At 35.5% G+C, this 57,671-nt stretch carries 50 protein-coding genes, 1 pseudogene and 2 riboswitches (1 of these 53 running past the window's edge); of the genes and pseudogenes, 41 read left to right on the top strand and 10 right to left on the bottom strand.

Features of this window, described 5'->3' with window-relative positions; all coding sequences use genetic code 11:
* The 4 genes from hydA to CHB72_RS18285 all read right to left on the bottom strand — a co-directional run.
* Positions 1 to 546 carry the beginning of a dihydropyrimidinase gene (gene hydA / locus CHB72_RS18300; RefSeq protein ID WP_089284326.1) on the bottom strand. It extends 825 nt beyond the left edge of the window, so 546 of the gene's 1,371 nt are visible here — the first part of the coding sequence; it begins with the start codon at positions 544 to 546; its stop codon lies beyond the left edge, outside the window.
* Between the two features lie 143 nt (positions 547 to 689).
* Positions 690 to 2,204: an NCS1 family nucleobase:cation symporter-1 gene (locus CHB72_RS18295; protein ID WP_089284325.1), complete on the bottom strand. Its 1,515-nt coding sequence runs from the start codon at positions 2,202 to 2,204 to the stop codon at positions 690 to 692.
* A 549-nt stretch (positions 2,205 to 2,753) separates the two neighbouring features.
* Complete coding sequence (locus CHB72_RS18290) at positions 2,754 to 4,100, bottom strand: aminotransferase class III-fold pyridoxal phosphate-dependent enzyme (protein ID WP_089284324.1); 1,347 nt, start codon at positions 4,098 to 4,100, stop codon at positions 2,754 to 2,756.
* Between the two features lie 52 nt (positions 4,101 to 4,152).
* Positions 4,153 to 5,550 carry an aldehyde dehydrogenase family protein gene (locus CHB72_RS18285; RefSeq protein WP_089284323.1) on the bottom strand — a complete coding sequence of 466 codons (1,398 nt, stop codon included), beginning with the start codon at positions 5,548 to 5,550 and terminating at the stop codon, positions 4,153 to 4,155.
* A gap of 1,035 nt (positions 5,551 to 6,585) precedes the next feature.
* Between CHB72_RS18285 and CHB72_RS27460 the strand changes: the two genes are divergently transcribed.
* The 7 genes from CHB72_RS27460 to groL all read left to right on the top strand — a co-directional run bounded on the left by CHB72_RS27460 (position 6,586) and on the right by groL (position 13,760).
* Positions 6,586 to 6,693, top strand: coding sequence for a CoA transferase (locus CHB72_RS27460; protein ID WP_242975186.1), 108 nt, complete (start codon positions 6,586 to 6,588; stop codon positions 6,691 to 6,693).
* Positions 6,694 to 6,723: 30 nt separating this feature from the next.
* Positions 6,724 to 8,244, top strand: coding sequence for a methyl-accepting chemotaxis protein (locus CHB72_RS18280; RefSeq protein ID WP_089284322.1), 1,521 nt, complete (start codon positions 6,724 to 6,726; stop codon positions 8,242 to 8,244).
* A 330-nt stretch (positions 8,245 to 8,574) separates the two neighbouring features.
* A complete protein-coding gene (locus CHB72_RS18275; protein WP_089284321.1) occupies positions 8,575 to 9,867 on the top strand; it encodes a PepSY domain-containing protein in 1,293 nt (430 codons plus the stop codon).
* A 39-nt stretch (positions 9,868 to 9,906) separates the two neighbouring features.
* Entirely contained in the window at positions 9,907 to 10,791 is an 885-nt protein-coding gene (locus CHB72_RS18270) for a DNA-3-methyladenine glycosylase family protein (protein ID WP_089284320.1), read from the top strand.
* A 23-nt stretch (positions 10,792 to 10,814) separates the two neighbouring features.
* Positions 10,815 to 11,531, top strand: coding sequence for a DUF554 domain-containing protein (locus CHB72_RS18265; protein WP_089284319.1), 717 nt, complete (start codon positions 10,815 to 10,817; stop codon positions 11,529 to 11,531).
* A gap of 256 nt (positions 11,532 to 11,787) precedes the next feature.
* Positions 11,788 to 12,072, top strand: coding sequence for a co-chaperone GroES (groES, locus tag CHB72_RS18260; protein WP_089284318.1), 285 nt, complete (start codon positions 11,788 to 11,790; stop codon positions 12,070 to 12,072).
* 59 nt (positions 12,073 to 12,131) lie between these two features.
* Positions 12,132 to 13,760 (top strand): chaperonin GroEL, encoded by a 1,629-nt coding sequence (gene groL, locus CHB72_RS18255; protein ID WP_089284317.1) that lies wholly within the window; start codon positions 12,132 to 12,134, stop codon positions 13,758 to 13,760.
* A gap of 102 nt (positions 13,761 to 13,862) precedes the next feature.
* Here the strand turns inward: groL and CHB72_RS18250 are convergent, their stop codons facing one another.
* The gene (locus CHB72_RS18250) at positions 13,863 to 14,105 is read right to left on the bottom strand and encodes a tyrosine-type recombinase/integrase (protein ID WP_089284316.1); all 243 of its coding nucleotides are present in this window, start codon (positions 14,103 to 14,105) and stop codon (positions 13,863 to 13,865) included.
* Positions 14,106 to 14,574: 469 nt separating this feature from the next.
* Between CHB72_RS18250 and CHB72_RS18245 the strand changes: the two genes are divergently transcribed.
* The 10 genes from CHB72_RS18245 to CHB72_RS18200 all read left to right on the top strand — a co-directional run bounded on the left by CHB72_RS18245 (position 14,575) and on the right by CHB72_RS18200 (position 24,643).
* Positions 14,575 to 15,066 (top strand): rhodanese-like domain-containing protein, encoded by a 492-nt coding sequence (locus CHB72_RS18245; protein ID WP_089284315.1) that lies wholly within the window; start codon positions 14,575 to 14,577, stop codon positions 15,064 to 15,066.
* Between the two features lie 468 nt (positions 15,067 to 15,534).
* Positions 15,535 to 16,749 (top strand): (Fe-S)-binding protein, encoded by a 1,215-nt coding sequence (locus tag CHB72_RS18240; RefSeq protein ID WP_089284314.1) that lies wholly within the window; start codon positions 15,535 to 15,537, stop codon positions 16,747 to 16,749.
* 84 nt (positions 16,750 to 16,833) lie between these two features.
* Positions 16,834 to 17,625, top strand: a complete 792-nt coding sequence (locus CHB72_RS18235; protein ID WP_089284313.1) for a TVP38/TMEM64 family protein — start codon at positions 16,834 to 16,836, stop codon at positions 17,623 to 17,625.
* Positions 17,626 to 17,677: 52 nt separating this feature from the next.
* Positions 17,678 to 18,271: a CDP-alcohol phosphatidyltransferase family protein gene (locus CHB72_RS18230; RefSeq protein WP_089284312.1), complete on the top strand. Its 594-nt coding sequence runs from the start codon at positions 17,678 to 17,680 to the stop codon at positions 18,269 to 18,271.
* Between the two features lie 96 nt (positions 18,272 to 18,367).
* Entirely contained in the window at positions 18,368 to 19,621 is a 1,254-nt protein-coding gene (locus CHB72_RS18225; protein ID WP_089284311.1) for an ABC transporter substrate-binding protein, read from the top strand.
* A 13-nt stretch (positions 19,622 to 19,634) separates the two neighbouring features.
* Complete coding sequence (locus CHB72_RS18220) at positions 19,635 to 20,498, top strand: ABC transporter permease (RefSeq protein WP_089284310.1); 864 nt, start codon at positions 19,635 to 19,637, stop codon at positions 20,496 to 20,498.
* Positions 20,499 to 20,505: 7 nt separating this feature from the next.
* Positions 20,506 to 21,315 carry an ABC transporter permease gene (locus CHB72_RS18215; protein WP_089284309.1) on the top strand — a complete coding sequence of 270 codons (810 nt, stop codon included), beginning with the start codon at positions 20,506 to 20,508 and terminating at the stop codon, positions 21,313 to 21,315.
* Between the two features lie 34 nt (positions 21,316 to 21,349).
* Positions 21,350 to 22,375: an ABC transporter ATP-binding protein gene (locus CHB72_RS18210; protein ID WP_089284308.1), complete on the top strand. Its 1,026-nt coding sequence runs from the start codon at positions 21,350 to 21,352 to the stop codon at positions 22,373 to 22,375.
* A 245-nt stretch (positions 22,376 to 22,620) separates the two neighbouring features.
* A complete protein-coding gene (locus CHB72_RS18205; RefSeq protein ID WP_089284307.1) occupies positions 22,621 to 23,982 on the top strand; it encodes a sulfurtransferase in 1,362 nt (453 codons plus the stop codon).
* A gap of 205 nt (positions 23,983 to 24,187) precedes the next feature.
* A complete protein-coding gene (locus CHB72_RS18200) occupies positions 24,188 to 24,643 on the top strand; it encodes a hypothetical protein (protein WP_089284306.1) in 456 nt (151 codons plus the stop codon).
* A 795-nt stretch (positions 24,644 to 25,438) separates the two neighbouring features.
* Here the strand turns inward: CHB72_RS18200 and CHB72_RS18195 are convergent.
* Both CHB72_RS18195 and CHB72_RS18190 read right to left on the bottom strand, forming a co-directional pair.
* Positions 25,439 to 25,723, bottom strand: a complete 285-nt coding sequence (locus CHB72_RS18195; RefSeq protein ID WP_089284305.1) for a spore coat protein — start codon at positions 25,721 to 25,723, stop codon at positions 25,439 to 25,441.
* 34 nt (positions 25,724 to 25,757) lie between these two features.
* Complete coding sequence (locus tag CHB72_RS18190; protein WP_089284304.1) at positions 25,758 to 25,979, bottom strand: hypothetical protein; 222 nt, start codon at positions 25,977 to 25,979, stop codon at positions 25,758 to 25,760.
* Positions 25,980 to 26,222: 243 nt separating this feature from the next.
* On the opposite strand from CHB72_RS18190, the gene CHB72_RS18185 reads away from it, so the two are divergent.
* The 19 genes from CHB72_RS18185 (at position 26,223) to CHB72_RS18095 (ending at position 49,309) form a co-directional block, all read left to right on the top strand.
* Positions 26,223 to 27,320, top strand: a complete 1,098-nt coding sequence (locus tag CHB72_RS18185; protein WP_089284303.1) for an aldo/keto reductase — start codon at positions 26,223 to 26,225, stop codon at positions 27,318 to 27,320.
* 92 nt (positions 27,321 to 27,412) lie between these two features.
* A complete protein-coding gene (locus CHB72_RS18180) occupies positions 27,413 to 27,811 on the top strand; it encodes a thioesterase family protein (RefSeq protein WP_242975185.1) in 399 nt (132 codons plus the stop codon).
* An 87-nt stretch (positions 27,812 to 27,898) separates the two neighbouring features.
* A riboswitch (purine riboswitch) is annotated at positions 27,899 to 28,001 on the top strand.
* Positions 28,002 to 28,271: 270 nt separating this feature from the next.
* Positions 28,272 to 29,729 (top strand): IMP dehydrogenase, encoded by a 1,458-nt coding sequence (gene guaB / locus CHB72_RS18175; protein ID WP_089284301.1) that lies wholly within the window; start codon positions 28,272 to 28,274, stop codon positions 29,727 to 29,729.
* Between the two features lie 19 nt (positions 29,730 to 29,748).
* Positions 29,749 to 31,281, top strand: a complete 1,533-nt coding sequence (guaA, locus tag CHB72_RS18170) for a glutamine-hydrolyzing GMP synthase (protein ID WP_089284300.1) — start codon at positions 29,749 to 29,751, stop codon at positions 31,279 to 31,281.
* Between the two features lie 329 nt (positions 31,282 to 31,610).
* A riboswitch (purine riboswitch) is annotated at positions 31,611 to 31,712 on the top strand.
* A 310-nt stretch (positions 31,713 to 32,022) separates the two neighbouring features.
* A complete protein-coding gene (locus CHB72_RS18165) occupies positions 32,023 to 33,369 on the top strand; it encodes an NCS2 family permease (RefSeq protein WP_089284299.1) in 1,347 nt (448 codons plus the stop codon).
* Positions 33,370 to 33,438: 69 nt separating this feature from the next.
* Positions 33,439 to 34,590, top strand: coding sequence for a 5-(carboxyamino)imidazole ribonucleotide synthase (locus tag CHB72_RS18160; RefSeq protein ID WP_242975184.1), 1,152 nt, complete (start codon positions 33,439 to 33,441; stop codon positions 34,588 to 34,590).
* Positions 34,591 to 34,619: 29 nt separating this feature from the next.
* Positions 34,620 to 35,135 carry a 5-(carboxyamino)imidazole ribonucleotide mutase gene (purE, locus tag CHB72_RS18155; RefSeq protein ID WP_089284298.1) on the top strand — a complete coding sequence of 172 codons (516 nt, stop codon included), beginning with the start codon at positions 34,620 to 34,622 and terminating at the stop codon, positions 35,133 to 35,135.
* Between the two features lie 50 nt (positions 35,136 to 35,185).
* On the top strand, positions 35,186 to 35,899 hold the full coding sequence (gene purC / locus CHB72_RS18150; RefSeq protein WP_089284297.1) for a phosphoribosylaminoimidazolesuccinocarboxamide synthase: 714 nt from the start codon (positions 35,186 to 35,188) through the stop codon (positions 35,897 to 35,899).
* Positions 35,900 to 35,919: 20 nt separating this feature from the next.
* Complete coding sequence (purS, locus tag CHB72_RS18145; RefSeq protein WP_089284296.1) at positions 35,920 to 36,162, top strand: phosphoribosylformylglycinamidine synthase subunit PurS; 243 nt, start codon at positions 35,920 to 35,922, stop codon at positions 36,160 to 36,162.
* 108 nt (positions 36,163 to 36,270) lie between these two features.
* Entirely contained in the window at positions 36,271 to 36,954 is a 684-nt protein-coding gene (gene purQ / locus CHB72_RS18140) for a phosphoribosylformylglycinamidine synthase subunit PurQ (protein ID WP_089284295.1), read from the top strand.
* Complete coding sequence (gene purL / locus CHB72_RS18135; RefSeq protein ID WP_089284294.1) at positions 36,944 to 39,145, top strand: phosphoribosylformylglycinamidine synthase subunit PurL; 2,202 nt, start codon at positions 36,944 to 36,946, stop codon at positions 39,143 to 39,145. Before purQ ends, purL begins: the two co-directional genes overlap by 11 nt.
* Positions 39,130 to 40,557, top strand: coding sequence for an amidophosphoribosyltransferase (gene purF, locus CHB72_RS18130; RefSeq protein ID WP_089284293.1), 1,428 nt, complete (start codon positions 39,130 to 39,132; stop codon positions 40,555 to 40,557). The genes purL and purF overlap by 16 nt, the downstream gene beginning before the upstream one ends.
* Before the next feature lie 11 nt (positions 40,558 to 40,568).
* Positions 40,569 to 41,597, top strand: a complete 1,029-nt coding sequence (gene purM / locus CHB72_RS18125) for a phosphoribosylformylglycinamidine cyclo-ligase (RefSeq protein WP_089284341.1) — start codon at positions 40,569 to 40,571, stop codon at positions 41,595 to 41,597.
* On the top strand, positions 41,585 to 42,214 hold the full coding sequence (gene purN / locus CHB72_RS18120; RefSeq protein ID WP_176431460.1) for a phosphoribosylglycinamide formyltransferase: 630 nt from the start codon (positions 41,585 to 41,587) through the stop codon (positions 42,212 to 42,214). Before purM ends, purN begins: the two co-directional genes overlap by 13 nt.
* 114 nt (positions 42,215 to 42,328) lie before the next feature.
* Entirely contained in the window at positions 42,329 to 43,858 is a 1,530-nt protein-coding gene (purH, locus tag CHB72_RS18115; protein WP_089284291.1) for a bifunctional phosphoribosylaminoimidazolecarboxamide formyltransferase/IMP cyclohydrolase, read from the top strand.
* Between the two features lie 82 nt (positions 43,859 to 43,940).
* On the top strand, positions 43,941 to 45,194 hold the full coding sequence (purD, locus tag CHB72_RS18110) for a phosphoribosylamine--glycine ligase (protein WP_089284290.1): 1,254 nt from the start codon (positions 43,941 to 43,943) through the stop codon (positions 45,192 to 45,194).
* A gap of 638 nt (positions 45,195 to 45,832) precedes the next feature.
* Complete coding sequence (locus CHB72_RS18105) at positions 45,833 to 46,834, top strand: hypothetical protein (RefSeq protein ID WP_089284289.1); 1,002 nt, start codon at positions 45,833 to 45,835, stop codon at positions 46,832 to 46,834.
* Between the two features lie 468 nt (positions 46,835 to 47,302).
* The gene (locus CHB72_RS18100; protein ID WP_089284288.1) at positions 47,303 to 48,022 is read left to right on the top strand and encodes a LytR/AlgR family response regulator transcription factor; all 720 of its coding nucleotides are present in this window, start codon (positions 47,303 to 47,305) and stop codon (positions 48,020 to 48,022) included.
* Between the two features lie 24 nt (positions 48,023 to 48,046).
* The gene (locus tag CHB72_RS18095; protein WP_089284287.1) at positions 48,047 to 49,309 is read left to right on the top strand and encodes a sensor histidine kinase; all 1,263 of its coding nucleotides are present in this window, start codon (positions 48,047 to 48,049) and stop codon (positions 49,307 to 49,309) included.
* On the opposite strand, the gene CHB72_RS18090 is transcribed toward CHB72_RS18095, so the two are convergent.
* Both CHB72_RS18090 and CHB72_RS28125 read right to left on the bottom strand, forming a co-directional pair.
* The gene (locus CHB72_RS18090; RefSeq protein ID WP_089284286.1) at positions 49,301 to 49,441 is read right to left on the bottom strand and encodes an AgrD family cyclic lactone autoinducer peptide; all 141 of its coding nucleotides are present in this window, start codon (positions 49,439 to 49,441) and stop codon (positions 49,301 to 49,303) included. The two genes, CHB72_RS18095 and CHB72_RS18090, sit on opposite strands and share 9 nt — an antisense overlap.
* Positions 49,428 to 50,006 carry an accessory gene regulator ArgB-like protein gene (locus tag CHB72_RS28125; protein ID WP_089284285.1) on the bottom strand — a complete coding sequence of 193 codons (579 nt, stop codon included), beginning with the start codon at positions 50,004 to 50,006 and terminating at the stop codon, positions 49,428 to 49,430. The genes CHB72_RS18090 and CHB72_RS28125 overlap by 14 nt, the downstream gene beginning before the upstream one ends.
* Before the next feature lie 956 nt (positions 50,007 to 50,962).
* On the opposite strand from CHB72_RS28125, the gene CHB72_RS18080 reads away from it, so the two are divergent.
* The 4 genes from CHB72_RS18080 to CHB72_RS18065 all read left to right on the top strand — a co-directional run bounded on the left by CHB72_RS18080 (position 50,963) and on the right by CHB72_RS18065 (position 55,475).
* A complete protein-coding gene (locus CHB72_RS18080) occupies positions 50,963 to 52,414 on the top strand; it encodes a CARDB domain-containing protein (protein ID WP_089284284.1) in 1,452 nt (483 codons plus the stop codon).
* Between the two features lie 31 nt (positions 52,415 to 52,445).
* Positions 52,446 to 53,108: a hypothetical protein gene (locus CHB72_RS18075; protein ID WP_089284283.1), complete on the top strand. Its 663-nt coding sequence runs from the start codon at positions 52,446 to 52,448 to the stop codon at positions 53,106 to 53,108.
* Positions 53,109 to 53,207: 99 nt separating this feature from the next.
* Positions 53,208 to 54,032 (top strand): REP-associated tyrosine transposase, encoded by an 825-nt coding sequence (locus tag CHB72_RS18070; protein ID WP_089284282.1) that lies wholly within the window; start codon positions 53,208 to 53,210, stop codon positions 54,030 to 54,032.
* 564 nt (positions 54,033 to 54,596) lie between these two features.
* Entirely contained in the window at positions 54,597 to 55,475 is an 879-nt protein-coding gene (locus CHB72_RS18065) for a leucine-rich repeat domain-containing protein (protein ID WP_089284281.1), read from the top strand.
* A gap of 350 nt (positions 55,476 to 55,825) precedes the next feature.
* On the opposite strand, the pseudogene CHB72_RS27455 reads toward CHB72_RS18065, so the two are convergent.
* Positions 55,826 to 56,537: pseudogene (locus CHB72_RS27455) on the bottom strand (transposase).
* Between the two features lie 563 nt (positions 56,538 to 57,100).
* Here CHB72_RS27455 and CHB72_RS18055 point away from each other — a divergent pair.
* Positions 57,101 to 57,586, top strand: coding sequence for a LytR/AlgR family response regulator transcription factor (locus CHB72_RS18055; protein ID WP_089284279.1), 486 nt, complete (start codon positions 57,101 to 57,103; stop codon positions 57,584 to 57,586).
* The last annotated feature ends 85 nt before the right edge of the window (positions 57,587 to 57,671 follow it).

Raw genomic sequence — 57,671 nt, 5'->3', positions numbered from 1 at the left:
AGATACTAAAGCACCAATGTCTCTAGCTCTTTCTAAGGCTGCTGCCAGTACGCCGTCATCCACCATAAGGCCTTCTTTTTTATAAACCATAAATACCTTAAAGCTAGGTACGCCGTATTCAACAGATTTTTCTAACTCCTCTAGCACTTCAGGTCTTAAATCAGTAATAGCAGTATGGAAAGCATAGTCTACACATGCTTGTGGGTCGCAAATATCTTTTCTACTTTCTACAGACTCAATAAGCCCTTTACCTTTACCTTGAATAACAAAATCAAAAACAGTGGTTACTCCACCACAGGCAGCCGCTCTTGTTCCAGCTTCGTAGCTATCGGCGGATGTTGTACCACCAAAGGGCATTTGAAGGTGAGTATGGGCGTCTAGAGCACCTGGTAGCACATATTTTCCAGTGGCATCCACTACTTCTACACCTACTGGAGCTTCTAAGCTTGCGCCAATCATATGAATCTTTCCGTCTTTTACAGCAATGTCTGCCTTGTAAGTATCAGTAGCAGTAATAATTGTTCCATTTTTAATGATTAAATCCATATTATTTGACCCCCTTATATATTTGTATATATTGTTTTACCCATGAAGGATAGGATTGCCGAGATTAATTATCACTATTTGGGTAAAAAAGAGATCGGATTTGCTACCGATCTCTTTTTAGTTTTAATGACATATCCACAATATTATTTCACGGTTACTTTTTCGTTCATTGCTTTTTCTTCCTCTGGTGTAATAAGAGAAGAAGTTTCGTTTTTCATAAGCATTGGATAAACCACCATAGCAACTATGAATCCAATAACCCAGCCATTGTCAGAAAAGAAGCTGAGAGATGGGACTACTTTACCAAGAACTGGGAAGATGCCTGCTATGATCCAAGTATAGATGGCTTTTTTATTGATACCATTTTCATACCAATAACGGCTTTGTTCTCCCTTGAAGAGATCGTCCAAGTCAAGGGTTTTCTTGCGATAAATATAGTAATCGGCAACATACATACCAGCCAAGGGGCCTAAGAAAAGTCCGTAGGTTCCTAGCCAGTCGAAAAGATAAGCACCAGCTGTTTCCATAAGTTTCCAAGGCATCATTAAGACACCAGCAACACCTGTTACGATGGCTCCCATTCCATAAGTAATTTTTTGAGGATTTAGGTTGGAGATACCATTAGCAGGTGCAACAACGTTAGCTGCAATATTAGTAGTTAATGTTGCAACGGCAATACCTAAAGCGCCTAATAAACCAGCAATTGGGCTTCCGATATTAGCAACCACTGCAACTGGATCCCATAAAAATTCTCCATAAACGATGCTGGTAGCACCTGTTACGAAAACTCCTACGAAGGCAAAGGCTGCCATCGTTGTAGGTAGTCCTAATAATTGGCCCATAAACTGATCTTTTTGAGTTTTAGCATAACGGCTAAAGTCAGGAATGTTTAAAGCTAAGGTTGACCAAAAAGCAATGTTGGCTGTTAAACCAGGAAGGAATATTTTCCAAAAACCACCAGGTGCATAGGTTGCAGGTAAGTTAAGGATGTCACCAATACCTTTACCCATAGAACCAACTGCTGTTACGGCCCATATCATAAGACTTAAGGAAAGTATGCCTAGGATTGGAGCACCCCAAGCCTCCATGAACTTAATAGCTTCCGCACCTTTATAGGCAATCCATACATTTAATGCCCAGAATGCAAAGAAAGATACCCAGATTCCAGCACTCCAAGCACCCCAAGCAGGACTAACGATAGAAAGTACGGCGTTGATGGCCCCTCCACCAATCCAGGTTTGAATACCAAACCAACCAGCAGCCACAATAGCACGGGCGATAGAAGCAATATGCGCTCCCTTAATACCAAAGGATAAACGGGCAAATACTGGATATGGGATACCGTATTTTGTACCAGCATGAGAGTTCAACTGCATAGGAATCAGTACGATTAGGTTACCAATTGCGATGTTTAAAATAGCTTGCCACCAGGAAAGACCTGCAGCCATAAGCCCAGAGGCCATCATGTAGGTAGGAATACATACAGACATACCAACCCATAGTGCAGCTATATGATAAGTTCCCCAGGTTCTTTCATCCAATTTTGTTGGAGCTAAATCATCGTTGTAATAAGCATTATTTTTTAAATTATTCCGTGCACCGTCAGTTAATTCAAAAAGACCATTGACTTCTCTTTGTGTTTTAATACTACCTCCCATTAAATGAACACCTCCGTTTTAATAATTAAGAAAAAATAGATATGATACCAAGCGCCTTACGGGTCATACAGATATATTTATGAATTTTCACCCCCTAAGTGGAAAACTATGTTAAAAAAACTACAAGAAAATAAAACATAGACTTCTTTTAAAATTTAATTTTTAGATGTCAATGCTTAAAAATGCAAGTTTCGTGCCAAATGTTACATTTTCTGAATACTCTGGTATTATTAAGGTAGGGAGGATTTAATTATTGCAGAAAGACAAATAGATACAGAATTGCATCATTTAAACTTATTATAAATATTGGTAATATTCAGAAAAAAGCTTAAATAACAACAAAGAAATACATTTTCATGCATTTGCTCGAGATACAAAAACGCATCAAAAAAATACAAGCATCGATTTGAAATGTTGTAAAATACAGAAAATTTAAACTATAAAGATAACGTTTGCCTGATACAAAAATGTATCAAGCAATTTATCTTGAAATTTACTTTAAGAACTTCTGCAGCGTTATTCAACAACCTGCAGAAGTTCTTGTGGTTACTATGCACTAATCATATTGTCAACATAATCTAGAACCTTATCCATAACATCCATAGCTTCTCTTAGCTCTTCCTGGTTTATGGTTAGTGGAGGAGCAATGATTAAAATGTTATCATGGTTATAGGTTGAGAATCCTTCAGTTGCAAGCATGCCAAGAATTCTTTTCATAATTTTTTCGGGATCGTTGCCATAAGGAACGAGAGGCTCTTTAGTAGTCTTATCCTTAACTAGTTCTATACCGGTGAAAAGACCAATATATCTTACATCTCCTACACATTTATGTTTAGCCTTTAGGTTTTCGAGGATTTCCCCTAAAATAGCACCCATTTTTTTAGAGTTTTCCATAAGGTTTTCTTCTTTGTAAATATCGATGGTTGCAATGGCAGCTGCACAACCTATTGGATGACCGCTGTAGGTTAATCCGCACCATAGAGTGTTTTCATCGAAGAAGTTAGCAATTTTTTTGCTCACAATAACACCGCCCAATGGAATATAACCACAGGTTGAGCCCTTAGCGAAGGTAATTAAGTCGGGTTGAACATCCCAGTTATTAACTGCAAACCATTGGCCAGTTCTTCCCCAGCCAGCCATAACCTCATCACAAACCATAATGATATTGAATTCATCACAGATTTCTCTAATTCCCTTTAAATAACCGTCTGGAGGAATGATGATACCGTTGCTTCCTGTAACTGTCTCAAGGAAGATAGCAGCAACCTTATCAGCGCCTTCGAAAATGATTTGCTCTCTTAATTGTGCTAAGTAATATTTTGTAGCCTCCTTTTCATCCTTGAAAGGTATTGGCGCACGATAAAGGTAAGGATCAAAGAATTTTATAAACCCAGGAATACTAGGTTCACTAGGAAATCTACGTTTTTCTCCTGTAAGATTTGCAGCACCATAGCTAGCACCATGATAAGAACGATATCTGGAGAATATTTTGTATTTTCCAGTATACATCTTTGCTATCTTGATAGCATTTTCATTTGCTTCAGCTCCAGCGTTGGTAAAGAAAACCTTACCCATATTAGCAGGTGCAACTTCTATAATTTTTCTAGCAGCTTCTGATTTAACATCAAAGGCATAGCCAGGGCCCATAAAAGCCATTTTCTCAGCCTGTTCTTTGATAGCATCGATTACTTTCCTATGGCCATGACCAATATTCATATTTACCAGCTGGGAAGACATATCAAAATATCTCTTTCCATCTGCATCCCAAAAATAGATTCCCTCTGCCTTTGTAATAACCTTAGGATCTAGGCTTCCTTGGGGACTCCAAGAGTGCAGGTTATAGGCTAAAGAATCCTTTTTTATTTTTGTTCCGTAATCCATGATAGACTCTGTCATTTATATTCCCCCTTAAACATTGGATTTAAAATTATAGGGAAGATTATTCCCTTTAATCATTCATAATTTCCCCAAATAACTCTTCATCTGTAGGAACAACAGGATCGAAAGGTCTAGATACCCATGTTGTATTAATTAGATGTTTCCATGTAATGTTCTCTGAAGCGATATTGCCACCCCATGATCCACATCCAAGGGTTGTGGTAAATGGCATACCATTGAACCAGTTTCCTGTATTGGCAGGGGCTTGACCTTGACGGATGTTCATACGGCTTACTTTTGTTTTTAAAGCCAATTCCATAATATGATCTTCGTTAAAGGAATGAATACCGCAAGAGTGCCCTGTGCCTTGATAACTAGTAATTTCATTTACTTTATTTACAGCTTCGGAGAACTGATTAAATTTATATAAGGCTATTACTACAGAAAGCTTTTCTCCAGAGAAGGGGTAATTTGTACCTATGCCAGTTTCCTCCACCATGATAAAACTTGTTCCCTCTGGTAATTTAAGTCCTGCTACTGCTGCGATAGTTTGAGCTGATTGTGCAATAATCTTTGGATTTAAATGTCCATCTACCCACATAGCATTTTGGAGTTTTTCTTTTTCTTCTGCAGAAACTAAATAACCACCTTCAGCCTGAAGGGCTTCAACGAATTCACTGTAGATGTGTTCTTGGATAATTAAGGAGTTTTCTGCTGAACAGCTGGTGGCGAAATCGAAGGTTTTGCTCACTCTTATCTTCATAGCAGCATCCTTAATATCTGCTGTTTCATCTACTACAATTACTGCATTACCTGCACCTACACCATAAGCTGGTGTTCCGGAGGAATAGGCAGTTTTTACCAAGGCTGCTCCTCCAGTGGCTAGTACTAGGTCGCATTGTTTCATTAATTCGTTACTGATCTCCATTGTCGGTTCTTCAATGGCAATGACTAAATCTTCTGGTGCGCCATATTTTTTCAGGGTTTCTCTTATGATGTTAGTAATAAAGGTATTTGTTTTCTTCGTTCTTGGGTGTGGAGACATGATGATGGCGTTTCTACCCTTTAATGCATGAGCCGTTTTTACTGTAGGTGTAGCTTCGGGATTGGTACAAGGAATAAGGGCACCGATGACGCCTACTGGTTTTGCAATTTTCATGATTTGCTTTACTTCATCTACTTCAATAACATCAACAGACTTTTTGCCGATCATATCACGTACTGCACCTTTAGCCTTTGCCATTAGCTTGTTATACTTTCCGTCGAAGTTACCCATTCCTGATTCTTCTACTGCAAGCTTGGATATTTCTTGGGCTGGGCCATCCTTTACGATATTCCATACAACGGCAGCTACAAGTCTATCAACTTCCTCTTGTGTGTAATTTTCTATTGCTTCTTGTGATTTCTTTGCTCTTGCCACCAGTTCTGCTACATACTCCGCAGCATTTAAAGTTGCGACTGTACTCATTTATGATGCCTCCTTTTATTAATATTTAATAAAATATAGTAGTTGATTTAGCTATAGATAACTGATTTTAAACTTTAATTGCACTCTGTGAAAGTGACTGACAGCAAATCAAAGATTTGTGTCATCTACTTTTGATATACACGGTCTACGGTTTCGCCCAAAACCATGGGCTGCAAATGTAGCCCTTAGTATATCAAAATTTCACCTTGTATAAGCGACTGACATGAAATCATAGATTTCAGTCATCTGCTTAAGTTCTGTAGTTGGGTATCTATATATTAGGAACTACAAAATGTTATTGCAATTTTCATGCCAGATATGAGATTATAGTGAAGAGGGAGTTTGCAACATTTAAATCACGAAATTTTTTTAAAAATTAGATTATTGATACAAATTTGCATCGAAATATAATTAGTTGCTTTAGAAAGCTATATTAAAAGGGATAATGTAAGAAGTGAGAAAAAATAGGAGTGATACAGAAATGTATCTTGATGATTCACATATGATTTCAATTTAAAAAAAATAGAAATAGGTTGCATCCTGAAAACGGATAAATTATAATTTATTATAAAAAAGTCTTTGCATTAGAAAATTTAAAGGAAGACTTTTTTGAAACACATAACAAAAATTATGAAGTTATCCACTATTTTAAAATGTTCATAATTTTCTATGTGTTATAAGAAAACAGGAAATTATTTACTTTTACAATGACTAGAAGAACTGGAAATTTTTACGGCTTTTAATAGAATGAATGTTCTAAATATTAAAAATAGAACATCGTTAAAAAACATACAATTTATCCTTCGGTGTATTGCTAAGACTCCCGCTTCTTCTAGATAAACAAACTAAGCGACTAACACAAAATCAAAGATTTTGGTTATCTGCTTATAGATAAACAAACTAAGCGACCAACACGAAAGTTAAAAACAAACTTTCGGTTGTCTACTTATGAATTAAGTCTCATTTTATTCCGAATAATATATTATAGGCATATCTATTATACTCTATTTTTAATACCCAGGAGGGAGAGAAACGATGGACCAAGCTCTAGAAGAAATTAAAATTTTAGATTTAAGTAGAGTATTGGCAGGACCTTATGCACAATGCTTTAGCAACAGGGTGTTTTTGATGGATATTACTTAAGATAAAAAGCCTAGGGGGGGATGGTGCAAAATGAATGAAGCAATAGCAACAAACGCCATGTTTTTTGTAGGAGGATTTACTATTTGCTATCTATTTTTTGTGATGAAAAGTAGAAGAACTATGGAAAAGGTTAATAGGGTATTGCAAGAGTATGGTAAAGGCAACGTATTATTTGAAGGCGACATTGATAATGAGGGCATTGCCAAATCTCTTTCTGGCTTAAGTAAAATGTTAAAAAGCTGGATGTATGAATTGATGCGATCTTCCACTACGATTTCTACATTAACAAAAGAAGTAAATAAAGATGCTCAAGCTTCTATGGAGGAAATAAATGGTTTGGCACAAAAAATGAATGACTTCACAAAAGATACTTATCATGTGAACAATGAGATTTTGGAAGCAGCTTCTATCTCGGAGGAACTTACTAGCAGTATTACAGAGATAGCTAGCACGGGAAAAACAGCAGATGAGAATACAGCTACAGCTAAAAGAACAGTGGCAAACAGCGCTGAGGCCATCGAAGAGGCTATAGGAGTAATAGAGAAAATTAGTAATAAGCTGGAAGGGTCTGCAGGTGAACTCAAAAAGTTGGATGAAATGATGGCACAGATTGAAGAAATGGTAGATAAAATTAATAAGATTGCAGAACAAATCAATCTGTTAGCTTTAAATGCCGCAATAGAAGCTGCTAGAGCTGGTGAGTCAGGCAGAGGTTTTACGGTGGTAGCGGAAGAAGTAAGGAAACTGGCAGATGAGAGTTCAAAAGCATCAGGAGATATTACACAAGTTATCCAAGGTATCACTAGACAAATGAAAAATACTTACGGAATTATCCACTCCAGTATGGAAGAAGGCAAAGAAGGACAAAGGATTGCAGTGGAAGCAAAGGAAGGATTAAGTAAAATTACAGACTCGATTGACGATGTTCTGGGGGCAATACAAAATATTACTCAGAATATTATGCAGGGAGCAGAAGCCACAGAACAAATGGCAAAAAATATTGAAGAGGTCGCAACTTTTTCCCAAGAGACCATGTCCACTGTTGATGAAATTAGTGGGATGATCCACCATCAAAAAGAATTTGTTGCTAAGAGTACAAGCTCTATCGGAAATTTAGCAACTATAAGTAACGACATGGAAAAATTTGCAGATAGCTTTGATGGAATATTAGGACGGTGTTTGTTAACGGTTAGCGAAAGCTTAGCACGGGAAGTCGAGAGAAATGGAGTAACTGATAATAAATTAAAAGAATACGCCACTGCTACTGGAATCAGCGATATTTACATAACCGATGATGACGGGGTAATTATTTATACTACTGATGAAGCTACAATAGGCTTTCGATTTCCAGAGGATGAAGACAATCAGGCCTTTGAATTCAGAAAAATACTAAAGGATTCTTCGGTAAAGGTTATTCAAAAAATGCAGAAACGATCTGTAGATGACAAGTACTATAAATTTGCCGGGGTAGCTCGGAGGGATCAAAAAGGAATTATTCAGGCATCTTTAGCTTTAGAGGATATACCTAAATTCAGTATAAAAATACAATAGTAAATGCACAAAATACAGTTTTATAAAGATACCAGTCTTCAGCAGGTCTTTCCATTGTAAGGAAAGACCTGCTGTAATTTAAAGATTTTATCCTTCAGTGTATTGCCAAGCCCCCCCCGTTTTTTCTATAAGTAGATGAACATAAGTGAAAGTAAGAGATCAAGCATTACATGAAATAACTTGGGCTACAATTAGGAGAGAGTAAAAGCTCTCTCTGAATTAAGTCGCATTCTATAGTCATTCAATGGGAAAAAGAATTTTCTAATATTCAATTCCTCATGTTTATGATATGATATATAGAAGAAAACAAGCTAGGAGGTAGTACCTGTCATGAAGAAATATACAAAAACCATTCTAGTAGTATTGTTAATGATTAGTATAGGGTTTAATTTGATTAATTATAAAAGCTTATTAGAATCTCAAGAAAAAATTGAAAGAGTAAATAATATTATTGCATCCAACGTTGAAAGTAACATACGTCAAAGCATTATGTATAGTCAGGAATTAATAGACACAAGTTCACCTGAATCCCTTCATAACCTGGAGAGATCAATTGGAAACTTAACCTTAGCCTTCAATCATTGGGTAGACTTAAACCAATCTACTAGAAATCCAAATGAAAGGATGCAAAGGGCTTTGTCGAGTGTTGAAATGATGAGAAATACGATTGGACATCATTTGGTGAATCAATATAAAACCAATAGTAACCAACTAATGGTATATGACATAGAAATGCTGGAGAATGTAAATCAGCAATTAAAGAGATTATTGTTGATATATCATAATATTGAAGATAGGCTTTTAGAATTGAAAAATCCTGTAACCAGTGATGGTGGACTGGGGCAAATTGCCACCAGCATTGAAGAGAGTAGTAGGCTTTACAGACATAGTAAGCTACCAAACAAACACCCAGAGTACATTGAATACAGTGAAGCAGAAGCATCTGCATATGAAAAATTTTCTTTCCTAAAGGATTTCAATATAAAAGAAGAAAAGCAGCAAGTAGTTATAAAAGATGGTGTACATTATTATGAGTTTAATTTCTTTGACGATCAAGAGGAAGCCTATACTGTATGGATGGATGCTACCGACGGCAAAGTAAAGAACTACGAATTTAAAAGAAATAGTACTAATGGTAAGAGTATATCGCAGAGTGATGCCATTGTTATTGCTAGAGATTTTGTTCAAAGGTTTTATAGCGGCAACATGGAGGAAGAAATGTTTTATATAGAGCAAACGGAACAATCGGGACCTATCTACTCCGTTAGATTTACGCCGATAATTGAGGATGTCAAAATTGTAAGTGATGCCCATATTGTCAATGTAGAAACTTCTTCAGGAGAAATTTTGAAGTATACCAACGATTTTACAAATACAGAATTATTGAAACAGGAGAGTAACATTACTATAGAAGAAGGTATAGAAAGACATAAAGAAGAGTATGGGAATATGGATTATAATGGGTTGGCCATAGTCAGATCCTTTTATACCCGGTATCAGCCGAAACTAACCTATAGCTTTAGAACAGTACAAAATCAACAACAGACTATGGTATTTATTGATGTAGATACAGGTATGCCGGTTTATCAGTTATATTATGTATATCATCCTATTTTCAATTAAACCACAGACATATTGAAGTGAAGTGTAAAGGAGAAAATAATGTATTTAGATGTTGACTATAAAGATAATAAAGTGATGATAAAAGATATTAAGAATTTTGAACCCCAACATATTTTTGAATGTGGGCAATGCTTCCGCTGGGACAAGGAGGAGGATGGAAGTTTTACTGGAATAGCGTACAATAAAGTGGTAAATGTGAAAAAGATAGGAGCCGATGTTGTTTTTAGAAACACAGCAAAAGAAGATTTTATCAATATATGGACAAAGTACTTTGATTTAGGAACAGATTATAGTCACATTAAAGATAGGATCAGTCAAAATGATAAAGTGATGCAGCAGGCAGTGGCATTTGGAAGAGGTATTCGCATCTTAAAGCAAGAACCATGGGAAACTTTAATATCCTTCATTATTTCCTCTAATAACAACATACCACGGATAAAACGTTCTATTGAGCTATTGGCGGAAGGGTATGGAGAATACTTGGGGGAATTTTACGGTAAAAAAAGATATGGGTTTCCATCTGCAGAGATTTTATCAAATTTATCTATAGAAGAATTAAAAGCCTGTAATACCGGCTACAGAGCCTCCTATATTAAGAATACAGCATCTATGGTTGTCGAAGCACCTACAGCACTAGAGGAGCTAAAGGGATTAGAGATAGAAGCCTGCCAACAAAAGCTTTTAGGTTACCAAGGGGTTGGTCCTAAAGTAGCCCATTGCATTTTGTTTTTTTGCATGGAAAAAATGGAGGCTTTTCCGGTAGATATCTGGGTGAAAAGAGTGATGGAGCATCTTTACTTTCATAAGGAAATACCACCAAAGGTAATACAACAATTTGCATCAGAAAAATTCGGGGAATATGCAGGTTTTGCACAGCAATATTTGTTTTATTATGCTAGAGAATCAGCAATTGGGAAAAAATAGAATAGCAACGGGGGAATAGGTTTATGTTGGGAACCATAGTAAATGCAGTAGCCATAGTTATTGGGGGAATGGTAGGATTGCTTTTAAGAAAAGGGATTCCTGATAACTATAAGGCAACTGTAATGCAGGGGTTAGGATTGAGTGTTTTAGTTATTGGATTAATGGGAGCCTTTAAAAATGAAAACATCTTATTATTAATATTTAGTATTGTTTTAGGTGGAATCATTGGAGAGAAATTAGAGATTTCCAATAAGTTAGATAATCTAGGAATATGGATAGAGAATAAAACGGGAAAAGGCGAAGGTTCGGTTGCAAAAGGGTTTGTAACTGCCAGTCTTATGTTCTGTGTGGGAGCGCTGGCTATTGTGGGCTCTCTGGAAAGCGGGTTAACGGGGAATCATGAAACCCTATATGCAAAATCTTTATTAGACGGAATTGCTTCTGTGATATTTGCCTCTACATTAGGAATTGGTGTAATTTTCTCTGCAGCAGCAGTTTTTATTTATCAAGGGATCATTACCATAACAGCTGGGGCGGTGCGATATCTTTTAGTGGAGGAAGTAATAAGGGAAATGTCGGCTATAGGAGGCCTGTTGATTGTGGGTATATCCTTTAATATACTGGAGATAAAAAAAGTGCCTGTGGCGAATATGCTTCCGGCTGTATTTTTGCCAATCCTATATCAGTTGCTGGAGCCGCTGATTTTAAGTGCTACAACAATTATACAAAACATTTTTTAAAAAAAGCTATGTAGAAACTGCATAGCTTTTTTAAAATAATCTAATTTTAAGAAAAAAGATGAAATTCTTTAAAAGAGGAAGATAATTTGTAATAATAAGCAATAATTGGTTATAATAGCAAATAGTGAAGTTTGCCTACGAAAACTCTTTTATATAATATTATAAATGTGGTTAGCACTCTCTGACAGTGAGTGCTAACAAAATAATAGGCAATTAATTTAAAAAAATACAATAATATTGTTAAGGAGGTTAAATTATGAACATTAAACCATTAGGTGACAGAGTTGTTATTAAAAAGGTAGAAGCTGAAGAAACAACAAAAAGTGGTATCGTTTTACCAGGTAGCGCAAAAGAACAGCCACAAATGGCAGAGGTTGTTGCTGTAGGTCCTGGAGGTGTAGTGGATGGTAAGGAAATTACGATGGAAGTTAAGGTAGGGGATAGGGTGATTTTCTCTAAATACGCAGGAACAGAAGTGAAATTTGATGGTGTGGAATACACAATCTTAAGACAAAATGATATTTTAGCAGTTGTTGAATAAACAAAAGAAAAATACATATAAAAATCGATAAATTAGAATCATTTGAGGAGGGTATTGAAATGGCTAAAGAAATTAAATTTAGTGAAAATGCTAGACGTGCTTTAGAAGCAGGTGTAAATAAACTTGCCGATACAGTAAAGGTAACCCTAGGACCAAAGGGAAGAAATGTTGTAATTGATAAGAAGTTTGGTTCTCCATTAATTACAAATGATGGTGTTACTATTGCTAGAGAAATCGAGCTTGAAGATGCTTATGAGAATATGGGAGCTCAATTAGTAAAAGAAGTTGCAACAAAGACAAACGATGTTGCTGGAGATGGAACAACCACAGCTACATTGTTAGCTCAAGCTATTATTAGAGAAGGTATTAAAAACGTAGCTGCTGGAGCAAACCCAATGATTCTTAAAAAGGGTATTGAAAAGGCTGTAACTGTAGCTGTAGAAGAATTAAAAAATATTTCTATAACAGTAGAGAGCAAAGAAGCTATTGCACAGGTAGGTGCTATCTCAGCAAGTGATGAAGAAATCGGAAGATTGATTGCTGACGCTATGGAAAAAGTAGGTAAAGATGGTGTGATCACTGTTGAAGAATCTAAATCTATGGGAACAACTTTAGATGTAGTAGAGGGTATGCAATTTGATAGAGGCTATCTATCTCCTTACATGGTTACGGATACAGAGAAAATGGAAGCTGTATATAATGATGCCTATGTTTTGATTACTGACAAGAAAATCGCTAACATCCAAGAAATTTTACCTGTACTAGAACAAATCGTACAACAGGGAAGAAAATTAGTTATTATTGCTGAAGACGTTGAAGGTGAAGCTTTAGCCACACTAGTTGTAAATAAATTAAGAGGAACCTTCGAATGTGTAGCTGTAAAAGCTCCTGGTTTTGGAGATAGAAGAAAAGCTATGTTAGAAGACATTGCAATTCTAACTGGTGGAACTGTTATTTCAGAAGAGCTAGGTTATGAATTAAAAACGGCTACATTAGATATGTTAGGAACAGCAAGAACTGTTAAAGTAGACAAAGAAAACACTACGATTGTAGAAGGTAACGGAGATCAAAAAGCAATCAAGGATAGAATTCATCAAATCAAGGTACAAATAGAAGAAACAACCTCTGATTTTGATAGAGAAAAGCTACAAGAAAGATTAGCAAAATTATCTGGTGGAGTAGCTGTAATTCAAGTAGGTGCTGCTACTGAAACAGAACTAAAGGAAAGAAAGCTAAGAATTGAAGATGCTTTAAATGCTACTAGAGCTGCTGTAGAAGAAGGCATTGTTTCTGGTGGTGGTACAGCGTTAGTAAATGTTATTTCAGCTGTAGAAGCTCTATTAGATACAGTTGATGGAGATGAAAAAACAGGTATTCAAATTATTAGAAGAGCTCTAGAAGAGCCTGTTAGACAAATTGCTGAAAACGCTGGGCTTGAAGGCTCTGTTATTGTAGAAAAAGTAATGAATGCTGATAAAGGCGTAGGATTTGATGCATTAAATGAAAAATATGTAAACATGATTGAAATTGGTATTGTAGATCCAACTAAAGTAACAAGATCTGCATTACAAAACGCTGCATCTATTTCTGCTATGTTATTAACCACAGAAGCTGCTGTGGTAGATATTAAGGAAGATGAGCCAGTAATGCCAGGTGGTGGCATGGGCGGCGGAATGCCAATGATGTAATCCCAACTAAATATAATATGAGATAGATACTGGGTTTGAAAGGTGTTTTACACCTCGATAATCCACTCTGTCCACTCTGTGTCCAATCTAAGGTAGAATCCACTATTTTAGATTGGACACTTTATTTTTTTGTAGGTACTTTTCAAATTCAGAAACTGCAATCTTTTGGAATTCTGTTGTAATGTGAGAGTAGGTATCTAGGGTGATAGAAACAGAGGAGTGGCCTAGTCTTTCTTGCACTACTTTAGGATTAACCCCTGCTTCAAGTAGCATTGTGGCATGTGTATGTCTAAGTATATGAAAATTGAATTCAATTTCTAAATCTCTTTTTATTATTTTACTCATGCTAAAAATCCAGATAAGAGAGGTGCATACCACAATGATACATCATTATGACTCATCTAAAAAGACTAAAAATGCTTTACTACACTCTTTGAAAACATGAAAAATTGATCAACTGCTTAGAAAAGCTGGGATTTGCAAAACTTAAGGGTTACAATAGCTAACAAAACCAAAGCGTGTCAAAGTATTGGTTTTAGACGACACAATTATTGAAAGAGAACGCAGTAAGAAAGCTTTTAGCCAAAAGGAGCCCATCTAACATTTTAGGATCTATTATTGTTACAACAAAAAACAGTTTGCCAGTCAAGCCAGCTATATCAAGGCTTTGTTTGTTGATTTAAGGTGGAAAAATTGAGTTATTAAAAATTCCAATATGATGAATAAAATATATAGATAATATCTATTGGTTATTAGATATACCTTAGTGTATCATGTATATGGTAAAGAAAATATTTTATGGGGGAATGAAAAGATGAAAAACAAATCACTAAAATTAATTCCTATTCTACTTATATTATCATTAGTATTAGTAGCATGTGGACAAGCAGAGGAGACAGTAACAAATCAAAATCCAATGCAATATATAGGAGTAGAAGAATTAAAAACATCTATAGAGTCAGGATCAGATGATTACATTATTCTAGATGTAAGAAAAGTAGAAGATTATAACACAAGTCATATAGTTGGTGCTTATACATCAGATCAAGACGCTGCCAATAAAGGTGGAGATGATGCAACAGGGATAGCAAATTTAAAGAACACACTTCAAGAGGCAACAGGAAGTGAAGTTGGTAATGCTGAAGATAAATATGCCTTAGTTTGTTATTCTGGTAAATCATATGCACAGAAAGCAACAGATCTAATGATAGAGATGGGAATTTCAAAAGATCAAATCTATACAGTAGAAGGCGGTATGACAGCTTGGGAAGAAGGCGGAGACGACTATAAAGGGCTTTTAGAGTAATTGATATAAATGGCTACGTAAATTGCAATAGTAAATTGAACTAATTTAAAAATTGTAATCCGACCTTTTGATTATTTTGTAGCGAATGAAATCAATCCCTATCGATTACGAATCTTAGAAAATGGTCAAGATGCATTTGATAAGGAGTTTCAGGAATATGTCATTTTTGATGGCCAATAATAAATGATGCTCTTTTTATTAGCATTATCGCACAAAAAAATAGCCACCCATCTCTATAGCTGGGTGGCTGTTTTTACTTTGAGAACGTATCTAACCCTTAAAAATAGAATAGTAGCTGGAATGTTTTTTTGTGATTGAACTTAAATAAATTAAGGGTGTATATGAATAATCTGTACATAGACCATATGCTATAAAAAATTCGAATGTTACTTTAATTGACCTAAAGGGTAGTAAAGCTTATACTTTTATGGGGTGTTAAATTAACTACAAACCGGATTGGGGGAAATCATGAAGAAAAATAACTGTTCTCCAGAAACCGTAAAAAAAATGCAATGTATTTCTGAGCAGTGTATAGGAAGAACTAGTGATGATGGGAAGGATATCTGTAAGCTGTGTATGAAGCAATGTAAAATGCTAAATGAATTCACCAGTGCTCCAAAGGAGTTGTTTGATCGTTTCTTGGAAGCTGATAATATAGACCCTATAATTCCTTACTCCTGTAATATGTGTAGTGACTGTACTTTAGTGTGTCCTAAGGACTTAGATTTAAAAGAAGCCTTCCTCCATATGAGAAAAGACATCGTAGAGGAAAACAAAGGCAAATCACCGCTGAAAGGACATAAAGGGATAGAAATGCATCAAACATTAAGTTTCGCTAAAATGTTTAATACCACTAAAAAAAACAAAGTAAATAAGAGGCCTAAGGAAGAGAAACAAGTTAAGCGGGTATTTATGCCGGGCTGCAGTTTGCCTTCCTATAAACCGGAGTTGGTTGAATCGATATTAGGGCATTTACAAGATAAGCTACCTGGTGTGTCATCTGTTTTAAAGTGCTGCGGTAAACCAACCTACCTATTGGGGCAGGAAGAACTGTTTCATGAAAGGTATAGGAGCCTACAGGCTGAGTTTGATAAAATACAAGCAGATGAAGTGATTGTTGCCTGTCAAAATTGCTATAATATGGTGGGTAAATATAGTCCTAATCAAAGGGTGTTTTCCCTTTGGAGTCTTTTGCCGGAGATTGGACTACCGGAAGGATCGCTAGGTGTGGGTAAAGAAAGTGACCTAACCTTTGCAATTCACGATTCCTGTCCAACACGCTTTGTCCCAGAGATTCATACTGGGGTTCGTTGGATCATGGACCAACTGGGATATGAAGTGGAAGAACTAGAAAAATCCAAAGAAAACACTACCTGCTGTGGAATGGGAGGAATGGTAGGGGCTGCAAACTTTCCTCTGGCTCAGCAGGTAATGATAGAGCGTGCCTCCCAAGCATCATCTCAACATATGGTAGTTTACTGTGCTTCTTGTCGAGATGCCATGCTGATAGGAGGAAAAAAGACTCTCCATCTTTTAGATCTAGTATTTGGAGAGACATATACCAGTAGCAGTTCCATTGACATGAAACCCCATGGGTCTTTCACCAACTGGAAGAATCGATATAAAACTAAAAAATGTATTGAAAAAACGTATGAGGGAGCACCTGGGGGACATTCCAAATGAGAGATTGATCAAAGATAGTATATTAAGAGGATGAAGGTATCTCCAAGGAAAGCAGGCAGTAAAACTAAAAGTAGGAGGGCTTGTATGAATAATAGTAAAAGTAACAGAGGTCAAAAAGTAATCGTGTTAGGTACTCTGTTGATTGGATTGATATGTTACTTCACAATTCCAACATTCAATGCTTTAATGAATCAGATTGTCCAGATGTTTGCCACAGGAGACTTTGAAGTGGTGAGAGAGTTTGTTAGTTCTTATGGGCCTTTTGCCATGGTTATCTCTACTCTGTTGATGATTCTAGCGGTGGTATTTCCACCACTACCGGCATTTATGATCACCTTTGCCAACGCAAATTTATTTGGTTGGTGGCAGGGAGCTCTATTATCTTGGGTGAGTGCCATGGCAGGGGCTGCCGCAGCATTCTACTTAGCTAGGTTGTTTGGTCGAGAATTTGTGGAAAAACTGACAACCAAGACAGGTCTTAGTCAGGTGGATGAATTCTTTGAAGCCTACGGAAAACAAAGTATTTTAATCGCCCGCCTGCTTCCATTTCTTTCTTTTGGTGTTGTAAGTTACGCTGGGGGTCTGACACCACTAACATTTGGTACGTACTTTATGGCAACTGGAATCGGGCAGACACCTGCAACACTGATCTATTCATATGTAGGTGGGATGCTGACCGGTGGTGCCAGAATGTTTGTGACAGGGTTACTGATTATTTTTGCGATATCAATCTTGGCCAGCATCATTCACGGTGTTTATCGAAATAGACAAAGTAAAAATAGAGACACTGTTTCTGTTAAAACAGGTACTCTTATTAATGATTGCAGTAGTACTAAAGGTACAATTAATCCTAAAGAAAGTGGAAGAAAAATTTAGATAATTACTGTTATGTAACAGAACTAAAATGATATGATATGAGGAGTAAAAGATGATAGATACTAAATGTCGTACTAAATTTCAGCCAATATTTGATATTATGGCAAAGCAATTGGTTATCCTTAATATAACACCTAAGTCAATTACTTGGCTAGCTTTTGGAGTAGGAACTCTGGCAAGCCTATTTGCGGCAGGAGGTTGGATGATTTCTAGTATTCTAGCCCTTTGGTTATCTGGTTTACTAGATGTATTGGATGGTACCGTGGCGAGACTTACAGGAAAGACTTCAAAGGGTGGTGCCTATATGGATTTAATTTTAGACAGAATGGTAGAAGCTATTTATATACTAGCCTTTACCTATAGATTTCCACAAGCTAATTACGCCTATTTTCTTTTTTATATTGTGGTAATTTTCAATTTCACTACTTTTATAGTTGCAGGTGCTCTATTTCAAAACGATGGGGTTAAGAGTATGCATTACGATATAGGTATTGCAGAGAGAACAGAAACTTTTATCGTATTTACTTTAATGGCACTACTGCCATCCTATATTTTTCCAATTTTAATGACCTTCAATGCGATTATTTTAATAACTGGCATCATTCGCTTTAGAGTAGTACTGAAGTATTGTAAATCAATGGAGTGAGTATTGATTCCCTAGAAGAATCACAATTAAGCTCATGAAAAATGTATTAAAACATGGAAGTAATAAAGACGTGTTAAGAAAGTAGGAGGGTTTGAAATGATAAAGGAGAAAAAGACTATTATGAGAAAAATAATTTTATTTTTATTGATAGCTGGACTTATTTTGAATTTAGTAGGATGTACTCAGGAGGCTGTTGTAGCCGGTGAAAATGAAGATCTACTTGAGACAAACTGGGAAAGTATTCTAGAGGAAGCTGAAGGAACAGAGGTTAACTTTTATGGTTGGGGTGGCAGTCAAATGACTAATGACTGGTTAGACAATTTCTTAGCCCTCCGATTAAAGGAAGAGTATAACATTACCTTAAATAGAGTGCCTATGGATATAGACCAAGTTTTAAATAAGCTACTGGGTGAAAATCAAATGAATGTTACTGGTACAGCAGATGTCATTTGGATCAATGGGGAGAATTTCTCCACAGCTAGAACTAATGATTTGTTGTATGGACCCTTTACTCATAAGTTACCTAATTTCAACCAATATATCGATGTTGAATCAGTAGAAGTAAAATATGATTTTGGGTTTCCGGTAGAGGGATATGAAGCGCCCTATGGAAAGGCACAATTTGTTTTAGTTTATGATGAAGCAAGGGTAGAACAAGTACCAAAAGGACATGAGGAATTAATGGAGCTTGTAAAAAATAATGCAGGAAAATTCACTTATCCAGCACCACCAGATTTTACAGGGAGTGCCTTTATTAGAAATATTATCTATGATATTGTAGGATATGAACAATTTATCACCATGAAGGCAGACAAAGAAGTCATCGCTAAGGCAATTCAACCTGCCATGGACTACTTAAACGAATTAAAGCCCTATTTATGGAGAAATGGAGAAACATATCCGTCAACTATAGCACAGCTGCATAATATGTATGCTGATCATGAGGTTTTTATGACTATGAATTATAATTCTAATGAAGCCGCTGCGAGAATTCAGACAGGGGAATTTCCACGGACAACCAATACATTTGTATTTGAAAATGGGACCATAGGAAATACTCACTTTTTAGCAATTCCTGATAACGCACCTAATAAGGCTGGGGCACTGGCGGTGATTGACTTTATATTAAGTGTCGAAGCCCAAGCTTCTAAATATAATCCAGATAACTGGGGAGATCTTCCGGTTTTAGATAATGCCCGGTTAAGTGATTCCGAAAGAGCTATCTTTGATGAGATTCAAATCGGTAAAGGCGCTTTGCCACAGCATATTCTACTAGATCATAGAGTTCCTGAAATGCCTGCAAATTTTGTTCCGATTATTGAAGAAATATGGATGGAAAACATCCTGTAAAGGGTGAGGCAAGTTGAAAAAAACAATCAAGCCATATATAATGTTACTGCCAGCTATGACGATTCTTTTGGGGATATTTGTAGCTGGGTTAAGCATGGCATTTCTACAGAGTTTAGGATACTTTCCTACAATTGGTTTGCAGGAATTCACTTTAAATTATTATAAAGAAGTATTAACAGACCATGGCTTTTTAACTTCTTTGAGATTTAGTCTTTGGATTGCATTTGTATCCTCTAGTGTTTCAGTGGTTTTAGGCGTTCTACTTGCGTATTCCATTGTAAAGAGTAAGCATAAAAAAGGATTGGAAGAGATAGTCTATAAGCTTCCTGTCATTGTTCCCCATGTGGTGGCAACTCTATTGGTGTATAATATTTTAGGGCAAAGTGGGATTATAGCAAGAATGGCTTACGCATTGGGGTTTATTAGCCAACAATCAGAATTTCCAGCTTTATTATTTGATAAAAATGGTTTTGGGATCATATTGGCTTACGTATGGAAGGGAACGCCATTTATTGCTATGGTGGTATATACTGTATTAAGTAATATGAATAATAGGCTTTCAGAGGTGGCTTTAAATCTTGGAGCCACCAATAAGCAAGTGTTCTGGCATGTGTTAATCCCACTAACCATGCCTTCAATTTTTTCTTCCTTTATTATTATTTTTGCCTTTTCATTTGGGGCCTATGAGGTACCTTTTCTAATTGGACCTACGGCGCCTAGGGCATTACCTGTACAAGCCTATGCTGAGTACATGAATGCAGATTTGAGACACAGACCTTATACTATGACCATTAATATGGTGCTAACATTTATTTCTTTTTTATGTATATGGATTTATCACAAGACATTTAAGCTGCTTAATAAATATAATGGGTGAATATAAAATGAACAAGAGAAACAGGACATTATCTGGTTTTATTATGCATATTATGATTTTTCTATTGATTCTGCCGCTACTGGTTTTGGTGGTGTGGAGTTTTTCAAAGAGCTGGCCTTGGCCAAATATATTTCCTCAGGAGTTTGGCCTGCGGGGGATTTTACATGTATTAGATCCCTCTAGCAGAGCACTTAAAAGCCTTCTTCTTAGTATTAGGCTTTCTTTGGTTGTAACGATTGTTACCTTAATCCTAAGTATTCCAGCGGCTAAGACATTGGGGGTATACAGTTTTAAGGGGAAACAGTTTATAAAAATGTTGGTATTAGCCCCTATCATAGTCCCTCCGGTGGCAGTGGGTATGGGTATTCACTTGACCTTTATTAGATTAGGATTGGCAAATCGTTTTATAGGAGTGGTGTTGGTACACCTCATACCTTGTTTACCCTATGGCATTAGAATATTGACGGATGTCTTCGAGATCATAGGGGAATCAATGGAACAGCAGGCAAGGGTGCTGGGGGCTAACTCTATTCAAACCTTTACAAACATTACATTGCCTCTCATTGCCCCTGGCCTCATTTCTGCTGGCAGCCTTGTTTTTATTGTTTCCTTTAGTCAATATTTCTTAACTTTTTTAATCGGTGGGGGCAGGATTATTACCTTTCCTATGATGATGTTTCCCTATATTCAAAGTGGGGATCGTATGATGGCTTCAGCTTATAGTATGGTATTTATTTTAGCTACATTAGTTGTGTTGATTATGATGGAAAAGGCCATAAAGTCCTATTACAGTACAAAAAATTATTTTTATCTATAGAGAAGTACCTTGTGAGAACAAAGGAGAATAAACGATGCCACAAATTCAATTGAAGAAAATTCATAAAAGCTTTCAAGATAAAAGAATATTAAATGATATGAACCTATCCATTGAAGAAGGAGAAATGATTTCACTGCTGGGTCCTTCCGGTTGTGGGAAAACAACAACATTAAAAATTATTGCAGGACTTGTGGAACCAGATCAAGGTGATATATTGATTAACAATCAGTCGGTTTTGAACATACCAGTTGAAAAAAGAGGCGCAGTCATTGTATTTCAGGATTATTTACTGTTCCCTCATTTAACTGTGGAGGGGAATATTGAGTTTGGGTTAAAAATGGCAAAGGTAGATAAAAAAATTAGAAAAGAAAAAGTGAAGGAAATGCTGAGTTTAATGGAGCTTGATGGGCAGCAATATAAATATCCTAATGAACTATCTGGTGGGCAGAGACAAAGGGTTGCCCTTGCCAGGGCATTGGCAGTGGAACCAAAGGTATTGTTACTAGATGAGCCATTTTCTAATTTAGATTTACGATTAAGAGAAACAATGCGGGAATTTGTTTGTTCAGTACAAAGAAAACTAAAGATTACCACTATTTTAGTAACCCATGATAAGGACGAAGCGCTAATGACCTCCGATAAAATTGCCATTATGCTAGAGGGAGAAATCAAGCAATATGGAACACCCTTGGAACTATATAAAAAACCGATTTCTGAAGAAGTGGCAAACTTCTTTGGTGAAACCAACTATATAATAGGTAAAGTAGAGGATGGAATTTTCAAAAGTCCTTTAGGGAATTTCAGAACAACACTTCAAAACACAGTAAAATTAAAAGCCATGATTAGACCAGAAGAAATAGAGGTTGTATCTGTATACCAAGAAACGAATACAAAAGGGATCATCACCCGAAGCCGTTACGCAGGAGACAGAATGTACTATATGATTTCTTTAAAGGGGATGGAGATTAAATCCATTAGTATAGCAAAAGAAATCTTTGATGTTGGTGAAGAGGTTTCCTTAAGGATAGATTCTAAAAACATGGTTTTTTATGAGGTTTGAAACAGTAAATAAGGTTGGTGACTTCAATGATTGCCATTATTATCCCTGTTATTAATAAAGAGAATCAATATAAAGAAAAGTATTTTGTAAAAAGCAAGTGGCATGTCTTTAATAATACAGAAGTTAACTCCCATCAAAAATAATAATGACACAGTGTAAGAGCATTAATAAATTCAATTAGACAGCTTATAAAAATTGATGATAAAATAACAAAGTCATATTAAACATTACTTAGGAGGGAAAAAATGCGTAAAATATCTAAATTAATGGTATGTGTACTTATAATAACTAGTTTGGCTTTTTTTACAGGATGTAGCAGTGACACATCGGTTGATAATAATTCTGATGTAGCTATAGATGAAGTGAATAAAGAAGAGGTGCCAGTGATTCAAGCTATAACCACAGAGGAGTTACAGGAGAAATTAGAAGACAATGATTGGATAGTTGTAGATACTAGGATAAACGATGCTTATATTGGGTGGGAATTAGAGGGAGCAGTGAGAGGCGGACATATTAAAGGTGCAGTTGATTTTTCAGCAAACTGGCTTAGAATGGAAGTAGAAGATCGAGATAACTTATTGCAAGACGTTCTAAAGACAAAAGGGATTACTTCTGATAAGAATGTGGTACTTTATGATGCTAATGGTGAAGATGTTTCAATAGTGGCAGAATATCTTGTACAGCAAGGTATAGAGAATATATATCGTTATGATGTTAAAGAATGGGCCATGGATGAGGAACTACCTATGGAAAGTTATCCTAACCATCATCTTGTGGTGCCAGCTTCATGGATTAGTGAATTAATTGAAAATGGAAACAATGGAAAACCGTATAAAATATTCGAAGTTAGTTGGGGTGACGTTTCAGAAGATTATTTGAATGGACATATACCAGGTGCAGTGCATATTAATACAGATGATGTAGAAGAAGGGCCTATATGGAATCGACTGTCAGATTCAGAATTAGAAGAGTTCGCTAAAAACTATGGGATAACGGTTGACGCTACAGTAGTACTTTATGGAAGTGACTCTACACCAGCCTTTAGAGTAGCCACTATATTAAAATATATGGGAGTGGAAGATGTAAGGGTATTAAATGGAGGTTTTGTTGCTTGGGAAAATGGCGGATATGAAACAGAAACAGAAGAAAGAGAAAAGCAACCTGTAGAAGCATTTGGAGCAACAGTGCCAGTAAATAAAAACTACATTGTAGATTTACCTCAAGCAAAGGAAATACTTGCTGATCAAGAGAGTAGTAAATTAGTGGATATTAGAAGTTGGGAAGAATATATCGGAACTACCTCAGGGTATAGCTATATAGAAGGAAAGGGTAGACCTGCAGGAGCAGTCTGGGGTCATGATCTAAATAATTATAGAAATATAGACAACACAATGAAAAATGCAGCAGAGATTAAATCAATGTGGAATGAGTGGGGAATATCATCAGACCAAAGGTTATCATTTTTCTGTGGTACCGGATGGAGAGCAGCAGAGGTCCTTGTTTATGCAGAAGTAATGGGCCTAGAAAATATCTCTCTTTTCGATGGCGGATGGAATGAATGGCAGGATGATGCAAGTAACCCAATTGAGTTAGGGGAGTCAAATTAAAGAACTATGATTAATGAATAGACAATAGATATTGTCAGGATGTTAGTAAACCCACTAGTTTTGATAATCTAGTGGGTTTTGTCTAGTTAGTAGAAATTTATATCATCATTTTAGCATGTTTATAAAATGAGCATGAATCAATAATCTTTAAATGGAATATGAGTTGAATAACTATTTTCATATTCTAGAAAGGATGGTAAATACAATGAAAAAAAACCTTGCAAGCATAGTAATAAATACGATGTTTTGGCTGATTCAGATGGCTATTTTAGGAGGGGTAATCATATTAGAAGATTTGGCTGGTAAGAAAATGGGTGTCCTAAGACATGTGATACGTAGAGAAAACATATATGCATCTACCTATTTTACCCCTGGTTTGATGAGGATATATATAGGGATTTTAGTAGTATTAGGAATTTTTTCATTACTACTATCAGTCTATAGCATAGATAAACGAAAAAATAAAGTAATCAAACGATGGAGCATTACAACAGCGGTGGTAAATCTAGGTGCATTAATTTATATTGTATATATGAATAGCCAAGATCTTAAGGCCTATCATTATTTTCTAATTGTAACCTTCGCTATAGTTGGAATTCACTACATAAGACTCTTGATTGGTATCACGACACTTAAAAATCCTTCTTCATGTTCAAAATAGCACATAATATTTTGATCGACATGGATTTATAGGCTATTAACTAAGTAAAGGATAAAATGTTAGTACATATACAAAATAAACCGTGGCAATGCCACTCATTTGGCACCCATCCAAAAGTTATAGCAAATTATAGAAAAATATAAAAAATTACTATATAATCCTTAGTTACCTATATTTCAATGTTTTAGAGTTTTGAAAAATATAATAAGATATACATGAAAAATATTAGCTTTTCATATGCCAATGATGTAAAAATCTTGATCAATATAAAGGGGCGAAATATTTCGCTCCTTTATTCTATTGGTAGAAATTATAATATTAAAAATATTCAAAAAATTATTGCTAAATAGCAAAAAAAATGGTATACTATAAATAGAAGAAGAAAGTTTTCTTCTAAGAATTCTTTTCTTAGCAGATCTTATTAAAAGAGATTAATTGTAAGTTAAGTGGTAAAAATGTAGAAAAGGTTTGAACAAGAAAAGATTTATAAGCAATACAAATTAAGAAGCTGTGAAGAGATAGAAGTTAGAAGTAAAAATTTAATTAGGAGAATGTAAAAAAAGAGGAGTTTTTTCGCAAGCATTTACCCAAGAACAAAATTGGGGATGACTTTCAAGCTCGTTAAGTAAAAACAGTAATTAAATCGAATAAAGAAATGAAATTTAGTAAAAAGAAAGGATTTGTATAGAAGACTTGAGTATAGAAGAGTTTTACAGATCTGCTAAGAGGAATTCTGAATTGAAATAGATCAGGTATTCATAATGATGAAGACCTGATCTATTATTTTTGTAAAATTTATTGTAGTTCGTTTTTCATTTGATTATATTTTGTCTTAGCATTTTGCACATCTTGAGTTTGAGCTTGTTTTGTCTGATACCATCCTCTTTGTTGCATCGCATCAAAGATCTGGTATTGAATATCTTGACTTTCATTTAAGCATTTAGTTAAATGTTGTCTCAAATTTTGACAGGAAGCTTCTGTAATACCTACATTATAGGCAGAAGTAACTTGTTTTTCTGAAGCAATTAAATCATTCATAAGCTCTTTTTCTGTAAAGCTTGCTTGATGATTAGCATTCATATCATAACCTCCCAAGAATTTATTTTCATCTTAGTTATTGATGAGAGTTCAAGTAATTTAATAATTCATTATAATGTTGCTTGTGTTTTTGCGCTGCCTGTTGACATAAGTTTTTTAATTCTGTGTCGGTGCAGTACCCAGCATAGGTAGAAAGCTTTTTGTTCATTAGTGATTCATAATTCAATTGATCTTCCAAGATTTTTAAATTGTTGGAGTCTAGCTTAGGTGTTGCTTGATTATTTATATTTGTGTTCATCATTAGAACCTCCTTGAAAGTATAATTAAATCTGCTTTCTACATTAGTATTTATCAAAATGCAAAACATATAGATTGAAAATAAAGACATATATGTGAAAAATGTTATGAATTTTATTATTTTACAAAAATAGTCTCACTATATAAATGAAAAAATGCAAAAAATAGAAAAATAGAAAGATATCATGTATAATAAAAATTAATTATAAAGGCATATATCTATAAAGAACAAGGAGGCTATAAAATGATTTATAGAGATTATGGAGCCACCGGCAAAAAGGTTTCTGTTATTGGTTTTGGTGGAATGCGATTTGGGAAGGATGAGGATTATGCAGTAGATGTGGTTAGAAGGGCAAACGAACTGGGCATAAATTATTTTGATACAGCTCCCTTCTACTGTGATGATAGAAGTGAACCTATTTTTGGAAAGGCTTTTAAAAAGATGCCAGGAGAGTATTATGTCTCCACAAAAAGTATGGTTAGTAAAGAGTCTGATGCAGATGCTGTAAGGAGAAGGATAGAAAACTCTTTGAATCGACTAGGGGTTGATAAAATCAATTTCTTTCATATGTGGTGTATTATGGACTTAAAGCAATATAGAAAAGTAATGGCTCCTGGGGGTCCCTATGAAGGAGCGCTTAAAGCAAAAGAGGAAGGATTAATTGACCATTTGGTTTTTTCTACCCATTGCAAAGGAGAAGATATTCGCACTATTATAGAAGACAAAGTTTTCGAAGGCGTACTATTGGGGTATAATGTTATGAATCATCCATTTCGACAGGAGGGAATAAAGGCTGCTCTAGAGCATAATATTGGTGTTGTCACCATGAATCCACTGGGGGGAGGCTTAATTCCACAACATCAGGGGTATTTTGACTTTATTAAACAATACGAAGATGAGACTGTTAATCAAGCAGCCCTTCGATTTAATGCAGCCCAAAAAGGAATTACAGTGGCCTTGGCAGGAATGGGGACCATAGAAGAAGTAGAAGAAAACATCAACACCTTAAAATACCCTCTAGCTTTCACAGAAGAAAAACGTCAGGAAATTAAAGAAAAAATGGGGAATGATATGGATTCCCTTTGCACAACCTGTCAATACTGTACAAGATGTCCTAAGAAAATAAATATTCATCATTACCTAGAAGCATATAACCTAATGCTTTTAAAGGATGCTGAAGAAATGAAAAATCATATTGCTTGGCTAAAGCAGGAAGGAAGAATCAAGGAGAAGCATGCTACTCCAGCAGACTGTATAGAATGCGGCAAATGTGAAGAATTATGCACACAAAAACTGCCTATAATCAAGAGATTAAAAGAAATAGCAGAAATATATAAGTAACCTTTGTTAAATCACCAGAATACATGTATTATCAAACTATAATGGAAGATTAGATTATTTATTACAAATAATACGCTAAGGGGTGTATGGAAATGGATTTCAATTTGTCTATAGGAATGTCAGCAGAGGTGGGAATAACAGTAGAATTAAAGGATACAGCGGTTTCATTTGGTAGTGGCGGTGTGAAGGTTTTGGCTACACCAATGATGATAGGCATTATGGAAAATGCAGCATTAAAGGCGGTAGATACCAATCTTCCAGAGGGATATGCTACAGTGGGAACCCATCTAGATGTAAAGCATTTGACTGCTACACCAATAGGAATGAAGGCCTATGCGGAAGCAGAGCTTATTAAGATAGAAGGAAAAAAGCTAACATTTAATGTAATTGCTTATGATGAAAAGGAAAAAATTGGAGAAGGAACTCATACCCGATATATTATAGCTGTAGATTCTTTTATAGAGAGAACCAATGAAAAACTGAACAGGTAAAAAATACGAACAAAGACATAAATAATAGATAAAATAATTCTTGACTTTTATGTCGCCTTTTGTTAATTTATATAGTATCAATAATTTAATAGTTAATAGTACAACACTCATATAATATCGATAATATGGATCGATAGTATCTACCCTTGGGACCGTAAATCCCTGGACTATGGGTGAAGTTATTATATTTCAGTGGGGCTGTGTAGAAAGGGATTCTATGTGGTTTTGCTGAGGTTTACCTTTAAAACCCATATAATAATTTCACTCTTCTTGAGAGAGTAATTATTATGCGGGTTTTTTGTTTTTCTACTCTGTGAAAGTGACTGACACCAAATCAAAGATTTGGGTCATCAACTTTTCTTTTTTAAGAATTTCTATACCTATATAGTTGCATACTAATAAATATTTGTACAGTTTCGTCGGTTAGTATAAATGAATAATTTTCTAAGGGGGTTTACCAATGGAGGATAAAATTGTAAAAGAAGGATTAACTTTTGATGATGTATTGTTAATTCCTGCTAGATCCGAAGTGTTACCGAATCAAGTAGATTTAAGAACTAATTTAACAAAAACCATAAAATTAAATATTCCATTGATGAGTGCTGGTATGGATACAGTAACAGAGGGAAAAATGGCAATTTCTATGGCGAGAGAAGGCGGCATAGGAATTATTCATAAAAACATGTCTATAGAGGAACAGGCTTTAGAAGTAGATAAAGTAAAAAGAAGTGAACACGGAGTGATTGTAGATCCCTTCTTTTTATCTCCAGAGCATGCAGTATCAGATGCCTTAGAATTAATGGAACGCTATCATATTTCAGGTGTACCCATCACAGTGAAAGGAAAACTTGTAGGTATTATTACAAACCGTGATATCCGGTTCGAAACCAATTATGAAAAACCTATTTCTGAAATAATGACAAAGGAAAACCTGATTACTGCAAGAGAAGGCATTACAATGAAAGAGGCTCAACAGATATTGATGATGAACAAAATAGAAAAGCTGCCGATCATAGATGAAGATGGTATGCTAAAGGGATTAATCACAATTAAAGATATTGAAAAAGCCATAAAGTATCCGAACTCTGCAAAGGACCCCAAGGGGAGATTACTAGCAGGAGCAGCAGTAGGGATTACAAAGGATATGATAGATCGAATCGATGCCCTTTACAAGGCGAAGGTGGATGTAATTGTAATTGATACCGCCCATGGTCATTCAAAAGGTGTAATTGATGCAGTGAGAAGTGTTAAGGGAAAATATCCAGATCTTCAAGTAATAGCAGGAAATGTAGCTACAGCAGAGGCAACAGTAGATTTAATAGAGGCAGGAGCTGATGCAGTCAAGGTTGGAATAGGACCTGGTTCTATCTGTACTACAAGAGTAGTAGCTGGTATAGGTGTACCTCAAATAACCGCTGTATATGATTGTGCAAAAGCTGCTAAGGCTTATGATGTCCCAGTAATTGCTGACGGAGGTATTAAGTATTCAGGAGACATTCCTAAAGCTATAGCCGCTGGCGCTAATGTTATTATGATCGGCTCACTTTTTGCGGGAACTGAGGAAAGTCCTGGAGAAATGGTAATCTATAAAGGAAGAAGCTTTAAAACCTATCGTGGTATGGGTTCGATTGCAGCTATGGAAAAGGGAAGTAAGGATAGATATTTCCAAGAGGATAGCAAGAAGCTAGTACCAGAAGGAGTAGAGGGAAAGGTTCCCTATAAAGGGCTTGTAAAGGATACCGTTTTACAGTTGGTTGGTGGTATAAAATCTGGCATGGGTTACTGTGGTACTCTTACAATTAAAGAACTACAAGAAAATGGCAAATTCATTAGAATTACTGGTGCAGGATTAAGAGAGAGCCATCCCCATGATATTACCATAACAAAAGAAGCGCCAAACTACAGTGTAGGTGAGTAAAGACGAAAGGATGAATAGCATGAATAATGAACTAATCCTTATTTTGGATTTTGGTGGGCAATATAATCAGTTAATCGCAAGGCGTGTAAGGGAATGTAATGTATATTGTGAAGTAGTATCTTATAAGATTTCTATAGAGGAAGTAAAGGCAAAAAATCCTAAGGGAATTATTTTTACAGGAGGACCAGCCAGCGTATATGGAGAAAAATCTCCTAAATGTGATGAAGGTATCTTCCAATTAGGGATTCCTATCCTAGGAATATGTTATGGTGGTCAATTGATGGCTGAAGCCCTAGGGGGTAAAGTAAATGCTGCTGAAAAAAGAGAATATGGAAAGACTGCTTTAAACCTTAAAGGAAATTCTCCTCTGTTTAGAGATATAGAACAAAATAGTATTTGTTGGATGAGCCATACGGATTTTATTGAGAGAGCCCCAGCGGATTTTGTAATTACAGCCTTTACTGAGGATTGTCCTGTAGCCGCCATGGAAAATCAAGAGAAGAAGCTATACGCAGTACAATTTCATCCGGAGGTGGAGCACACTGAAGCTGGTAAAGAGATGATTAACAATTTCCTTTATAAAGCGTGTAACTGTGAAGGAACTTGGACCACAGAGAACTATATTGAAGAAGAAATTCAACATATTCAAGATATGGTGGGAGATAAGAAGGTATTATGTGCCCTATCTGGAGGGGTTGATTCCTCTGTAGCTGCTGTTCTGGTACACAGAGCAGTTGGGGATAATCTAACCTGTGTTTTCGTAGATCATGGGCTCTTGCGTAAGGATGAAGGAGACAAAGTAGAGGAAATCTTTAAAAATAAGTTCAAAATGAACTTTATCCGTGTTAATGCGAAGGATCGATTCCTAGGAAAATTAGCCGGGGTACAAGATCCAGAGAAAAAACGCAAAATCATTGGTGAAGAATTTATTCGTCTTTTCGAAGAAGAAGCAAGAAAACTAGGTCAAATCGATTATTTAGTGCAAGGAACCCTGTACCCAGATATTATTGAAAGTGGTACTGATACAGCTTCGGTAATTAAAAGTCATCATAATGTTGGTGGACTACCAGAAGACATGAAGTTTGAACTAATAGAGCCCTTTAAATATTTATTTAAAGACGAAGTAAGGGAAGTAGGAACACAATTAGGATTACCGGAAGAAATCGTTTGGAGACAACCCTTTCCTGGACCAGGCTTAGCAGTAAGGGTGTTAGGAGAGATCACAGAAGAAAAGCTTCATATTGTTCGAGAAGCAGATGCTATCGTGAGGGAAGAAATCAAAAAAGCCGGATTAGATAGAGCTATATGGCAATATTTTGCAGTACTACCTAACATCATGAGCGTAGGTGTTATGGGAGATGAAAGAACCTATGCCCATACGATAGGGATACGTGCTATCACCAGCTCCGATGCTATGACAGCAGACTGGGCAAGGATTCCCTATGATGTACTAGAGAAAATCTCCACAAGAATCGTTAACGAAGTCAAGGGTGCCAATCGTATTGTTTATGATATTACCTCTAAGCCACCAGCGACGGTGGAGTGGGAATAAAATAATATTAAATGATTTTTTTCTGAAACTCCTTTTAAAACAGCTTAAGACCATTGGTCTTTTTATTAGACCAGAGGTCTTAAGCTGTTTATTAGGGAAAAGGTTAAGCTTGACAAAAAGGGGATTCTTAGTTAACATGAATAAAAAAAATGTCGCATAGTGGAATTGATATGATGCTAAGAAGAAAAATACGAATATTATAATAGAAAGTAAAGAGAATAATTCTATAAAACACAAACTAATAAACAATAATACTATAAAAATATTCGAAAAATCCATTGACCTTTTATTCCTCATCTGCTATTATAAAAATGAAAGCAAATGGACGAGATATTTGACAACTAAAAACTCATATAATGTCGATAATAGGGTTCGACAGTTTCTACAGAATGGCCGTAAATCATTCTACTATGAGTGAAAGTGTACCTAGGGTTCCGTTCTTTAAAAAAATTTTAAAGAAGCTGGTCCAAGCGGTACAAGCATTGTGCCAATGCTACACCGAAGGGAAAAAAGCCCGGGCGGATAGGTTTCACTATAGTGATATCTATCTGTCCGGGTTTATTTTTATAAAAAAATGGAATGATAAAAGAATATCCAATTTTAAATCCTCAGACAAAAGTCCAGAGGGGAGACAAGGTGGATTCACTTATACTTTGTGGGATATCCATGATCTGACACAAAGCAAAGAGGTTTCTGCTACAGACGGTATAAAATTATATTACTTAAGGAGGACTTATGATTATGAGTACAAACAACACTTCGGCGTTAGACAGGTACTTTAAGCTTACAGAAAACAAAACAGATGTAAAAACAGAAATTATTGCAGGTATTACTACTTTTATTACTATGGCCTATATTTTATTTGTAAATCCTGATATGTTAGCAATTGCAGGTATGGATTTTAATGCAGTATTTATGGCAACATGTATTTCAGCAGCTATCGGTACATTAATCATGGGCTTTTATGCAAATCTTCCCTTTGCCCAAGCACCAGGGATGGGACTAAATGCTTTCTTTACCTTTGGAGTTGTATTAGGACTAGGTTACACATGGGAGCAAGCCTTAGCAGCAATTTTTATTTCAGGACTTTTATTTATTGTATTAACTGTGACAGGGCTTAGAGGAGCTATTGTAGATGCTATCCCTAACTCTTTAAAGCATGCCATTGGTGGTGGTATCGGATTATTTATTGCATTAATTGGTTTCAAAAATGCAGGAATTGTTGTAGCAGATGAAGCTACTCTTGTAGCACTAGGAAGCTTTCAAGAACCAGCAGTATTACTTGCGGTGATTGGTTTAGTAATTACAGGATTTTTAATGATGAAGAGAGTGAGAGGTGCTATATTAATAGGTATTCTTGCTACCATGGCAATCGGTATACCCATGGGCGTAACAAATACTTCTTTAGCAATGGATTTTTCTTTTGATATTCGACCAACTTTATTTAAAACGGATTTTGCAGGTCTGCTTAGTATTGGGGAGGCTGGAGTGGTGGGAGCTATCACTAGTGTATTAACCGTTGTTATTTCCTTCAGCTTAGTAGACATGTTTGATACAATTGGAACCTTGATTGGTACAGCTACAAAGGCTAACATGCTAGATGAAAATGGCAAGCTACCTAATATGAATAAAGCACTATTAGCCGATGCTGTAGCAACTTCAGCAGGTGCATTGCTAGGAACCTCAACCGTAACTACTTATGTTGAGTCAGCAGCAGGTGTAGCAGAAGGTGGGAAAACTGGGTTGACAGCTGTTACAACAGGCATGTTATTCCTATTCTCTATACTTTTAGCGCCATTTGCTTTAATGGTACCAGCACAAGCAACAGCTCCAGCGCTAATTATTGTTGGGGTGTTAATGATGGGTACCGTGAGCAAAATCGATTTTGATGATTTTTCAGAAGCAATGCCTGCCTTCTTTACTATTGCTATCATGCCATTTACCTACAGTATTGCAAATGGTATTGCAGCGGGATTGATCTTCTATCCAATTGCTAAAATAGCAACAGGTAAAGCAAAGGAGGTACATCTAACTGTCTATGTATTGGCGATCTTGTTTATCTTAAGATTTACGATATTACCTCACTAATTGAAAAGCAGCTAAGAAATCTTAGCTGCTTTTTTAAACAAAAAAATGATGACTAAGGGGGAGAATAAGTTGAGTTTTAAAAGGATTGGCATAATCGGCGGTGGACAACTGGGAAAAATGATGGTTTCGGAAGGAAAAAAATTGGGATTATTCTTTGCTATTTTAGACCCCCTCCACGACTGTCCTGCCTCCTCCATGGTGGATAAGCATATAGTTGCAGACTTTTATAATAAAGAGGAAATACGAAGGCTGGCTGAAATAACTGATGTGATCACCTATGAATTTGAGCATATTGATGCAGACATATTGATGGAACTGGAGGAGGAAGGATATAAAATTTTCCCTTCACCTGCAACTTTAAAGATTATTCAAAATAAGCTTCATCAAAAGGTTTTTCTACGACAGCAAGGGATCCCTGTCCCAGACTTCCAAAAGATAGAGACTTTGGAAGAACTGCAGGATGCGGTGAAAAGCAATGGGTTACCTCTACTGCTGAAGAGCTGCAGAGGAGGATACGACGGCAAGGGAAACTTCCTCATAAAGACCTCAGAAGACATAAGCGGAGCCTTTGAAGCTTTAGGAGGTAAGGGATCAGAACTGATGATGGAAGCCTATGTTCCTTTCGTTAAAGAAGTTTCCGTAATTGTAGCAAGGGGAGCAAATGGGGAGATCAAAACTTATCCTCTTGGAGAAAACATACATGAGAACAATATACTGAAAACCACCATTGTTCCAGCTAGAGTAACAAAAGAAATAAAAGAAAAAGCAAAGGCCTTAGCCTTCAAAACGATGGAGGTACTAAAAGGAATAGGGATATTCTGCATAGAGATGTTTGTTGATGAGGACAACAATTTGCTGGTGAATGAAATTGCGCCTCGAACCCATAATTCTGGACACTATACGATAGAGGCCTGCAGTACCTCTCAATTTAGTCAGCATCTTCGAGCCATTATGGAACTACCTTTAGGAAGCACCAGTTTGGTAAGCCCAGCAGTGATGATTAATCTTTTAGGAGAAGGGGGCTATGAAGGCAAATCAAAGCTTATAGGACTAGAGAAAGCATTAGAATTACCAGAGGTATATGTACATTTTTATGGAAAAACCGATACAAAGCCGGAACGGAAAATGGGGCATGTGACGATCTTAGGAGACAGCTTACAGTTGGCATTAGATAAAGCTAATAAATTAACAGATATGATTAAAGTAGTAGTAGAAGAATAAGGCTGAGGTTTATTAAGAGGAGGGAGTCTATGGGATATCCATTCGTAGGTATTATTATGGGAAGTGATTCGGATTTACCAGTAATGCAGGAGGCAGCTGAAATACTGGGGTGCTTAGGGGTTGCTTATGAATGCACCGTTGTATCTGCCCATCGAACACCAGATAGAATGTATGAATTTGCTAAGAAGGCAGAGGAAAGAGGAATTCAGGTAATTATAGCAGGGGCAGGGGGTGCCGCCCACTTGCCAGGAATGGTGGCTTCTTTAACAAATCTTCCTGTCATAGGGGTTCCTGTAAAAAGCAAAGCTTTAAATGGAGTAGATTCCCTCTATTCTATTGTGCAAATGCCTCCGGGGATACCAGTAGCTACTGTGGCCATAAATGGTGCAAAAAATGCTGGTATTCTAGCGGCAGAGATTATTGCATTGCAGGATAAAAAAGTAAAAGCAAAGCTTAAACAATATAGAGAGGACTTAAAAGAAATGGTGGAAGAAAAAGCAGTTAAGCTGGAGGCTTTAGGCTACAAAGATTATTTGACTAAATAGAGGGTTTTCTCAACCTCGACCATAACCTTAATAAATGTGGAGGGATAATCATGTGTAAAGTAGAAAAACTTCAAATGCTGTATGAGGGTAAGGCAAAAAAGGTCTATAAAACCCATGCTGTAGATCAATATATCGTGGAGTATAAGGACGATGCCACTGCCTTCAACGGAGAAAAGAAAGGAACTATTGTTAACAAAGGTATCGTAAATAACCAAATGTCAGCAATGCTCTTTAGATTATTGAAGGAGATGGGAATAGATAATCATTATATAGAAACCTTAAGCGATAGAGAAATGCTAGTGAAGGCTGTAAAAATTCTTCCAGTTGAAGTGATTGTGAGAAATGTTGCAGCTGGCTCTATGGCAAAGCGCTTAGGTGTTCAAGAGGGTAAGACTTTGAAAATACCTGTATTGGAATTTTGTTATAAAAGCGATGAATTAGGGGATCCCCTTATTAATGATGATCATGTTGAGGTCTTAGAACTAGCCACAAAGAAGGAAATTAGTAAAATCAAAAGCTATGCGATGAAAATCAACGAAATATTATGTGAGTACTTCTTCATGAAAAACCTAAAGCTTATAGACTTCAAACTTGAATTTGGGTTATTTGAAGGAGAAGTCATTCTAGCTGATGAAATATCTCCTGATACCTGTAGACTTTGGGATGTAGATACCAATGAAAAATTGGATAAGGACCGATTTAGAAGAGATCTAGGAAATGTAGAGGAATCCTATCAAGAAGTACTAAGAAGACTTAAAAACTAGAAAATGAGAGGAGAATTACTATGAAGGCAAAAGTATATGTAACATTAAAAAAGAGCATTGCAGATCCTCAAGGATTTGCAATCAAGGGTGCTTTAAATAAAATGGGTTATGGCAAGATAGAAGATGTAAGAATCGGTAAGCTGATCGAACTGGATTTAGGAGATGTAACAAAGGAAGAGGCAGATGAACAATTGAAAACCATGTGTGAGAAGCTTTTGGCAAATACAGTGATTGAGCAATATGAATATGAAATTTTGGTGTAAGAGGTTAAGGGACAATGGTTCTATCCTCTGATAAAATACAGAAAATCTTGCTTTGTGATTCATATAGTATGAAATAATAGAAAAAAGTTTTCTCAAGGAGGTTTCATAATGAAATTTGGAATAATTGTTTTTCCTGGCTCCAACTGCGATATAGATTGCTATCATGTGTTAAAGGATGTACTGGGGAAAGATGTTGAATATATATGGCATGATACAGAAGAACTAGAGGATTTTGACTGTATTATCCTGCCGGGAGGCTTTTCCTATGGAGATTATCTTAGATGTGGGGCAGTAGCCCAGTTTTCAAAAGCCATGGAGCAGGTAAGGCTTCATGCTGAGAAGGGTAAGCTAGTGTTGGGAATTTGTAATGGGTTCCAAATATTAACAGAGGCAGGATTGCTGTCTGGAGCTTTGGTAAGAAATAAAAACTTGAAATTCATTTGTGATACAGTGGCGTTAAAGGTTGAAAACAATAACACCTCTTTTACTAGTCGCTATAATGTGGGAGAGGTTATTGATATACCAATTGCCCATGGAGAAGGAAACTATGTAGTAGATGAAGATACACTAAAGAAAATGAAGGAAAATGGACAGGTGCTATTTACCTATGAAGAAAACCCAAATGGTTCTACTTTTAATATTGCTGGAGTATGTAACGCGAGAAAAAATGTATTGGGAATGATGCCGCATCCAGAGAGGGCAGGAGAAGCATTACTGGGAAATACCGATGGTATCAAACTATTTCAATCTATTATTGACTACCTAGAGGGAGGTGCCAAGAATGACAAATAGATACAAAGCAGTTGGATTGAACAAACAGGAGTATGACAAAATACTAGAAGTATTAGGCAGAGAGCCTAATGAATTGGAGCTGAACATGTATGGAGTTATGTGGTCAGAGCATTGTAGCTATAAGCATTCAAGGGCATTATTCAGACATTTTCCTACCTCCAATGAAAGGGTATTACAGGGACCTGGAGAAAATGCCGGTATCGTAGATATAGGTGATAATCTAGCGGTAGCTATGAAAATAGAGAGCCATAACCATCCTTCTGCAATCGAACCCTACCAAGGGGCTGCCACTGGAGTAGGAGGCATTATTAGAGATATCTTTGCGATGGGAGCAAGACCTATCGCCCTGCTAAATTCTTTACGCTTTGGTGAGATAGAAAATAGTGATAGAGTGAAGTTTTTACTGGAGGGTGTTGTAGAGGGCATAGCAGGCTACGGAAACTGTATTGGTATCCCAACTGTAGGAGGAGAGGTTTACTTTAACCAATCCTATAGGGGCAATCCCTTAGTAAATGCTATGTGTGTTGGATTAATAGAACATGATAAAATCCATAGAGGGAACGCTTCAGGAGTGGGAAATTCTATCATGTATGTCGGTGCTGCTACTGGAAGAGATGGTATGGGAGGAGCTAGCTTTGCTTCTGTAGAATTAACAGAGGAGTCAGAAGAAAAACGTTCGGCGGTACAGGTTGGAGATCCCTTCATGGAAAAACTGTTGCTGGAGGCATGCTTAGAACTATTAGAAACTGGATGTGTAGTAGGGATTCAAGATTTAGGAGCTGCTGGATTAACATCTGCCTGCTGTGAAACCGCAACCCGCGGGGAAGGTGGAATGGAAATAGATGTCTTAAAGATACCCAGAAGAGAAAAAGGTATGTTACCGGTAGAAGTAATGATTTCTGAATCACAGGAAAGAATGCTTTTAATTGTAGAAAAGGGTAGAGAAGAAGAAGTGAATCGTATCGTTGAAAAATGGGGTCTCTATTCTGTAGTGATTGGAAAAGTAACCAATGATGGATTTTTACGAGTGATGGAGGGGGATGAGGTAGCAGGAGAAATGCCTGCTGATAGTTTGGATTCCTCTGGTGCACCAAAATACTATAAGGATTATGAAATGCCAGCTTATATCAAGGAAGTAAAAAACTTTACTAGTACCGATGTAGAAGAACCACAGGATTATAATGAGACATTGCTAGCATTACTAAAGTCCCCTAACCTCGCCAGCAAGGAATGGATTTATCGACAATATGATCATATGGTTAGAACTTCAACAGTTGTAAAACCGGGTTCTGATGCAGCCGTAATGCGAGTTAGAGGAAGTAAGAAGGGGATTGCCTTAACCACCGACTGTAATAGCAGACTCTGCTATTTAGATCCTAGAGAAGGCAGTAAAATTGCTGTTACTGAGGCAGCAAGAAATATTGTCTGCAGTGGAGCGAAGCCATTGGCTATTACCGATGGACTAAACTTTGGAAGCCCTGAAAAGCCTGATCGTTTCTGGCAGTTTAGAGAGAGTATTTTAGGTATTAGTGAAGCCTGTAGAGAATTAGATACCCCTGTAATTAGTGGAAATGTAAGCTTTTATAATGAGACTGAGACCTATGCTATCCATCCTACCCCTATCATTGGCATGGTAGGCGTTTTAGAGGATGTGGAGAAGGCATGTACTATGGAGTTTAAAGAAGATGGAGATGTTATTCTTCTACTAGGAAATACAAAGGATGAAATTGGAGGTAGTGAGTATCTAGCTAGAATTCATGGTTTGGAAAAAGGAGAAGTACCTGCTATCAACTTTGGTTTAGAGAAAAAGCTTCAAGCCTTTGTTTTAGAAGCTATTGAGAAAGGTCTATTACAATCCGCTCATGATTTAAGCGAAGGAGGATTAGGAGTAGCCTTAGCAGAATGTGGTATTGGTAGAAGATTAGGAGCCAATGTATCTTTTGAGACGAATTTAAGAAAAGATATTTTACTGTTTTCAGAAAGCCAGTCTAGATTTATCTTATCAGTGAAAAAGGAAAAGCTGCAGCAGATAAAAGATATGATGGAGACTGTGGCAGCACCCTATGAAATCATAGGAGAAGTAACAGGTGAAAAGCTTCAAGTAACAATCAATGATTCTTTAACTATCGACATGGCGGTTAACCAAATGGAAGAAACTTGGAGAGGGGCATTAGCATGTATCATGGAATAAATCTCGAGAAGCTAAAGGAAGAATGTGGTGTATTGGGGATTTATACAGATAGCGATGAGAATACAGCTAGACTGCTATACTATGGTTTATATGCTCTACAGCATAGGGGGCAGGAAAGTGCCGGGATAGCTGTTAACAATGGTTTAAAAAGTAATTATCATAAGGGAATGGGCTTAGTTCCAGACGTCTTCAATGAGGATATTTTTAAAAAGCTATTGGGGCATATTGGGATAGGGCATGTGAGATATTCTACATCTGGTGAAAGTTATGTAGAGAATGCTCAGCCCCTTGTCGTTAGATATAGAGGTGGGAGTATTTCCTTAGCTCATAATGGGAACTTAACCAATGCCCAAGTCATAAGAGAAAGACTGGAGGATGCGGGAGTTGTTTTTCAAACCTCCATCGATAGTGAGGTTATCGTAAATCTTATCGCTAGATACAGCGGAGATGGCATGATTCCAGCCATTGAAAGGACGATGGATTTAATCAAGGGGGCCTACTCTTTAGTGCTGATGACAGAAGAACAGCTAATAGGGGTTCGGGATCCCTTGGGCCTAAGACCCCTTTGTTTAGGTAAGATGGGAGAAAGCTATGTGTTGGCTTCTGAAAGCTGTGCTTTAGATGTAATGGGAGCAACCTTAGTGAGAGATATTGAGCCTGGAGAAATTGTTATTATCAATAAGGATGGAATCCACTCTACCTATTATAGAAATAATGGGAAAAGAGCCTCTTGCATATTTGAATATATCTACTTTGCTCGGCCTGATAGTGTGATAGACGGTGTCAGTGTATATGAGGCTAGAAAAAACGCTGGTAAGATATTATCGCAGGAGCATCCAGTGGAGGCAGATATGGTAATCGCTGTTCCAGATTCCTCTGTTCCTGCTGCTATAGGTTATGCTGAAGCTTCTGGCATTCCTTACGGGGAAGGATTAATTAAAAACAGATATATTGGTAGAACCTTTATTCAACCAACACAGTCGATGAGAGAATTGGCAGTAAGGTTAAAATTAAGCCCTTTGAGAGAGACACTAGAGGGGAAAAGAATTATTATGATCGATGATTCTATTGTTCGGGGAACCACTATTAGACGTTTGGTAGAAAGAGTAAAAGCTGTTGGTGCAAAAGAGGTTCATGTAAGAGTCAGCTCACCTCCCGTTGCTTTTGGGTGTTATTTTGGTATTGATACCCCTGATAGAAATCAACTAATTGGAGCTGTAAAAACAGCGGAACAGATTAAAAGAACTATTGGTGCCGATAGTCTAGGTTATATAAGTCCTGCAGGTTTAGTAGCTTCCACTGGATTACCCAAGGAACATTTTTGTCTAGCCTGTTTTAACGGAGATTACCCAATGGATGTTCCAAAAACCGAAGGTAAAAAGGTGTTTGAAAGATTAACAGGAGGTGAGTAGCCTTGGAGAATATGACATATAAAAAAGCTGGTGTAGATGTAGAAGAGGGTCAAAGGGCAGTAGAGTTAATGAAGAAGCATGTAAAGGGCACCTTCAATCAACATGTGCTTGAGGATCTTGGTGGATTTGGAGGACTGTTTGCCTTAGATTTAAAGGGAATCCAGGAACCTATTCTTGTTTCTGGTACTGATGGCGTTGGAACAAAGCTAAAGCTGGCATTTTTATTAGACAAGCATGATACCATAGGACAGGATTGTGTAGCTATGTGTGTCAATGATATATTGTGTCAGGGGGCAAAACCGCTATTTTTCTTGGATTATATTGCTACTGGAAAGCTAAAGGCAGAAAAGGTAGCAGATATTGTAAAGGGTGTTGCTGATGGTTGCCAGATGGCAGGCAGTGCTTTAATTGGAGGAGAAACAGCAGAGATGCCGGGATTTTATCAAGATGGCGAGTATGATATTGCAGGCTTTGCAGTAGGAATCGTAGATAAGTCAAAGGTCATCACCGGTAAAAGCATCAAAGAAGGGGACGCAGTCATTGGCATTGCCTCCAGTGGACTTCATAGTAATGGATTTTCTTTAGCTAGAAAAGTACTATTAGATCAAGGGAAGCTTTCTTTAGATGCTAGTTTTCAAGTGTTGGAGAAAACCATAGGAGAGGAACTGATTACTCCCACAAAAATCTATGTGAAGCCAGTCTTGGAGGTCATAAAATCTGTAACAGTAAAGGGGATTGCTCATATTACTGGCGGTGGATTTTATGAAAATGTGCCTCGGATACTTCCAGAAGGAGTAGATGCTTCGATACAGCTAGGGAGTTGGGATGTACCTGAAATATTTAAATTAATACAAAGCCTGGGAGGCATTGAAGAAGAGGAAATGTTCAAAACTTTCAATATGGGTATTGGTATGATGTTGATTGTATCTGAGGAAGATGCAGAAAGTGTCATGAATATCCTGAAGGCATCAGGAGAAAAGTCCTATAAAATTGGTAAAATCCAAAATGGGAAAAAACAGGTGGTATTATGGCAGGAATAAAAATTGCTGTTCTCATATCCGGTGGAGGCACCAATTTACAAGCTTTAATCGATGCTGTTGAAGCAGGCTATATAGAGGGAGAAATTGCCTTAGTAATATCCAATAAAAAAGACGTTCTTGGAATAGCAAGAGCAAAAGCCCATGGAATAAAAACCATTGTGTTAGAAAAAAGCACCTATGGATTTCGAGAAAAAAGGGACGCTGCACTATTGGAGGCACTAGAGAAAAACAATATAGATTTGATTGTATTAGCAGGATATCTAGCTATCGTACCAGATATGATTATACAGAAATATAGAAATAGAATCATCAACATCCATCCATCCCTTATACCTAGCTTTTGTGGGGACGGGTACTATGGAGAAAAGGTTCATGAAGCAGCATTGGAGAGAGGTGTAAAAGTCACTGGTGCAACAGTGCATTTTGTTAACGAAGTGACAGATGGAGGACCGATTATTCTTCAGGAAGCAGTAGTAGTGGATTTTGAAGATGATACTAAGGGTTTACAGCAAAAGGTATTGCAGGTGGAGCATAGACTTCTTCCTCAGGCAGTAAAGCTGTTTGCGGAAGGAAGGTTGGAGGTTGTAGGGAATCGAGTAAAGATCAACAGAGAATAAGTCACGTGGACATTTCATTTGTCATATTATTTGGCTACCCGTAGGGTGACAATTCTCACAAAGTATGACGACGTCCTCGTCGTTCCGAAAAATAATTAAAGATGGGGTGATTAAGTGATAAAAAGAGCACTGATTAGTGTGTCAGATAAAAGTGGTATTGTAGATTTTGCTAAGGAACTAGCAAAGCTGGAAATAGAAATCTTATCAACCGGTGGAACTGCTAAACTATTGAAAGAATCTGGAGTGAATGCAATAGATGTTTCAGAGGTAACTGGTTTTCCAGAGTGTTTGGATGGCAGAGTAAAAACACTGCACCCAGTGGTACATGGAGGCATATTGGCTATAAGAGACAATCAAGCTCATCAAAAGACTTTAGAGGAATTAAAGATTACACTTATTGATTTAGTTATTATCAATCTATATCCCTTCAAGGAAACCATATTAAAAGAAGGCGTTACAATGGAGGATGCTATTGAAAACATAGATATTGGTGGTCCTACTATGCTTAGGTCTGCTGCAAAAAATCATAAGTTTGTAACTGTAGTGACAGATCCGAAGGATTATGAAAGTGTGCTAGAGGAAATCCAAGAAAAGGGAGACACAACCTTTGAAACTAGATATGATTTAGCACTTAAAGTATTTCAGCATACCAGTCATTATGATGCATTGATTGCTTCTTATCTTGGTAAAGATAAAGACTCCTTTGAAAATGTGATTACCGTTACCTATGAAAAAATTCAAGACTTACGTTATGGCGAAAATCCTCATCAAAAAGCTGTTTTTTATAAGGAGATAGGCAAGCAGCTAGGCACCTTAGTAGAAGGCATTCAGTTACAGGGGAAAGAGTTATCTTTTAATAACATTAACGATACCAACGGTGCATTAGAACTATTAAAGGAATTTGAAGAGCCCACAGTAGTAGCTGTTAAACACACAAACCCCTGTGGAGTAGCATCTGCAGCAAATATTTATGAGGCTTATAACAAAGCGTTTGAGGCAGATCCCATTTCAATCTTTGGCGGAATCATCGCAGCCAATGAGATTATCGACGGCAGAACAGCAGAAAAAATGAAGAATGTGTTTTTAGAAGTCGTTATTGCACCAGACTTTACAGAAGAAGCTTTATCAATATTTGCTGGAAAGAAAAATCTTAGACTCATTAAACTAGCAGATATCAAAATGAAGAATGCTAAGGCTTTAGATATGAAAAAGGTGGCTGGTGGGTTACTAATTCAAGATGTTAATAGTGGCCTGCTAGATAAAACAGAAGTAGTGACAACTGCAAAGCCAACAGAGGAAGATATGGAAGATTTACTTTTTGCCTTTAAGATTGTTAAACATGTGAAGTCTAATGCTATCGTCTTAGTAAAAAACAAACAAACTCTCGCAGTAGGTCCTGGACAAACCAGTAGAATCTGGGCATTGCAGAATGCTATAAGAAACGGTGAGCATAATTTAGAGGGCAGCGTGTTGGCCTCTGATGCTTTCTTCCCTTTTAGTGATTGTGTTGAAGAAGCAGCAAAGGCAGGAATCAGAGCCATTATTCAACCGGGTGGTTCTATGAATGATGAAGCTTCCATTGAAGCATGTAATGAGACGGGAATTGCTATGGTCTTTACAGGCATGAGGCATTTTAAACACTAAGAAAAAGGCTTTGTTAAATTCTACTATAACATTTCATGGCTTTATATTCTACCAACAAAGTTGGTTAACGAGGGGTGAAACAATGAAGATATTAGTAGTCGGTAATGGCGGTCGAGAGCATACAATTGTGTGGAAACTAAGCCAAAGCCCACAAGTAAGTGAGATCTACTGTGCTCCTGGTAATCCAGGAATAGGAGAAATATCAAAAAATATTGATGTTTCCTCAGAGGATATAGAAAAGCTTGTAGATTTTTCCCGGGAAATGTCTATAGATATGACGATCGTCGGTCCGGAGGTTCCTTTAGTGTCAGGAATTGTAGATGCCTTTCAAAAATCAGGGTTAAACATCATTGGTCCTGCTAAGGCAGCCGCTCAATTAGAGGGAAGCAAGGCCTTTGCTAAGGACTTCATGAAGAAATACAACATCCCTGCGGCAGCATATAATGAAGTAAATTCCTATGATGAAGCAGTGAAAACACTCCAGAAATACAGCTTCCCAGTAGTCATTAAAGCCGATGGCTTGGCAGCTGGAAAAGGGGTTTTGATCTGTGAAAATCAAGAAGAGGCAGAAAAAGCACTGGTGGATATTTTACTAAACAGGGTTTTTGGAACAGCGGGGGACAAAGTAGTGATTGAAGAGTTTTTAGAGGGGATAGAAACCTCCATTCTATGTTTTGTAGATGGCAAAACCATCGTACCCATGGTAAGCAGCCAAGATCATAAGAGAATCTATGACGGAGATCAAGGGCCTAACACCGGAGGAATGGGAACCTATTCTCCTAACTACGTTTATACAGAAGAGATTGCAAAGATTGTAGAAAAAAATATCTTGCAACCAACTCTAAAGGGTATCCAGGAAGAAAATATGGATTTTAAGGGAATATTATTTATCGGACTAATGATTACAAAAGAAGGTCCAAAGGTACTAGAGTACAATGTAAGGTTTGGAGATCCTGAAACCCAAGTGGTGTTGCCAAGACTAGAAACAGATTTGATGGAAATATTTAATGCTATGCTACAGCAGAAGCTTTCTAACATAGACATTCAATGGAATAAAAAAGGTGTAGTATGTGTCGTACTGGCATCTGGTGGTTATCCTGGAGATTATGAAAAAGGAAAAGAAATTTCTGGGCTAGAGAATATTGGAGACAATACCGTAGTTTTTCATGCGGGCACTGCTATGAAAAATGGTAAACTAGTCACAAATGGTGGTAGAGTGCTGGGTGTCACCGCTTGGGCAGAAGATATAGAAACCGCAAGAAAACAAGCCTATGAAAATGTAGAAAAAATAAATTTTGAAGGAAAAACCTATCGTAGAGATATAGCAGTGAGATAGTCGATATTACATTTGAGAATACACTAAGTTAGAAAAAAAGAGTAGTCCTTATAAAATGGAGCCTATGTCAAAGGACATTTTATTAAAAGGATACTCTTTTTTGTTTGAAGCAGATTGTAAAATATTTTATTTGGTGGATATTACCAGAAGGCAAAAGTTTTTTTTATAAATCTTGTAGCTGGAAATGTCAATAAAACTATAGATTTTCAATAGGTTTGCAACTATTTTAAGGTGAAGCATAGCAGAATGTATAATTTGAAATAATACACAACTCCAATGTAACGAAAAGGGGGTAAAAAGTAATGAAAAAGTTTTACCCCTTTTTTATTACCTTTTACCCCTGTTTCATTACAATCCTATTGAAAAGTCAAAAAATCATGATATATTGAAAGTGTACTTAAGTACAAGCTAAACTTTCTAATTGACGAGGCAAAAGGTTTCAATTGGTAGGAAAAGAAGGTAAGATATTATGGACAAGATTCCTCGAGATTCTCCCAAAAAGTGACGACTGAAAAAAATATTTGCAACAGTCCTTGGAAAGCTTAAACAGATGATTGCAGCTTTGAATGTAAATTCCACTTGTGTTGAACGTATGTAAAGTAACAAATATAGTCTATCGAGAGAAAGGAGTTCTATATATGCTTTATTCCTCTAAAAAGAAAAGGTACATTCTAAAACTTACATTGGGCTTTATTATAATATTTTTCATAAGTGGATGTCAAAATCATATTCCTTTGCCTTACAATCAAAAAACTAAGCTAGAAACAATAAATGATACTATTTATAATGATAGTACTTTCGAACTCGAGATGTTGAATCATCGGGGGGAGCTTGTACCTTCAAAAGATATTATATACGACAGCAGTGAAGAGTATAGATTAGTGATTAAGGACACTGATACAGAAGTTGTAGGTTATAAGCTCATGTTACTCATAGATGGATTACAGTATGATCTATCGGAAGATGATGTGGAATCAAAGGCGCTTTTACTTTCGGCAGAAAGCGGTGAAGCTTCCACGCATATTGATTTTTCCAGAGTGAACACTGGACATCACTTTGGTATGTTTATCATTGAAAAAATTTACGAATCACCACGAAAATTTTTAACCTCTGAGGAGGATATACGCTTTACGATTTATAAATCAGAAGGGGATCCAAGTTCAAATATTAATCAGCCTCAATTAAAGGTTTCAATTGCTGATAGTACAGCATTATTGGCATCTATTAATCGCTCTATCGAGTTCGTTGCTTTTCCTGCACAAATGCAGCCACCGTTTGAAATACGACAGAATAACGAAGTATGCCAAGATTCACTATCTACTTACAATCTTTACCTTTACAATTCCTCTCCATTTGAGACAGATTACTGGATTGGTGTAATCTCAGAAGGTGAAGTGATAACAAATGCATATAGTTCTGATCATATTTTATCGCTAGCTCCTTATGCAGAAACTGTAGTCCAGGTGACACTTTCCAACATAAATATTACACCAGATAAACCCTTCTATTTTGTTGCTATACCAAACCCTCAACAAGAATATGATTCTGAATCATTACATTTAGCTTGGAAAGAGGGTAGAAATACTGTTACTCTTTTTTCTCAAAAGTTTATAATCACCGATTCTACAACAAAAGATTAGAAGTATCCTGTGCTTTGAAAATTTCAGCGACAAATTGAATTTGAGAGTCGTCCTACGCTGACTAGAAATTTAATTTATCCTTCGGTGTATTGCTAAGATTCCCGATTCTTCTAGATAAACAAACTAAGCGACTAACACAAAATCAAAGATTTTGGTTATCTGCTTATAGATAAACAAACTAAGTGAACAATACGAAAGTTAGAAACCAAACTTTCGGTTGTCTACTTATGAATTAAGTTTCATTTTATCTGCAATAGTCTTTAAAAAGATTAAACAGAGAGAGCATATGAAAAATCATGATATGCTCTCTTTTATAATTTTAGCAGGCATCGCTACAACAGTTGGCCGATAAATTTAATCATTTATCGATTTTCTATACGAATTACCCCTATATTATGATAATGTTTTGTTAAGGTCTATTAGAAATGTAAATAGACATAAAAATTTATCAAATATAGGAGAATTACAATGTTAAATATTCTTGTGGTCGAAGACAATCAAGTGGAAAGAAAAAATCTAGTTAGGCTGCTCAAGAATGTAAATAACGATGTAAGAATATATGAAGCTGATACTGGAGAAGAAGCGATAAAAATACTAAAGGAAGAAGTAATCGGACTATTCTTTCTAGATATAGAACTACCTGACACAACAGGCTTGAAGATTGCGGAGAAGATTCGTGCTATCCCTCAATATGAATTAACCTATATGGTGTTCATTACTACCCATGTCTATTATCAGCTTGAAGCCTTTAAGCAATACCACTGTTATGATTTTATTGAAAAGCCATATAAGAAGGAAGATGTAGTAGAAATCTCAGATAGATTGATAAGAGGAATCACCAAAGATACTAACAAAGAGAAGGTAGTGGGATTTGAGATTAAAAACTGCATCTTAAAGATTGCTCTTAAAGACATTTTATTTATCGAATCCCAAGGAAGAAATTGTATAGTTTATACAAAAAATAGTCAATATACTATTCCTAATATGTCAATGAAAAAAGCATTGGAAAAAATAGAAGCTCCTCATTTTATGCAAACCCATAAATCCTATATAATTAATCTTGAAAATGTCCATCTAATAGAAAAGAATGAAAAGAACTCCTGGATAGTGCATTTTAAAGACTATACTTCACTTGCTTATATAAGTGACAAGTATAAAAGAGAATTTTCAAAGAAAATTTCTTGTTAGAATGTAGAATGGAGGAGGAATTCTATGGAATGGTACGAAATATTTATCCTTTCAGCATTAGAGATTCTAGCGATATTGTTGGTATGGAGTAAATTAAATAGTGAGCTAAATGTCCATAAAATAAGATGGTGTCTAGCTATTGCTGGTATAGCAGGAATAGCAGCAGTATTGAATGTATATAGTGTTGACATTGGATTCATCATCAACCTATTAGTATTGTGTGCCATGGTTATATTTCTATTTCAAATATCTATCAAAGAAGGAATTTTACAGTTTTTAACTGTGATTATCATAGTTGCTAGTATTCAATTTCTTTTTACTTCCATTTTAGCATATTTAATGAAGTCTATGAGCTACTCATTGCTTAATGGATTTATCATCAATATAACCACTCTTATAGTATGTATTGTTATACATAAATTTATTAAATTTGATAGAATAAGGAAATATTATTTAAAATACCGAAATCATATGATAACAATTATTGTAAATATTGTCGGAATCGTTCTGTTACTCATGTACTTGTGGGAAATGGATAAAGATTTTGTATGGCAACATATAGCCTATCTGTTAGTAGCAATTGTCATTTGGGAAGGATTAAATATATTTTTTTTATATCAGTCAATACATATCAAAGAGCAGCAAGAAATCATACATATCCATGAAAAATACATGCTGTTTCTAACAAATATGGTACATGAAATAAGGCAAAAACAGCATGATTTTAAAAATCATCTCAATGCTCTTTATGGTCTAGCACAAATTGAAAATAGTCAACAGGCAAAAAAAGAAATTGGTCAGTATTTAGAAGCGGTGATCGAAGGAATCAAGTCTACTGATCAGTTACTGAATATAAAAGACCCCATCATAAGTGCAATCATTAATAGTAAGAAGTCTCTGGCAGAAGAAAGAGATATTTCTTTTGATGTAGAATTTCAAAATGAAATACCAGAATATCCATTAGAGAAACATGAACTTGTTGAGTTGTTGGGGAATCTGTTGGATAATGCTATTGAGGCAATTGAAAATAACAGTAGCCACAATCCACGTAGAATAACTATAATACTTGGAACAGCAGAAAATCTCAAAGTAATAGAAGTGAAAAATACAGGAGGAGTAATTCAACAAGAAGATATTCATCGTATTTTTGAAAGAGGTTTTTCTACAAAAAAAGGAAAGCACAGGGGTTATGGTCTATACAATGTTAGAAAAATTGTTGATTATTATCAAGGAACCATAGAGCTTTCCTTTGATGGAAGGTGTACAGCTTTCAAAATATTACTTTAATAAATTCTTAGGACATTTTGGCTCCCCCCAAAACAGTACTGAACCTGAATAAGCAACTAAGTCTGAAGCAAGTACAAACATAGATGCAATAGAAAATAAAGCTATTTTAAATATGGAACTATTGTTCTTCATGGGTTTCCCCCCTTCCTATAAATAATTGGAATGCTTGCAAACAGATTGTCCATATGCCGCATTCAAAAAAGTTATGGTTATATGCCAAGACAAATTTAAATAAAATGAAAGTCCACAGTAGTGTAGAGAAAAGGGATAAATATCTTAGCATTCTTTTTCTTTTTTTATTTAGTATAGGTCGAAAGCTAGAGGGTTGAGGAGAATGATCATAAATAAGTATGATGCTAATCAGAGTGAGGATAAGAGCTTTAGAGATTGTCATTGTGAATAGGTGAGGCAGAATCAAAATGGCTAAGGAGAAGAAGCCAAAACTCACCACAAAGCATAACAACCCACTTTGAAAGTGTAGTCCCCCAGAAAATAAACGAATTGACAATAGTAGAGCAAGACTGAAGAAGAACAAAGATGCTTTATTTAATGTAAAGAAAAACAACAGTAATATGATAAATTTCGTAAATTCATTCCAAATCACTCTCATAGCATATTTCATTTTACGAATATCACCATGAGACAAAAGCTTTTCTTTATAAATTTTATAGGCAAAAATATCGATAAGACTATGCATTTTCAATCACCTCTAACTTTTTTAACTAAGTTGAATGATAGCATGGATGGAAAAAATATACAATCCAAATGTAACGAAACAGGGGTAAAAGGTAACGAAAAAGTTTTATTCCCCATTTCATTACGTTTCACTCCTGTTTCGTTACAATTCTATTGAAAAGTCAAAAAATTATGATATATTGGAGGTGTACTTGAGTACAAGCTAGATTTTCTAAGGGGAAAAGGCAGAAGATTAAAATTAGCAGGCATGAGAGGTGAGATAAAATGGATAAAATTCCTCGAGATTCTCCGAAAAAATAGTGGCTGAAAAGGTATCTGCAACAGTCCTCGGAAAGCTTAAACAGATAGTTAGTTTTAATATTAATTTAATCTATATTATTTCTGTTAAACTAAGCAAGGAAACTAGCATAACTTTCAATGTTTTCCCCTATCTTCAATTGGGAATATATTGAGATTACATCTATTCTATTTGTACAAACTTTAGATGACTAAAACAGAGTAATTAAGTAATTGTGAAACTTATTAAAAAGGTTATAGAGAGGTAGCCGATTTGAATTTTCAGGATTTTTTGTAATTTTCCAAGGATCATCCTATAGTAACCCATTTCATTTTGGGGCAGACGAATTCATGGTTGGAAGTCCACAACGCAAATGTGTTTTATTTCCTTCACGCTTCACATGAAAGGAAAATAAATAACGATTTTAATTAAAAACAAAGATGTTTTCAGATGAAATTAATAAAAAAAAGTAAAGGAGAAATGGTGATGAATAGAGCAAGAGAATAACCTGATAAAATAAGCTTTAGCCAATCTTGCAAGTTCAAAGATAATGTGAATAATAAATCAAACTTCAATGATTAGTGTGGATGGAATGACTATATATAAGAAGTTTACAAATGCATAATGATTGATGTTTTTTCAATTCTATTAATACTATTTTGGGAAAGTGAGGGATATTTGTGAAAAAGTTTAAAGTAATTGCTGTTTTTTCAATCTTAGTTTTAATAATTACAGGTTTTAGTTATGCCTTGCAGCATGATGTTTCTGTATTTGAAATGGATGATAATATTATTTTTACTGATACAAATTCTTACGAAGAAAATAATATAGATCCGAATACAATTAAAATTACTGGTCCAACTATTAAAATAGAAGAACCTATAGATAAGTTAACGAATGAACTTTCTGTGAAAAGTATTATAGTGAGTGATAATAGCTTAACCGAAGATATTACAGTAACAGATAGTGTATATAAAAGCACTTCAATGTCAACAAGTTCTACTTTACCGGATTTGAACATAACTAATCTAAGAGAAAAACCCGGGGTAACGTATCCTTTTAAAGTCGGAGAAACAGCTTATTTTGAATACACAATAGCAAATCACGGTGGAACTTCAACACCATGGAATACAAAAGTAGGTATTTATTATAATACTATTCATGTGGGCACTATAACTGTAGGTACTATTCAAGCAGGATATACATATACTGGAGGAATATCTCTAGACGGTATTCCAGAAGGTACTCATGAAATTAAAGTTAAGGCCGATCCATTTAATGAAATATCTGAATCTAATGAAAACAACAACGAAGATAAAGGAAATTTCACTTGGCAAGGAGTTCCTGATCTTAATGTTTCCTCATTTAAAACTGTTTCTAATGCAAGGGATTTTGAGATAGAAAAAGGTGTAGATTTCATATTTACTATATCAAACGAAGGCACAGGAAGGGCTAATGGATCTATACCTATTCATCTTCATTTATTTGGTACAGAAATATATACTTCTTCAATTCCAAGTTTAGATGTTGGTTACACGGCAACAGGCCGCTTTACACTTACATTTGCAGAAGGCGGCTATTACAGTTTGGCAATACATGCTAATAAAAATAACAGCATTGTTCCTAAAGAAACTAATTTAACTAACAATCTTAAAACAACAGCAGTTTCAATCATCGATTCGTCTTTTTATAAATCTTGTGGATGGCCAACTTCAGTAATACCAATTAGACCGTATAGTTACAATAGCACGTGGCAGACACCCATGGATACTGCTATTTCAAATTGGAATAATGATGAAGCGAAAATAACGTTTAATAAAGTTAGTTTATCTGATAATACTGTAGCTGCTGGTCAATATGATTATGATGCCTATGGAAAATGTTTTAGCACCTATAAAGGAGATGAATTGACAAAATTCGAAATTCAATTAAATTCAAGAACTATTTCTGAAGATGCAACAAATTTGTCTAATTTTATACAGAGTGTTTTTGTGCATGAATTAGGTCATACCATATGGTTAGCTGATAATCCCAATACAACAAGTTCTTCTATTATGAAATACTCTAGAAATAGAAATACTATGACCAAACCACAAACTTATGATATAATTCACGTTAAAGCTAAGTACTAAAATAATATAGAATAGTTTAAGGAGGTTTATAATGAAAACAAATAAATTATTAATAATTATAATATGCTGCAATATGATTCTAACATTAATTGGATGTTCAACACAAAATACAAATGTTAAACAAGAAGAAAAATTAATCACAGTTGTGCATGCAGATTATCCGTATTATCCAAGTATAGATGCTTTAGCTGAAAGAGCAACTACAGTTATTGAAGGGACAATAGTAGATTCAAGAGTTGAAGAAATTGATGATCGGACGAAAGTGGATTTAGGAGTTGAAGGAGAAATTGATGATCGAATGAATCCAAGTAAGGATACACCACCTTCTATCAGAGTTTATACTGTATACACTGTTAAAGTCAGCAATACTTACAAAGGAGATGTTAAACCTGGTGAAACAATAGAGGTAAAGCAAATAGGTGGAGAAAGTAAGACTATGGTTTATAAAGTAGAGAATGAAGAGGATAATGTAAAATTTGTAGAGGGTAAAAAATATGTAATGTTTCTTAGTACTTATGAAAATAGTCCTGCAACTTTATTAAATCCTATTCAAGCTTGTTATAGCTATGAAGAAGATACTGTAAAAACAAAGAGTACTGTAGAGAATGAACAGCTTATAAGTGTCAACGAAAAAAATGATTTAACACTTACAATTGAAGATTTAGAAAGAATAAAAAATGAAACTAAGAAATAACCAAATGATAATATTTATAGAAATTTAGGGACGGTTCTTGAGTTGAATGAAATTCTTTGATAAAATAATTGTATAATCAAAGGAAATGGAGTGAAATTTATGCCAAGAGTTGCTAGAATCAAAGCTGAAAATCAAATATATCATATTATCCAGCGAGGAAATGAGCGCAAAAACATTTTTCTATCTGATGATGACAAGGTAAGGTTTCTAGACACTCTTGAAAGAATGAAGGAGAAATATAATTTCAAGTTAGAAGCCTATTGTCTTATGGACAATCATGTGCATCTACTAGTTGAGGATAATGGAAATGATATATCCAGAATAATGAAAAGTATTAATGTAAGTTATGCATATTACTTCAATCATGCATACAAAAGAGTCGGACATCTGTTTCAGGATCGCTTCAAAAGTGAGATTATACAGGAAGATAGCTATCTACTTTCGGTTAGTGCATATATACATAATAATCCTGTAAAAGCTAAAATGGTCGAATTGCCGGAAGAATATAAATGGAGTAGTTTTAATGATTATTTACTAAGAGAAAACAGTCAGAAAGAGTTAGTAGATACCGAAAGAATACTTGGGATGTTTTCTAGTAGCAGAAAAACGGCAGTAGAAAAGTATTACAATTACGTTTTAAAGTATGAGGCCAAGGAAGCAGTATTGGATGTAGAAGAGGATAAGGTGATTTTAAGAAGAGAAAGTATAGATTATATCGAATCTTTGGAAGTGGCAGAAAAATTTTTGCAAAATAAATTGAATAACTTAAAAAAGGGCAAGGATGATTTAGCGAAGGATAAAGAGTTGAGAAGAGAGATGATAATAAAGTTAAGAAGGAACTCATGTTTAACATTAAAGGAAATTGGAGAACTGGTAGGAGGAATATCCCAATCAATGGTATGTAAGATATTAAAAGGAAATTAATTCAATTCAAGAACCGTCCCTAAGTTCACTCTTAAAAGGAAATTAATTCAATTCAAGAACCGTCCCTAAGTTCACTCCACTAAGTTCACTCAAAAGGTAGTTTTAGACAAATCGTTAGTATTGAGGCAGAATGGACTGGTGCAACTGGTTCAGGTACGTATACATGGAGTGAGAGTTATATACAAACATCACATGATGGAATCTCCATTGATGTAAGGGCTAGAGGAACTATTGAAGTTGCAGTAAATACTTCTACATCAGCTGGTATAGAATTTGGGTCAGAATTGTTAGGAGTTGGATTTTCTATGAGCTCACAGGTAGGTACTACTACATATTATAGAAAAGTTGAAAGCTGGTCAAGAAAATGGAACCTATACTAGTTAGTTGAAGATAAAAAAATCAATCCCTCTATTCAAATAAGAGGGATTGATTTTAAAACTTGAATTTGCAAAAAACAACATAACTTTTATTTGTTGAAATGCAGTTTTTATTATGGAATATTAAATAATAAAAGGATGCTAATATTTAATTTATGTAAGTTAGAATAGAATTGAGGTGGATTCTATGAAGAAAAAATGTATTATTTTTTTGATAATAATAATGGTAACAATACTTCAATCAAGTTGTCAGATTAATTCAAAGGACAGGGGTATTGAATTTAAAGAAAATGAAATTGAAATAGCAGTAAGAAGAGCAATAAACAAGCAACATGGGATAATTACAATGGATGATTTAGATAAGGTGAGTAGTATTACGATCAAAGGTACTAGCCTTAGAGAGTTTAATGAATTATTACTTATGAAAAATTTGAATACTTTATTTTTGCAAAATGTCAATACACGGCAATTAAATGAAATAGAAGGGTTAGAGTCCTTAAGAATACTTAGAATTGAAAGTAAATATCCGTTAACTCTCAATAGTAATAGTATATATGAAAACCTTGTAACTCTATCGATAATTACTGATCAATCACTAGATATGATAGGGTTACAAGAATCTTACCCAATTCAAAATCTATATATTCGTGCTGAAGAAATAAATAACGGCTATAGGATTCAAACTCTTAAGGAGTTAGAAGAACTTGTTATTAATCCTGTTGGGGCAATGGATGTTTCATATTTAAAAGATTTAACTAAATTAAAAAGATTGTATCTATCAAATGGAACACTAGTACATGTTGAAGAATTGCAAAACTTAAATACCCTTGAAGAACTGGGATTAATCAACTGTGAAATTGATAATATATTTTGGATGGAGAGTCTAAAACAAATTAAATATTTATATCTTATGGATAACAAAATAGAAGATATCTCTTCTTTGAAAAATGCAGAAAATTTAGTAGAGTTGAATGTGAGTTCCAATAATATCAAAAATATAGATCCTATTGCAAATCTAAAACAATTAAAAGAATTAGATATATCCAGAAATCCTATATCGGAATAAGAAGTAATGTAGAATAAGATAAACTTCGAAGGAAAAACCTATAAAACAGACATAGTAGTGAGATAATAAATATCTTACTGCTTTTTTATAATTATTAGGAAATTACATTAGTGTTCAAAGGTTTTCTTAGAGGGTGTAAATACTTTTGTGTATTTTAAAAGATAAGCTCATTTCTATGTAAGAATTAATAGACTATTAATAAATTTTATGGTTATATACTTGCCAAAACCATCCAGATTTATGCATGATATTGAATAGTTTTGGCAATAATTTTTATAATGGGAGTATTGTCTCTCTCTGGTTTATGTAAGGTCATTCTTTGGGTCTAGGGAGACTGGTTTAGAAATTTTTTAGATGTATTTCTCTAGTCTTCCCTCAAAGATGACCAATAGTTGGTTTAAAACTTGGTCCCAATTACGATATCGTTGGGTCCATTTATTTTTCGTATTTCTACTGGACAAATAGAGCATCTTTTCTAGAGCCTCATTGCTAGGAAAGATAGACTTTGATTAAACTGCCTATGGAGCCCTTCGATAATGTTAGTAGTATAGATGGTTTTTTTAATCTCTGAAGGAAACTTGAAAAATGGACTTAGCACATCCCAGTTGCACTCTCCCAGCTTTTAAGGGCATAGGGGTATTTTTCTTCCCATTTATCTTTTACAGCATGAAGATTCTCCAGATGTTGTTGTTCGTTAATGGCTGTATATACGATTTTAAAGTCCTTTGAAAACTCTTTTAAGTCTTTATAGGATATATATTTAAAAGAATTTCTCAGTTGATGGATAATGCATCTTTGAATCTCAGAATGGGGGTAAATAGCCTGTATGGCTTCTTTAAGCCCTGTTAGAGTAAAAATGCATCGCGCACTCTCTACTTTTTTTCCTCCCAAATCAATAGAGAAAGTAATAGCTCTACCAATTCCTAATAGCAAACCTGATGCAATAAAAATATTGAATACATGTAGAGCAATATTTAATACTGCTAACCCCTCGCTTCCTATCCCTCTTCCGATAAATATCGTGTCAAATAAAATGCATAGGGATAAAGTCAGAGCGATCACGGCTGTCAATATGTATCAAAAGCTTATCTTGAAGAAACACCAACTGACAAGTTTATCAGAAGTTATTCAAGAAAAAGAACTCCTTGGGACAATGCATGTATTGAATCATTTCATGTACTAATCAAGAGAGAATGACTTAATCGCTTTGTAATTAAGCATCTTAAGCATGCCCACGAATTAATATTTGAGTATGTTGAGACTTTTTAAAATACTACCAGAATCCATGGATATTGCAATATGATATCCCCACACGATTTTGAAGTACAAACAGCAATATAATTAATTCATGAAAAATAATTCGAGTTTAGGTTGTCCTTTTTCTTGACAGAAGACTAAATCGCCTAAATTATCTTTAGTATTTTATAAAATAAGGTTGGAAGGGAGTATATCAAGAAGGATGCTCTTTTTTGTAATTTTAATAAGTATTGCTAAAGCAGTTGACCGATATATTTGGCCATTTATCGATTTTTTATACGAATTAGCGCTATATTATGATAATGTTTTGTTAGAGTAAAATAAAATGTAAATAGACATAAAAATTTATCAAATATAGGGGAATTACAATGTTAAATATTCTTGTGGTTGAAGACAATCAAGTGGAAAGAAAAAATCTAGTTAGGCTGCTCAAGAATGTAAATAACGATGTAAGAATATATGAAGCTGATACTGGAGAAAGAGCGATGAAAACACTAAAGGAAGAAGTAATCGGACTATTTTTTCTAGATATAGAACTGCCTGACACAACAGGCTTGAAGATTGCGGAGAAGATTCGTGCTATCCCTCAATATGAATTAACCTATATGGTGTTCGTTACTACCCATGTCTATTATCAGCTTGAAGCCTTTAAGCAATACCACTGTTATGATTTTATTGAAAAGCCATATAAGAAGGAAGATGTAGTAGAAATCTCAGATAGATTAATAAGAGGAATTACGAAGGAGACTTACAAAGAGAAAGTAGTGGGATTTGAAATGAAAAACTATATCTTAAAGGTTTTTCATAAGGACATTTTATTTATAGAATCTCAAGGAAAAAACTGTATAATTTAACTTCATGTGCTAGTAAATCTACAACTAGATAAATTTACCAATTTATTTTTACAAAAAAACATTTCCCTTATGAACAAACACTGGA

The sequence above is a fragment of the Anaerovirgula multivorans genome (assembly GCF_900188145.1).
Classification (GTDB): domain Bacteria; phylum Bacillota; class Clostridia; order Peptostreptococcales; family Natronincolaceae; genus Anaerovirgula; species Anaerovirgula multivorans.
The sequence above is the reverse complement of the archived record's forward strand: the minus strand, read 5'-3'. Positions and strand labels throughout refer to the sequence as shown.

Excerpts from the sequence above, each read along its gene's own strand:
- CHB72_RS18280 (WP_089284322.1), top strand. The coding sequence starts at position 6,724 with ATGAATGAAGCAATAGCAACAAACGCCATGTTTTTTGTAGGAGGATTT.
- guaA (WP_089284300.1), top strand. The coding sequence starts at position 29,749 with ATGAATAATGAACTAATCCTTATTTTGGATTTTGGTGGGCAATATAAT.
- groES (WP_089284318.1), top strand. The coding sequence starts at position 11,788 with ATGAACATTAAACCATTAGGTGACAGAGTTGTTATTAAAAAGGTAGAA.
- CHB72_RS18290 (WP_089284324.1), bottom strand. The coding sequence starts at position 4,100 with ATGACAGAGTCTATCATGGATTACGGAACAAAAATAAAAAAGGATTCT.
- CHB72_RS18215 (WP_089284309.1), top strand. The coding sequence starts at position 20,506 with ATGAACAAGAGAAACAGGACATTATCTGGTTTTATTATGCATATTATG.
- purQ (WP_089284295.1), top strand. The coding sequence starts at position 36,271 with ATGAAATTTGGAATAATTGTTTTTCCTGGCTCCAACTGCGATATAGAT.
- CHB72_RS27460 (WP_242975186.1), top strand. The coding sequence starts at position 6,586 with ATGGACCAAGCTCTAGAAGAAATTAAAATTTTAGATTTAAGTAGAGTA.
- CHB72_RS18165 (WP_089284299.1), top strand. The coding sequence starts at position 32,023 with ATGAGTACAAACAACACTTCGGCGTTAGACAGGTACTTTAAGCTTACA.
- purL (WP_089284294.1), top strand. The coding sequence starts at position 36,944 with ATGACAAATAGATACAAAGCAGTTGGATTGAACAAACAGGAGTATGAC.
- CHB72_RS18180 (WP_242975185.1), top strand. The coding sequence starts at position 27,413 with ATGGATTTCAATTTGTCTATAGGAATGTCAGCAGAGGTGGGAATAACA.
- CHB72_RS18195 (WP_089284305.1), bottom strand. The coding sequence starts at position 25,723 with ATGAATGCTAATCATCAAGCAAGCTTTACAGAAAAAGAGCTTATGAAT.
- purN (WP_176431460.1), top strand. The coding sequence starts at position 41,585 with ATGGCAGGAATAAAAATTGCTGTTCTCATATCCGGTGGAGGCACCAAT.
- CHB72_RS18190 (WP_089284304.1), bottom strand. The coding sequence starts at position 25,979 with ATGAACACAAATATAAATAATCAAGCAACACCTAAGCTAGACTCCAAC.
- CHB72_RS18205 (WP_089284307.1), top strand. The coding sequence starts at position 22,621 with ATGCGTAAAATATCTAAATTAATGGTATGTGTACTTATAATAACTAGT.
- purE (WP_089284298.1), top strand. The coding sequence starts at position 34,620 with ATGGGATATCCATTCGTAGGTATTATTATGGGAAGTGATTCGGATTTA.
- purS (WP_089284296.1), top strand. The coding sequence starts at position 35,920 with ATGAAGGCAAAAGTATATGTAACATTAAAAAAGAGCATTGCAGATCCT.
- CHB72_RS18065 (WP_089284281.1), top strand. The coding sequence starts at position 54,597 with ATGAAGAAAAAATGTATTATTTTTTTGATAATAATAATGGTAACAATA.
- CHB72_RS18245 (WP_089284315.1), top strand. The coding sequence starts at position 14,575 with ATGAAAAACAAATCACTAAAATTAATTCCTATTCTACTTATATTATCA.
- purF (WP_089284293.1), top strand. The coding sequence starts at position 39,130 with ATGTATCATGGAATAAATCTCGAGAAGCTAAAGGAAGAATGTGGTGTA.
- CHB72_RS18185 (WP_089284303.1), top strand. The coding sequence starts at position 26,223 with ATGATTTATAGAGATTATGGAGCCACCGGCAAAAAGGTTTCTGTTATT.
- CHB72_RS18265 (WP_089284319.1), top strand. The coding sequence starts at position 10,815 with ATGTTGGGAACCATAGTAAATGCAGTAGCCATAGTTATTGGGGGAATG.
- CHB72_RS18100 (WP_089284288.1), top strand. The coding sequence starts at position 47,303 with ATGTTAAATATTCTTGTGGTCGAAGACAATCAAGTGGAAAGAAAAAAT.
- CHB72_RS18210 (WP_089284308.1), top strand. The coding sequence starts at position 21,350 with ATGCCACAAATTCAATTGAAGAAAATTCATAAAAGCTTTCAAGATAAA.
- CHB72_RS18075 (WP_089284283.1), top strand. The coding sequence starts at position 52,446 with ATGAAAACAAATAAATTATTAATAATTATAATATGCTGCAATATGATT.
- purD (WP_089284290.1), top strand. The coding sequence starts at position 43,941 with ATGAAGATATTAGTAGTCGGTAATGGCGGTCGAGAGCATACAATTGTG.
- CHB72_RS18070 (WP_089284282.1), top strand. The coding sequence starts at position 53,208 with ATGCCAAGAGTTGCTAGAATCAAAGCTGAAAATCAAATATATCATATT.
- CHB72_RS18200 (WP_089284306.1), top strand. The coding sequence starts at position 24,188 with ATGAAAAAAAACCTTGCAAGCATAGTAATAAATACGATGTTTTGGCTG.
- groL (WP_089284317.1), top strand. The coding sequence starts at position 12,132 with ATGGCTAAAGAAATTAAATTTAGTGAAAATGCTAGACGTGCTTTAGAA.
- CHB72_RS18095 (WP_089284287.1), top strand. The coding sequence starts at position 48,047 with ATGGAATGGTACGAAATATTTATCCTTTCAGCATTAGAGATTCTAGCG.
- CHB72_RS18090 (WP_089284286.1), bottom strand. The coding sequence starts at position 49,441 with ATGAAGAACAATAGTTCCATATTTAAAATAGCTTTATTTTCTATTGCA.
- purM (WP_089284341.1), top strand. The coding sequence starts at position 40,569 with ATGACATATAAAAAAGCTGGTGTAGATGTAGAAGAGGGTCAAAGGGCA.
- purC (WP_089284297.1), top strand. The coding sequence starts at position 35,186 with ATGTGTAAAGTAGAAAAACTTCAAATGCTGTATGAGGGTAAGGCAAAA.
- CHB72_RS18230 (WP_089284312.1), top strand. The coding sequence starts at position 17,678 with ATGATAGATACTAAATGTCGTACTAAATTTCAGCCAATATTTGATATT.
- CHB72_RS18250 (WP_089284316.1), bottom strand. The coding sequence starts at position 14,105 with ATGAGTAAAATAATAAAAAGAGATTTAGAAATTGAATTCAATTTTCAT.
- CHB72_RS18225 (WP_089284311.1), top strand. The coding sequence starts at position 18,368 with ATGATAAAGGAGAAAAAGACTATTATGAGAAAAATAATTTTATTTTTA.
- CHB72_RS18285 (WP_089284323.1), bottom strand. The coding sequence starts at position 5,550 with ATGAGTACAGTCGCAACTTTAAATGCTGCGGAGTATGTAGCAGAACTG.
- CHB72_RS28125 (WP_089284285.1), bottom strand. The coding sequence starts at position 50,006 with ATGCATAGTCTTATCGATATTTTTGCCTATAAAATTTATAAAGAAAAG.
- CHB72_RS18275 (WP_089284321.1), top strand. The coding sequence starts at position 8,575 with ATGAAGAAATATACAAAAACCATTCTAGTAGTATTGTTAATGATTAGT.
- CHB72_RS18105 (WP_089284289.1), top strand. The coding sequence starts at position 45,833 with ATGCTTTATTCCTCTAAAAAGAAAAGGTACATTCTAAAACTTACATTG.
- guaB (WP_089284301.1), top strand. The coding sequence starts at position 28,272 with ATGGAGGATAAAATTGTAAAAGAAGGATTAACTTTTGATGATGTATTG.
- CHB72_RS18055 (WP_089284279.1), top strand. The coding sequence starts at position 57,101 with ATGTTAAATATTCTTGTGGTTGAAGACAATCAAGTGGAAAGAAAAAAT.
- CHB72_RS18295 (WP_089284325.1), bottom strand. The coding sequence starts at position 2,204 with ATGGGAGGTAGTATTAAAACACAAAGAGAAGTCAATGGTCTTTTTGAA.
- CHB72_RS18240 (WP_089284314.1), top strand. The coding sequence starts at position 15,535 with ATGAAGAAAAATAACTGTTCTCCAGAAACCGTAAAAAAAATGCAATGT.
- CHB72_RS18270 (WP_089284320.1), top strand. The coding sequence starts at position 9,907 with ATGTATTTAGATGTTGACTATAAAGATAATAAAGTGATGATAAAAGAT.
- CHB72_RS18235 (WP_089284313.1), top strand. The coding sequence starts at position 16,834 with ATGAATAATAGTAAAAGTAACAGAGGTCAAAAAGTAATCGTGTTAGGT.